49 protein-coding genes and 1 pseudogene (1 of these 50 running past the window's edge) are annotated in these 56,921 nt (G+C 72.2%); 32 read left to right on the forward strand and 18 right to left on the reverse strand.

Annotated elements, in window-relative coordinates; translation table 11 throughout:
• Positions 1-90 precede the first annotated feature (90 nt).
• Both ACFW9Z_RS27360 and ACFW9Z_RS27365 read right to left on the reverse strand, forming a co-directional pair.
• Complete coding sequence (locus tag ACFW9Z_RS27360; RefSeq protein WP_384645228.1) at positions 91-993, reverse strand: PucR family transcriptional regulator; 903 nt, start codon at positions 991-993, stop codon at positions 91-93.
• Between the two features lie 289 nt (positions 994-1,282).
• Positions 1,283-1,585: pseudogene (locus tag ACFW9Z_RS27365) on the reverse strand (PucR family transcriptional regulator ligand-binding domain-containing protein); the annotation flags it as partial.
• A gap of 211 nt (positions 1,586-1,796) precedes the next feature.
• On the opposite strand from ACFW9Z_RS27365, the gene ACFW9Z_RS27370 reads away from it, so the two are divergent.
• From ACFW9Z_RS27370 to ACFW9Z_RS27390, 5 genes are all read left to right on the forward strand, one after another.
• Positions 1,797-2,621 (forward strand): FAD binding domain-containing protein, encoded by an 825-nt coding sequence (locus ACFW9Z_RS27370; RefSeq protein WP_384645229.1) that lies wholly within the window; start codon positions 1,797-1,799, stop codon positions 2,619-2,621.
• Entirely contained in the window at positions 2,618-5,575 is a 2,958-nt protein-coding gene (locus tag ACFW9Z_RS27375; RefSeq protein ID WP_384645230.1) for a molybdopterin-dependent oxidoreductase, read from the forward strand. The genes ACFW9Z_RS27370 and ACFW9Z_RS27375 overlap by 4 nt, the downstream gene beginning before the upstream one ends.
• 230 nt (positions 5,576-5,805) lie before the next feature.
• Positions 5,806-6,855 (forward strand): iron-siderophore ABC transporter substrate-binding protein, encoded by a 1,050-nt coding sequence (locus tag ACFW9Z_RS27380; RefSeq protein ID WP_384645329.1) that lies wholly within the window; start codon positions 5,806-5,808, stop codon positions 6,853-6,855.
• 50 nt (positions 6,856-6,905) lie between these two features.
• A complete protein-coding gene (locus tag ACFW9Z_RS27385; RefSeq protein WP_384645231.1) occupies positions 6,906-7,952 on the forward strand; it encodes a FecCD family ABC transporter permease in 1,047 nt (348 codons plus the stop codon).
• Positions 7,949-9,028, forward strand: coding sequence for a FecCD family ABC transporter permease (locus ACFW9Z_RS27390; RefSeq protein WP_384645232.1), 1,080 nt, complete (start codon positions 7,949-7,951; stop codon positions 9,026-9,028). Before ACFW9Z_RS27385 ends, ACFW9Z_RS27390 begins: the two co-directional genes overlap by 4 nt.
• Here ACFW9Z_RS27390 and ACFW9Z_RS27395 read toward each other — a convergent pair.
• The 4 genes from ACFW9Z_RS27395 to ACFW9Z_RS27410 all read right to left on the reverse strand — a co-directional run bounded on the left by ACFW9Z_RS27395 (position 9,025) and on the right by ACFW9Z_RS27410 (position 14,199).
• Positions 9,025-9,828: an alpha/beta fold hydrolase gene (locus tag ACFW9Z_RS27395; protein ID WP_384645233.1), complete on the reverse strand. Its 804-nt coding sequence runs from the start codon at positions 9,826-9,828 to the stop codon at positions 9,025-9,027. The two genes, ACFW9Z_RS27390 and ACFW9Z_RS27395, sit on opposite strands and share 4 nt — an antisense overlap.
• Positions 9,825-10,508: a TetR/AcrR family transcriptional regulator gene (locus ACFW9Z_RS27400; protein ID WP_384645234.1), complete on the reverse strand. Its 684-nt coding sequence runs from the start codon at positions 10,506-10,508 to the stop codon at positions 9,825-9,827. Before ACFW9Z_RS27400 ends, ACFW9Z_RS27395 begins: the two co-directional genes overlap by 4 nt.
• 89 nt (positions 10,509-10,597) lie before the next feature.
• Entirely contained in the window at positions 10,598-12,376 is a 1,779-nt protein-coding gene (locus ACFW9Z_RS27405; RefSeq protein WP_384645235.1) for an ABC transporter ATP-binding protein, read from the reverse strand.
• Entirely contained in the window at positions 12,373-14,199 is a 1,827-nt protein-coding gene (locus tag ACFW9Z_RS27410; protein WP_384645236.1) for an ABC transporter ATP-binding protein, read from the reverse strand. Before ACFW9Z_RS27410 ends, ACFW9Z_RS27405 begins: the two co-directional genes overlap by 4 nt.
• 218 nt (positions 14,200-14,417) lie before the next feature.
• On the opposite strand from ACFW9Z_RS27410, the gene ACFW9Z_RS27415 reads away from it, so the two are divergent.
• A complete protein-coding gene (locus ACFW9Z_RS27415; RefSeq protein WP_384645237.1) occupies positions 14,418-14,969 on the forward strand; it encodes a hypothetical protein in 552 nt (183 codons plus the stop codon).
• 28 nt (positions 14,970-14,997) lie between these two features.
• Here ACFW9Z_RS27415 and ACFW9Z_RS27420 read toward each other — a convergent pair whose 3' ends face one another.
• Positions 14,998-15,654 carry a DedA family protein gene (locus tag ACFW9Z_RS27420; protein WP_384645238.1) on the reverse strand — a complete coding sequence of 219 codons (657 nt, stop codon included), beginning with the start codon at positions 15,652-15,654 and terminating at the stop codon, positions 14,998-15,000.
• Between the two features lie 189 nt (positions 15,655-15,843).
• On the opposite strand from ACFW9Z_RS27420, the gene ACFW9Z_RS27425 reads away from it, so the two are divergent.
• The 11 genes from ACFW9Z_RS27425 (at position 15,844) to ACFW9Z_RS27475 (ending at position 28,665) form a co-directional block, all read left to right on the forward strand.
• A complete protein-coding gene (locus ACFW9Z_RS27425) occupies positions 15,844-16,641 on the forward strand; it encodes a DeoR/GlpR family DNA-binding transcription regulator (protein WP_384645239.1) in 798 nt (265 codons plus the stop codon).
• Positions 16,642-16,783: 142 nt separating this feature from the next.
• A complete protein-coding gene (locus ACFW9Z_RS27430) occupies positions 16,784-17,188 on the forward strand; it encodes a cell division protein SepF (RefSeq protein ID WP_384645240.1) in 405 nt (134 codons plus the stop codon).
• Between the two features lie 153 nt (positions 17,189-17,341).
• The gene (locus ACFW9Z_RS27435; protein ID WP_384645241.1) at positions 17,342-17,701 is read left to right on the forward strand and encodes a nucleotide pyrophosphohydrolase; all 360 of its coding nucleotides are present in this window, start codon (positions 17,342-17,344) and stop codon (positions 17,699-17,701) included.
• 124 nt (positions 17,702-17,825) lie between these two features.
• The gene (locus ACFW9Z_RS27440; RefSeq protein WP_384645242.1) at positions 17,826-18,326 is read left to right on the forward strand and encodes a DUF6099 family protein; all 501 of its coding nucleotides are present in this window, start codon (positions 17,826-17,828) and stop codon (positions 18,324-18,326) included.
• Positions 18,327-18,381: 55 nt separating this feature from the next.
• Positions 18,382-19,305, forward strand: coding sequence for an LLM class F420-dependent oxidoreductase (locus tag ACFW9Z_RS27445; protein WP_384645243.1), 924 nt, complete (start codon positions 18,382-18,384; stop codon positions 19,303-19,305).
• 96 nt (positions 19,306-19,401) lie between these two features.
• Positions 19,402-20,319, forward strand: a complete 918-nt coding sequence (gene mmuM / locus ACFW9Z_RS27450; RefSeq protein WP_384645244.1) for a homocysteine S-methyltransferase — start codon at positions 19,402-19,404, stop codon at positions 20,317-20,319.
• A gap of 44 nt (positions 20,320-20,363) precedes the next feature.
• The gene (locus tag ACFW9Z_RS27455) at positions 20,364-21,887 is read left to right on the forward strand and encodes a 3' terminal RNA ribose 2'-O-methyltransferase Hen1 (protein WP_384645245.1); all 1,524 of its coding nucleotides are present in this window, start codon (positions 20,364-20,366) and stop codon (positions 21,885-21,887) included.
• The gene (locus ACFW9Z_RS27460; RefSeq protein ID WP_384645246.1) at positions 21,884-24,463 is read left to right on the forward strand and encodes a polynucleotide kinase-phosphatase; all 2,580 of its coding nucleotides are present in this window, start codon (positions 21,884-21,886) and stop codon (positions 24,461-24,463) included. Before ACFW9Z_RS27455 ends, ACFW9Z_RS27460 begins: the two co-directional genes overlap by 4 nt.
• Positions 24,464-24,538: 75 nt before the next feature.
• Entirely contained in the window at positions 24,539-25,771 is a 1,233-nt protein-coding gene (locus tag ACFW9Z_RS27465; RefSeq protein ID WP_384645247.1) for an arginine deiminase, read from the forward strand.
• 216 nt (positions 25,772-25,987) lie between these two features.
• A complete protein-coding gene (gene argF, locus ACFW9Z_RS27470; RefSeq protein ID WP_384645248.1) occupies positions 25,988-26,992 on the forward strand; it encodes an ornithine carbamoyltransferase in 1,005 nt (334 codons plus the stop codon).
• 185 nt (positions 26,993-27,177) lie between these two features.
• Positions 27,178-28,665, forward strand: a complete 1,488-nt coding sequence (locus tag ACFW9Z_RS27475) for an amino acid permease (protein ID WP_384645249.1) — start codon at positions 27,178-27,180, stop codon at positions 28,663-28,665.
• Here the strand turns inward: ACFW9Z_RS27475 and ACFW9Z_RS27480 are convergent.
• Complete coding sequence (locus tag ACFW9Z_RS27480; RefSeq protein ID WP_384645250.1) at positions 28,616-29,065, reverse strand: ATP-binding protein; 450 nt, start codon at positions 29,063-29,065, stop codon at positions 28,616-28,618. The two genes, ACFW9Z_RS27475 and ACFW9Z_RS27480, sit on opposite strands and share 50 nt — an antisense overlap.
• A 310-nt stretch (positions 29,066-29,375) precedes the next feature.
• Here ACFW9Z_RS27480 and ACFW9Z_RS27485 point away from each other — a divergent pair, with 310 nt between their 5' ends.
• Both ACFW9Z_RS27485 and ACFW9Z_RS27490 read left to right on the forward strand, forming a co-directional pair.
• Positions 29,376-30,203, forward strand: a complete 828-nt coding sequence (locus ACFW9Z_RS27485) for an enoyl-CoA hydratase family protein (protein ID WP_384645251.1) — start codon at positions 29,376-29,378, stop codon at positions 30,201-30,203.
• A gap of 5 nt (positions 30,204-30,208) precedes the next feature.
• Positions 30,209-32,509 (forward strand): bifunctional salicylyl-CoA 5-hydroxylase/oxidoreductase, encoded by a 2,301-nt coding sequence (locus tag ACFW9Z_RS27490; protein WP_384645252.1) that lies wholly within the window; start codon positions 30,209-30,211, stop codon positions 32,507-32,509.
• Here the strand turns inward: ACFW9Z_RS27490 and ACFW9Z_RS27495 are convergent.
• From ACFW9Z_RS27495 to ACFW9Z_RS27505, 3 genes are all read right to left on the reverse strand, one after another.
• The gene (locus ACFW9Z_RS27495; protein WP_384645253.1) at positions 32,496-32,969 is read right to left on the reverse strand and encodes a hypothetical protein; all 474 of its coding nucleotides are present in this window, start codon (positions 32,967-32,969) and stop codon (positions 32,496-32,498) included. The two genes, ACFW9Z_RS27490 and ACFW9Z_RS27495, sit on opposite strands and share 14 nt — an antisense overlap.
• A 62-nt stretch (positions 32,970-33,031) precedes the next feature.
• A complete protein-coding gene (locus ACFW9Z_RS27500) occupies positions 33,032-33,853 on the reverse strand; it encodes a PaaX family transcriptional regulator C-terminal domain-containing protein (protein ID WP_384645254.1) in 822 nt (273 codons plus the stop codon).
• 9 nt (positions 33,854-33,862) lie between these two features.
• A complete protein-coding gene (locus tag ACFW9Z_RS27505) occupies positions 33,863-35,557 on the reverse strand; it encodes an AMP-binding protein (RefSeq protein ID WP_384645255.1) in 1,695 nt (564 codons plus the stop codon).
• Between the two features lie 146 nt (positions 35,558-35,703).
• Between ACFW9Z_RS27505 and ACFW9Z_RS27510 the strand changes: the two genes are divergently transcribed.
• From ACFW9Z_RS27510 to mnhG, 8 genes are all read left to right on the forward strand, one after another.
• The gene (locus ACFW9Z_RS27510; RefSeq protein ID WP_384645256.1) at positions 35,704-36,942 is read left to right on the forward strand and encodes an acyl-CoA dehydrogenase family protein; all 1,239 of its coding nucleotides are present in this window, start codon (positions 35,704-35,706) and stop codon (positions 36,940-36,942) included.
• On the forward strand, positions 36,939-37,340 hold the full coding sequence (locus tag ACFW9Z_RS27515; protein WP_384645257.1) for a RidA family protein: 402 nt from the start codon (positions 36,939-36,941) through the stop codon (positions 37,338-37,340). Before ACFW9Z_RS27510 ends, ACFW9Z_RS27515 begins: the two co-directional genes overlap by 4 nt.
• Positions 37,341-37,556: 216 nt before the next feature.
• A complete protein-coding gene (locus tag ACFW9Z_RS27520) occupies positions 37,557-40,460 on the forward strand; it encodes a Na+/H+ antiporter subunit A (protein ID WP_384645258.1) in 2,904 nt (967 codons plus the stop codon).
• On the forward strand, positions 40,457-41,077 hold the full coding sequence (locus tag ACFW9Z_RS27525; protein WP_384645259.1) for a Na(+)/H(+) antiporter subunit C: 621 nt from the start codon (positions 40,457-40,459) through the stop codon (positions 41,075-41,077). Before ACFW9Z_RS27520 ends, ACFW9Z_RS27525 begins: the two co-directional genes overlap by 4 nt.
• A complete protein-coding gene (locus ACFW9Z_RS27530) occupies positions 41,074-42,720 on the forward strand; it encodes a Na+/H+ antiporter subunit D (protein ID WP_384645260.1) in 1,647 nt (548 codons plus the stop codon). Before ACFW9Z_RS27525 ends, ACFW9Z_RS27530 begins: the two co-directional genes overlap by 4 nt.
• Entirely contained in the window at positions 42,717-43,343 is a 627-nt protein-coding gene (locus tag ACFW9Z_RS27535; RefSeq protein ID WP_384645261.1) for a Na+/H+ antiporter subunit E, read from the forward strand. Before ACFW9Z_RS27530 ends, ACFW9Z_RS27535 begins: the two co-directional genes overlap by 4 nt.
• Complete coding sequence (locus tag ACFW9Z_RS27540; RefSeq protein WP_384645262.1) at positions 43,340-43,696, forward strand: monovalent cation/H+ antiporter complex subunit F; 357 nt, start codon at positions 43,340-43,342, stop codon at positions 43,694-43,696. Before ACFW9Z_RS27535 ends, ACFW9Z_RS27540 begins: the two co-directional genes overlap by 4 nt.
• A complete protein-coding gene (gene mnhG, locus ACFW9Z_RS27545; RefSeq protein WP_384645263.1) occupies positions 43,693-44,076 on the forward strand; it encodes a monovalent cation/H(+) antiporter subunit G in 384 nt (127 codons plus the stop codon). Before ACFW9Z_RS27540 ends, mnhG begins: the two co-directional genes overlap by 4 nt.
• Positions 44,077-44,101: 25 nt before the next feature.
• On the opposite strand, the gene ACFW9Z_RS27550 is transcribed toward mnhG, so the two are convergent.
• Genes ACFW9Z_RS27550 through ACFW9Z_RS27570 form a run of 5 tightly spaced genes read right to left on the reverse strand, consistent with a single transcriptional unit; the run spans position 44,102 to position 49,294 of the window.
• Positions 44,102-44,881, reverse strand: a complete 780-nt coding sequence (locus tag ACFW9Z_RS27550; protein WP_384645264.1) for a YitT family protein — start codon at positions 44,879-44,881, stop codon at positions 44,102-44,104.
• On the reverse strand, positions 44,865-46,070 hold the full coding sequence (locus tag ACFW9Z_RS27555) for a homoserine O-acetyltransferase (RefSeq protein WP_384645265.1): 1,206 nt from the start codon (positions 46,068-46,070) through the stop codon (positions 44,865-44,867). The genes ACFW9Z_RS27550 and ACFW9Z_RS27555 overlap by 17 nt, the downstream gene beginning before the upstream one ends.
• Complete coding sequence (locus tag ACFW9Z_RS27560) at positions 46,067-46,819, reverse strand: gamma-glutamyl-gamma-aminobutyrate hydrolase family protein (protein ID WP_384645266.1); 753 nt, start codon at positions 46,817-46,819, stop codon at positions 46,067-46,069. Before ACFW9Z_RS27560 ends, ACFW9Z_RS27555 begins: the two co-directional genes overlap by 4 nt.
• Positions 46,816-48,150 (reverse strand): O-acetylhomoserine aminocarboxypropyltransferase/cysteine synthase family protein, encoded by a 1,335-nt coding sequence (locus tag ACFW9Z_RS27565; RefSeq protein WP_384645267.1) that lies wholly within the window; start codon positions 48,148-48,150, stop codon positions 46,816-46,818. Before ACFW9Z_RS27565 ends, ACFW9Z_RS27560 begins: the two co-directional genes overlap by 4 nt.
• On the reverse strand, positions 48,137-49,294 hold the full coding sequence (locus tag ACFW9Z_RS27570; RefSeq protein ID WP_384645268.1) for a fatty acid desaturase: 1,158 nt from the start codon (positions 49,292-49,294) through the stop codon (positions 48,137-48,139). The genes ACFW9Z_RS27565 and ACFW9Z_RS27570 overlap by 14 nt, the downstream gene beginning before the upstream one ends.
• A 296-nt stretch (positions 49,295-49,590) precedes the next feature.
• On the opposite strand from ACFW9Z_RS27570, the gene ACFW9Z_RS27575 reads away from it, so the two are divergent.
• Positions 49,591-50,316 carry a CDP-alcohol phosphatidyltransferase family protein gene (locus ACFW9Z_RS27575; RefSeq protein ID WP_384645269.1) on the forward strand — a complete coding sequence of 242 codons (726 nt, stop codon included), beginning with the start codon at positions 49,591-49,593 and terminating at the stop codon, positions 50,314-50,316.
• Here ACFW9Z_RS27575 and ACFW9Z_RS27580 read toward each other — a convergent pair.
• Positions 50,285-50,734, reverse strand: coding sequence for an adenylyltransferase/cytidyltransferase family protein (locus ACFW9Z_RS27580; protein ID WP_084750881.1), 450 nt, complete (start codon positions 50,732-50,734; stop codon positions 50,285-50,287). The two genes, ACFW9Z_RS27575 and ACFW9Z_RS27580, sit on opposite strands and share 32 nt — an antisense overlap.
• Positions 50,735-50,885: 151 nt before the next feature.
• Between ACFW9Z_RS27580 and ACFW9Z_RS27585 the strand changes: the two genes are divergently transcribed.
• The 3 genes from ACFW9Z_RS27585 to ACFW9Z_RS27595 are packed head-to-tail and all read left to right on the forward strand — an operon-like array spanning position 50,886 to position 55,077.
• Positions 50,886-52,148: a glycosyltransferase gene (locus ACFW9Z_RS27585; RefSeq protein ID WP_384645270.1), complete on the forward strand. Its 1,263-nt coding sequence runs from the start codon at positions 50,886-50,888 to the stop codon at positions 52,146-52,148.
• The gene (locus ACFW9Z_RS27590) at positions 52,145-53,836 is read left to right on the forward strand and encodes a lipopolysaccharide biosynthesis protein (protein WP_384645271.1); all 1,692 of its coding nucleotides are present in this window, start codon (positions 52,145-52,147) and stop codon (positions 53,834-53,836) included. Before ACFW9Z_RS27585 ends, ACFW9Z_RS27590 begins: the two co-directional genes overlap by 4 nt.
• Positions 53,833-55,077: a hypothetical protein gene (locus ACFW9Z_RS27595; RefSeq protein ID WP_384645272.1), complete on the forward strand. Its 1,245-nt coding sequence runs from the start codon at positions 53,833-53,835 to the stop codon at positions 55,075-55,077. Before ACFW9Z_RS27590 ends, ACFW9Z_RS27595 begins: the two co-directional genes overlap by 4 nt.
• Here the strand turns inward: ACFW9Z_RS27595 and ACFW9Z_RS27600 are convergent.
• Positions 55,046-56,596, reverse strand: a complete 1,551-nt coding sequence (locus ACFW9Z_RS27600) for a hypothetical protein (protein ID WP_384645273.1) — start codon at positions 56,594-56,596, stop codon at positions 55,046-55,048. The genes ACFW9Z_RS27595 and ACFW9Z_RS27600 overlap by 32 nt on opposite strands.
• Positions 56,597-56,701: 105 nt before the next feature.
• Between ACFW9Z_RS27600 and ACFW9Z_RS27605 the strand changes: the two genes are divergently transcribed.
• A protein-coding gene (locus ACFW9Z_RS27605; protein ID WP_384645274.1) for a glycosyltransferase crosses the window boundary here: on the forward strand, positions 56,702-56,921 show its start. The gene runs 944 nt beyond the window's last position; 220 of the gene's 1,164 nt are visible here — the first part of the coding sequence; its start codon is at positions 56,702-56,704; the stop codon falls past the right edge of the window.

The following is a 56,921-nucleotide window of genomic DNA, read 5'->3' on the forward strand; positions in this document are numbered from 1 at the left end:
GCTACGAGACCATTCCGGCGCCTTGCGATCGCACGCACCATGCGCCGCGCGGCCGCCCTTCGGGCGACGACGGCAGTTTGACGACAGGCCCTAGCGGCAGAGCAGCGCCGCCTTCAGGTCCAGCTTGTGGTCGAGGCGGGCCAGGTCGCGGCCGGTGGGCATCTCGACGCGCTGGATGCGGTAGTGCACGGTGTTGACGTGCAGATGCAGGGCCTCGGCCGTCCGCGCCCAGGAGCCGTTGTGCCTGAGGAAGGTGTCGAGGGTCTCCAGAAGCATGCGGTGGGAGGGGTTCGTGGTGTCGGCGAGCGGGCCGAGCGCGTGGATGCCGAAGGCCGTCCGTACGTCGTCGGGGATGCCCGCGAGCAGGGCGTCCAGGGTGGTGAGCTCCTCGATCGCGGTGAGGTTCGCACGCCCTGACCTTCCGGCGGCCGTCCGTGCGTAACGGGCCTGCACCAGCGCGCCGTTGAGCCCGTCCGGGGTGGTGGCCGGAGCGCTGATGCCGCCGTACGGGAGGGCGGCTTCGTCGCAGGCGTGCAGCGTGGGCCAGAGGTCCTTGAGGGCGGCGGCCACGCTGTCCGGGGAGCCGGGATCCGTGGCGATCACCGCCGCCGCCCCGCCCTCCACCAGGCGGGCCGTCGCGAACCGGTGGCCCGGCAGGTGCCGCAGCACCTCCTCCAGAGCCTCGGAATGCGCCTCGGGACCCGCCGCCTCGCCCTCCTCCCCCACCCGGACCGCGACCACCGTGTACGGGCCCCGGTCCGGGAGCCCGCAGGCGCGCAGGGCCGCCGGGAGCGGGGCGGGGCCGGAGCCCGGGGTGTCGACGAGGGCCAGGAGTGCGGCGGCCGGACCGCGTGCGGCGGCCTCGCGGCGCCGCACCCCCTGCCGGTACTGCGCGAACACCTCGGCTATCTCGTGCAGCATGCGCGGCGGGACGTCCACCGCCCCGGGCAGATGCAGAAACCACTGGCTGTACGGGGACGCGTCCGGCTCCACGCGCAGTGCGGCCTTCAGCCGGCCGGGCGGCCGGAGTGCGGGCGACGGTCCGGCCGGTGGCACTGAGCACGTAACAGGGCGGGGTCCCCAGATGACCGGTCGCACGGGTGAGCAGCGTGTCCGGGTCCGCGCCGTCCGCGAGGAGCCGGCTGAGCTCGTCCCGGACGTTCTCCGGCAGCGCGTAGGAGGCGGCGGGCCGCCTGCTGAGGTCCCCCCACTGCCGCAGGTACACGGTGTCGGTGATGGCCCGGAACGAGGTGTGCACCGGCACCGAGAGCAGCGCGATGCCATGGCGGCGGCACGCGTCCACCAGCACCTCCGGCACCGTCCCGTGCGTCTCCTCGCCCGCCAGCAGCGCCGCCGCCCCGGCCTCGCGCAGGGCCGCGACGAACCGGTCCGCCGTCGCCTCCTCGTCCGCCGCGCTCCACCACACCAGCCCGCTGAGCGCGATCTCGCCGCGCTGGAGGAACCGCCCCGGGTCCTCCAGATCGGTCGCGGTGACCCCGCTGATCTCCCGGGCCAGGAGCGGCGGGCCGCCCCAGAGCAGGGTCAGGTCCAGGGACTCCAGCCGGAGGAGGTCTTCGACGTGCATGGGCGGTCTCCTAGGCCCTTCAGGGGCTGCCGGGCACCATGCCCGTCATCTCGCATTCACCAGGCCAATGCGAGTTACTGCATCGTAAATGCCAGGCCAGAGGGAGAAAACACCTCTTGGTTGATCCTCCAGTGTTACGGCTTGGGCCTGGTGTATTTCCGTACGGTGAACCAGTCGTGCGGGCCCCCTCCCGGGCGCTTCACTGTGCGCCATGGACCTCAACACGGTGCTCGAAGTGCGGGACGCCCGCGCCCGCGCTCCCTGGCAGCCGGGCGATGCCTGGCTCGGCGGGGGCACCTACCTCTTCTCCGAACCACAGCCGCACCTGCGTCGGCTGGTGGACCTGAGCCGGATGGGCTGGGAGCCGGTGCGGAAGCTGCCGGACGGATCGGTGGAGACCGCGGCCACCTGCACGATCGCGCAGCTCTCCCGGTTCGGGAAAGCCTGCGATGTGCGGGCGGCCCCGCTCGTCGAGCAGTGCTGCCGGGCCTTCCTCGCCTCGTTCAAGATCTGGAACATGGCGACCGTCGGCGGCAACCTCTGCAACGCCCTGCCCGCCGGGCCGATGATCTCGCTCACCGCCGCGCTGGACGGCACCTGTCTGCTCCGCGCCCAGGACGGCTCGCTGCGCCGGGTGAAGGTGGCGGACTTCGTCCTCGGCGCGGGCCGAAAAGACCTGGGCGAGGGGGAGTTGCTGCGCTCGGTCACCCTGCCCGCCCGCGCCCTCGCCTCCCGTACGGCGTTCCGGCAGGCGTCCCTGTACGGGCTCGGGCGCTCGGGGGTCCTGGTCATCGGGGCCCTGGATCCGGTGGACGGTTCGCTGGCCGTGACGGTGAGCGCGGCGACGGTCCGGCCCTTCCGCTTCTGGTTCCCGCTGCCGCCGGACCGGGACGCGCTGCACGCCGCCATCGACTCCGCGGTCGGCGCCGACGACTGGTTCGACGACATCCACGGACTGCCCGTGTGGCGGCGGCACATGGCCCTCCGCCTCGCGGAGGAGATCCGCCGTGAACTGACCTCGGGGGAGACGGTATGAGCTACGGGATCCACATCAACGGCCGGCCCTTCGAGGACGAGCCGCGCGCCGGTCAGTGCCTGCGCACCTACCTCCGCGAGCGCGGCTGGTTCGGCGTCAAGAAGGGCTGTGACGCGGGGGATTGCGGAGCGTGCACCGTGCACGTCGACGGGGAGCCGGTGCACAGCTGCCTCTACCCCGCCGTACGGGCCGAGGGGCGCCGCGTCACCACGGTGGAGGGCTTGGCCGGCGAGGACGGTGAACTCCACCCCGTACAGCGGCAGTTCCTCGAAGCGCAGGGATTCCAGTGCGGCTTCTGCACCGCCGGATACCTGATGACGACGGCCACCCTGGACGAGGAGCAACTGGCCGACCTGCCCAGGGCGTTCAAGGGCAACATCTGCCGCTGCACCGGCTACCGGGCCATCGAGGACGCGGTGCGCGGCGTACGGCACACCGAGGAGCCGGACGCCGGGCGGGCCGTCGGCCGGAACCTGGGCGCCCCGGCCGGGCCGCAGGTGGTGACCGGCACCGCGCGCTACACCTTCGACATCGACGTCCCCGGCCTCCTCCATATGAAGCTCCTGCGCTCCCCGCACCCGCACGCCCGCATCCTCGCCATCGACACGGCCGCCGCCCTGCGCGTCCCCGGCGTCCACCTGGTCCTCACCCACCGCGACGCCCCGGAACGGCTCTACTCCACCGCCCGCCACGAGCACCCGACCGAGGACCCCGATGACACCCGGCTGCTCGACGACACCGTCCGCTACATCGGCCAGCGCGTCGCCGCCGTGGTCGCGGAGAGCGAGGCGGCGGCCGAGGAGGGGTGCCGCCGCATCGAGGTGACGTACGAGCAACTCCCGTACGTCACCGACCCGGAGGAGGCGATGGCCCCCGGCGCTCCGGTCATCCACGACAAGGGTCCCGAGTCGCGCATCGCCCGCCCCGAGAACAACGTGGTCGGTGAAGTCCACGGCGAGATCGGCTCGGTGGAGGAGGGGTTCGCGGAGGCCGACGTCGTGTACGAGGAGACCTTCCGCACCCAACGGGTCCAGCACGCAAGCCTGGAGACGCACGGCGCGGTCGCCTGGTACGAGAGCGGGGAGGACGGCGGGGAACGGCTCACCGTGCGCTCCAGCACCCAGACCCCCTTTCTCACCCGGCGGGCCCTGTGCGCCCTGTTCGGGCTGGAGTTGAAGCAGGTACGGGTGTTGGCGGGCCGGGTCGGCGGCGGCTTCGGCGGAAAGCAGGAGATGATCGTCGAGGACATCGTGGCGCTCGCCGTGATGCGGCTGCGGCGCCCGGTGAAGCTGGAGTACACCCGCGCCGAGCAGTTCTACGGGGCGACCACCCGCCACCCCTTCACCATCGGGGTCCGGGCGGGCGCCCGGTCGGACGGCACGCTGACCGCGCTCCAGGTGCGGGTGGTGGCGAACACCGGGGCGTACGGCAACCACGGCCCGGCCGTCATGTTCCACAGCGTCGGCGAGTCCATGGCCGTCTACCGCGCCCCGCACAAGAAGGTGAACGCCTTCTCCGTCTACACCAACTCCGTCCCGGCGGGCGCCTTCCGGGGCTACGGCCTGGGCCAGGTCGTCTTCGCGGTCGAATCGGTGATGGACGAACTGGCCCGGCGCACGGGCGTCGACCCTTTGGTCTTCCGGGAGTTGAACATCATCGGCCCCGGCGAGCACATGATCAGCCCCGGCGGCGAGGAGGAGGACCTGGAGATCGCCAGTTACGGTCTCGACCAGTGCCTCCAGGTCGTACGGGAGGCGATCGAGGAGTACGGGGACGCAGGCGGCGACGACGTGCCGGAGGGGTGGCTCGTCGGCCAGGGCACCGGTATGTCGATGATCGCCACCGGCCCGCCCGGCGGCCATTTCGCCGACGCCACGGTGAAGTTGCTCCAGGACGGCACGTACGACATCGCCGTCGGCACCGCCGAGTTCGGCAACGGCACCACGACCGTCCACAAGCAGATCACCGCCGGAGCTCTCTCCACCACCGTCGACCGGATCGCGATCCGGCAGTCGGACACCGATGTGGTCCGGCACGACACGGGCGCCTTCGCCTCGGCCGGGACGGTGGTGGCGGGCAAGGCGGTGATGCGGGCCGCCGACGAACTCGCCGTACAGATACTGGACTTCGCGGCACAGCACCTGGGGTCGGCACCGGGGGAGTGCCGACTGACGGCGGACGCGGTGGAGTGCGCCGGGCGCGAAGGGGCTGTGCGTGAAGGGGCTGTGCGTGAAGGGGCTGTGCGTGAAGGGGCTGTGCGTGAAGGGGCCGTGCGTGAAGGTGCCGGACGCGAGGGAGCCGTACGCGTGGTCAGTCTCAAGGAGCTGTACCAGGCGGCCCGTTCGGCCGGGCGGGAGCTGTCGGCGGACGGGCACTGGGGCGGTTCGCCGCGTTCGGTGGCGTTCAACGCCCAGTGGTTCCGGCTCGCGGTGGACCCGGGCACGGGCGAGATCCGCATCCTGCGCAGCGTGCACGCCGCCGACGCGGGCAAGGTGATGAACCCGATGCAGTGCCGGGGCCAGGTCGAGGGCGGGGTGGCGCAGGCGCTCGGGGCCACGCTCTTCGAGAACGTACGGCTGGACGAGCGCGGCGAGGTGACCACGGCCGCGTTCCGCCGCTACCGGCTGCCGCAGTACGCCGATGTGCCGCGCACCGAGGTGCACTTCATGGAGACCTCGGACGCGATCGGCCCGCTGGGCGCCAAGTCGATGAGCGAGAGCCCGTTCAACCCGGTCGCCCCGGCCTTCGCCAACGCGCTGCGCGATGCCACGGGGATCAGGTTCACCGAACTGCCGCTCACCCGCGACCGGGTGTGGCTGGCGCTGCACGAGGCGGGCGGGGACCGGCCGCTTCCGGCGCCGCACCGGAGGGAGGGCGGGGCGGCGGCGGTCCGGCCGGGGGCCACGCCCCCGGGAGGTCCGGCGTCGCGAAGCGCGGCGGAAGATCGGGGGTGAGCAGTGTTCGCGCCTGGGTCATGGGTCCCACCTGCTGTGCGACGAGAGTCCGGACGGGCTCTCACCAGTGATTCGGAGCCGCACGGCGGGAGGATTGGCCGGACAGGGCGCTGAGAGGGCCCGGCGGGCGGGGCTCCGAGGGGGCCCGCCCCACCCCTGTTGCAGGCATCCCTGTGCGTTAGCTTAGGCTTGCCTAACTCTCACTCGCTCGTCCAACCATGAGGAACACCATGCTCGGCTTCACCCGCGTGCGTCGTCACACCCTTGCCGCTTCGGCCACCGCCGTCGCCCTCGCCGTCGTCCTGACCGGCTGCTCCTCGGACGGCGACAGCGGCAAAGACTCGGCGAAGGACGCGGGCAAGAGCGACGGCGCCTTCCCCGTCTCGATCAAGAGCTCGCTCGGCACCGCCAAGATCGAGGAGAAGCCGAAGCGCATCGTCACCCTCGGCCAGGGTTCCGCCGAGACCGCGATAGCCCTCGGCCAGACCCCGGTCGGCATCGAGAGCTACCCGTGGGGCAGCGACAAGTCCGGCTACCTCCCGTGGATCAACGAAGCCGTGAAGAAGTCCGGCGACAAGCTGCCCAAGCAGTTCACGGGCGGCGAGGAGATCGACTTCGAGGCCATCACCGAGCTGGAGCCGGATGTCATCCTGGCCCCCTGGTCGGGCATCACGCAGAAGCAGTACGACGTCCTCAAGGACATCGCCCCCACGGTCGCCTACCCGGACCAGGCATGGAGCACCGACTGGGACCAGCAGATCGACATCATCGGCAAGGCGCTGGGCCGGACCAAGGACACCGACGCCCTCAAGACGGACATCGAGAAGCAGCTCGGTGACGCCGCGGCCACCCGGCCGAACTACAAGGACGTCACCTTCTCCTACGTCTACAACACCGGCCCCGGCAGCCTCGGCGTCTTCAAGCCCGAGGAGCAGCGCGTCAAGATGGTCTCCTCGCTCGGCCTGACGGTCGACCCGGTCGTCAACACCTTCAAGGAGACCCCCGGCACCGACTCCGCGCTCATCGGCCTGGAGAACGCCGAGAAGCTCAAGGACAGCGACCTGATCTTCACGTTCTACACGGACGCGAAGAACCGCAAGGAGATCGAGGGCCAGAAGCTGTACGGCGCGATCCCCGCGATCAAGAAGGGCGCCGTCGTCGCGAGCAACGACAACTCCTTCGTCACCGCCTCCTCGATCATCAACCCGCTGACCGTGCCGTGGACGATCGAGCGCTACCTGCCGATCATCGACGAGGCCGTCGAGAAGGCCGGCAAGTAACCCCAGCCGGGTATCCGAACCGCCGAGGTCATCAGACACACTTCACTCCCATGGCAACCACCACGGTCGCACCGCCGAGCGGCGCCGGTACCTCCCGTACCGGCGCCGCTCGGACGGCGTTCCTCCTGCTCGCAGCGGTCGCCGCGCTGGCGGTCGCGCTCTGCGCGAGCGTCATGTTCGGCAGCCGCCCCACCTCGTTCGGCGATGTTCTCGGTGTACTCGGCCTCTTCGGCGGAACCGCCGACGAGAACGTCACCACCATCATCGAGAGCCGCTACCCCCGCACCGTCCTCGGTGTCCTCGCCGGACTCTGCCTCGCCGTCGCGGGCACCCTCATGCAGGGCGTCTCCCGCAACCCGCTGGCCGAACCCGGCCTCCTCGGCATCAACGCGGGCGCCTCCGCGAGCATCGTCGCCGCGACCGCCTGGCTCGGCGCCTCCGGGGCCACCGACACCATGTGGTGGGCGCTGCCCGGAGCGCTGATCGCCGGAGTGCTCGTCCATGTCATCGGCTCCGCCGGTACGGGGACGAGCGTGGTGCGCCTGGTGCTCGCCGGGGCCGTGCTCACCGCCGTACTGATGGCGTTCATCCAGGCGGTGACGCTCAGCAAGCCGCAGGTCTTCGACAGCTACCGCTACTGGGTCGTGGGGGCGCTCGGCGGCCGGGACTTCGACGTGTTCTGGTCCGTGCTGCCCTTCGCCGCCGTGGGCTTCCTCCTCGCTCTGGCCCTCGGCCCCGGCCTCAACGCCCTGGCCCTCGGCGACGCGACCGCCGTCGCCCTCGGCTCCAACCCGGCCCGCACCCGGGGCGGCGGGCTGCTCGCCGCCACCCTGCTCAGCGCCGCCGCGACCGCCGCCGTCGGCCCGATCGCCTTCGTCGGCCTCGCCGTGCCCCATGTCGTACGGGCCCTGGTCGGCGTCGACTTCCGGGTCCAGATCCTCTTCTCGGCGCTGCTGGGCCCCACCCTGCTGCTCCTCGCGGACGTGGTGGGCCGGACCGTCATGCGCCCCACCGAACTCATGGTCGGCGTCGTCACCGCCTTCATCGGCGCACCCGCGCTGCTCATCGCCGTACGCAGGATGCGGGGCACCACATGACCGTCACCACCGAACCCACCGCCCCCGTCCGCAAGCCGGTCAAGGCCCCCCGGGGCTACCTGGTCGTCGGCCGCACCGTGGCGGTACCGATGCGCCGCGCCTCCGTCCTCGCGGGCGCCGGGCTCTTCGTCCTCCTCCTGGCCGCCGCCGTGGCCACCCTCACCTGGGGGCGCCTCGGCCTCGACCTCGCCGACCTGCCCGCAGCCCTCCTCGGGGACGCCCAGGGCAAGGACCGCTTCGTCTTCAACCGGCTGCGGGGCCCCCGCCTCACCGTCGCCATCGGGGTCGGCGCCGCGCTCGGCCTCTCCGGCGCGCTGTTCCAGTCCGTCACCCGCAACCCGCTCGGCAGCCCCGACGTCATCGGCCTCTCCGCCGGGGCCGGTGCGGGCGCCGCGATCTGCGCGCTGATGTTCCCCGACACCATCCCCGTCGCCCTCGGCGCGCTCATCGGCGCGGTCGCCGCGATGGCCCTCGTCCACGTCTCCACCGGCACCGGCTTCCGCAACCCCGCCCGGCTCGTCATCGCCGGTATCGGGGTCGCCGCGATGGGCGCCGCCGTCACCCAGTACGTCGTCTACGCCCTGGAACGCGACAAGGCCTCCGTCCTCACCGCCTACGTCAACGGCAGCCTCACCGCCCGCTCCTGGACCGACGCCACCACCATCTGGCTGGTCCTGCTCGCCGCCGCCCCGCTGACGGCGCTGATCTCCCGGCGCCTCGGCATCGGCGAGATGGGCGACGACATCTCCGAAGGGCTCGGCGCCGAACCGAGGAAGGCCAAGACCCTCGCCGTCATCCTCGCCGTCGCCCTCTCGGCCGCCGCCGTCAGCGTCTCCGGACCCATCGCCTTCATCGCCCTGACGGCCCCGCAGATCGCCAAGCGCCTCACCCGTGGATCGGGGCCCCAGCTGCTGCTCTCCGGCCTCACGGGCGGGTTGCTGCTGGTCGCCGCCGACCTCTGCGCCCAGCAGCTGCCGCTCTTCGAGGACCTTCCGGTGGGGATCTACACCATGGCGATCGGCGGCGCGTACCTCGGCTATCTGCTGATACGGGAGTGGCGCCGGGGCGTGCTCTAAAGGCCCGCTTCCCTCAGCTCCGCGAACAGCTGACGCAAGGTCTCCTCGCTCGGGAGGTGGTCCGGCGCGGCCTGCTCCGTCAGCCGGGCCGCCGGGAGGAGCGCGGCGGTCGCCTCCGCCGCCGGGAACGGGACCTCCTCGTCCCCCGGTGCGTGCCACAGCCGTACGGGCTGCGCCACCTCGCCCGGCACGAACCCCCACGGGCGGGTCTGGAGCCGCACCTCCCGGGCCGGACCCCGCCAGCCGTGGGCGGCCAGTCCCGGCAGCGAGGCGAGGACCCAGGGCGAGTCGGCGAACACCTCCGCCATCCGCTGTGCCGCCCCCGCGAACCGCGCGACCACCTCGTCCTCGGGGGCCTCGCGGTAGAACGTCCAGACGGGCTCGGCCTCCTCGGGGTAGCGGTGGCGGACCGCGTCGTCGGGGACGTACGGCAGCCCGCTGAGGACCCACACCCGCCGCACCCGCTCCGGCAGGGCGGCCGCGAGGGCGTACGCGTACGGCGCCCCCGCCGAGAGGCCCAGCACGTCGAACGCGTCCACCCCGCACGCCTCCAGCACCGGCAGCAGGTGCGCGGTCCAGTCGCCCACGGCGGTCATCGGGGCCGGGTCGGAGGCGCCGTACCCGGGGCGCTCCACCGCGATCAGCCGGACGCCCGCGTCCCGGGCCAGGGTGTCCCAGACGGCGGGCAGCCCGGCGTCCCCGAGCAACCCGTGGTGCATCACCACCGGATGGCCGTGCGGATCGCCGTACTCCGCGAGGCCGCGGGCTATGGAGTCGAAGGTCAGGACCGTACGGTTCACGCGTTCTCCTCAGGTGGTTGCGCGGGGTCTACAGGGGGTCGCGCGGCAACTACAGGCGGTTGCGCGGTAACTACAGGGGTGATCCGGGTGGCCAGGCCGTCCAGGAAGATCGCGAGCTTGTCGTCGAACCAGCCGCGCCCGTGCCAGGTCTCCTCGGCGGCGAACTCGGCCTCGAACGGATGGGCCCCGGCCGGGGCGTCCGCCCAGGCGTCCCGGTACTGCTCCCGGGCCGTGCGCGGGGTGCCCGCCGCGTCCGGCACCGTACGGTCCAGGCCCCGCATCGCCACTGCCGAGGACAGCACCAGGTCCCCGACGAAGTCCACGGCGACCGCCGCGTCCCGGGTGGAGAGCCCCGCCTCGACCAGCGCCACGCCGTACCCGCCCAGCCGGTCGACCATCACGGGCGGCGCGGCCGGGGTGGTGAGCAGCACCTCAGCCAGCCCCGGGAACGCGTCGCAGGCCGCCCACACCGCGTCGGCGAACGCGGTCAGCAGCTCGCGCCAGGGCAGGTCCGCCGGGGGCCAGCCGGTGCGCACCGCGGCCCGTTCGACCGCGGCGCGCACCAGATCGTCCCGACTGTCGACATAGCGATAGAGCGTCGAGTGGCTGACCCCCAGCCGGGCCGCGACCCCCGGCATGCTGAACACCGCCACGCCCTCGGCGAGCGCCGCTTCGGCCACCGCTTCCCGGGTCAGCGAAGGGGCCCGCCCAGGACGCCTGCCGGGCCTGCCGCCCGTACGGTCTCCGGGCCCTGGGCCGGGGGTCTGTTTCATGAGGTGCCGCTGCCGGTGGTGTCAGCAGTGGTCGCCGTCGCGATCCGCCAGCCCAGCGCGCGGTGGCGCTCGTTCCAGAAGCGGGCATAGTGCCCGTCGAGGGCCATCAGCTCCTGATGGGTCCCCCGCTCCGCCACACGCCCTTCGTCCAGGACGACGATCTGATCGGCACCGGTCACGGTGGACAGCCTATGGGCGACGACCAGCAGGGTGCTCGTCGCCCTCAGCGCGTCCATCGACCGCTGGACGTACGCCTCGTTCTCCGGGTCCAGCGCGGCGGTCGCCTCGTCGAGCAGCACGATCGGCGCGCCCTTCAGCAGCGCCCGCGCGATGGAGACACGCTGCCGCTCCCCGCCCGAGAGCGAGGCCCCCGCCTCCCCGACCCGGGTCTCCCAGCCGTCGGGCAGCCGTTCCACGATCTCGTCGACCCCGGCGAGCCGGGCGGCCTCCAGCACCTCCTGCTCGTCCGCGTCCGGCCTGCCGACGCGGATGTTGCCGATCAGGGTGTCGTCGAAGAGGTAGACGTCCTGGAAGACCAGGGAGAGCTGCTCCATCAGCGCGGCCGTGGACTGGTCGCGTACATCGACGCCACCGACCCGTACCGTCCCCGCGTCCACGTCGAAGAACCGGGCGATGAGCCGGGTCAGCGTGGTCTTGCCCGAACCGGACGCCCCCACCAGGGCCGTCACCGTACGCGGGGCGACCGTGAACGAGACACCGTCCAGGACCACGCCGCCGGACCCTCCACGGCCCGGGTAGCCGAACCGCACCCCGTCCACCTCCACCGCGCCCGGGACCGCGACCGGCGCCGACCGCTCCGGCTCCGGCAGCGGCGGCTCCTCCAGCACCGCCCGCACCCGGCCCATGTCGTTGCGGGTCGTCCGCACCACCGCCGCGAGCTCCCCGACCTCCGCCAGCGGTCCGGCGAACCGGGCCACCAGTGCCAGCAGCGCCACCAGTTCGACCGGGTCCACCGCACCGCGCAGCGCCAGCGACGCCCCGACACCGATCAGCGCCGAGAAGCACAGCTGCACCGCGAACCCGCCGAGCAGCATTCCCGGCACCGACATCCACACCTGCTTCCGGGAAGCCGCCCGCTGTCTCTCCAGCGCGGCCTCCAGCGGCGCGTAGCCGTCCGTGGTCCGGCCGAAGGCGCGCAGCACCGGCTGGTTGCGGGCGAACTCCAGCACCCGGCCGGAGGCCTCCACACCGGCCGCGTCGTCGATCTCGTCCATCCGGTTCAGCAGCCGTACGGAGACCCGGGCGGCGAACACGATCAGCGGCGAGCACACCAGGGCCGCGAGCCCCAGACGCCAGTCCAGGAAGAGCATCACGACGACCACCGTGGCCGGGGTCACCACCCCGGTGACCAGCGGTTGCAGCAGATGGGCGCAGCTCCCGGCGATCGACATCACCGACTTGGTGCCCATCCGGGTCAGCCGCCCCACCGTCGTCCCGTCGAACCATCCCAGCGGCAGGGCCGCCACACGGTCGCCCAGCCGGTGGTGGAGCGTGGTGAGGATGACGAGCGCCACCCCGAAGCCCAGCATCGCCTGCACGTAGTGCAGGCCCAGCGTGACGAGGACCGCCCCCGCCAGCCACCCGGTCCAGCGGGCCGCGCCCCCGGTGTCGCCGGTCAGGAGGTCGCCGAGGATCGGCACCAGGAAGGCGACGGAGAGCCCCTGGGCCACCGCGTAGGCGAAGAGGGCGGCGAGATAGCGGAAGAGGACAGCGCGGTGGGCGCCCCCCAGGATTGCGGTGAGGTCGCGGATCATACGACTGCCCTTTCGTGCGTGGCCCACATCCGGGCGTAGAGGCCGTCCTCGGCGAGGAGTTCGGGGTGGCGGCCGCGCTCGACGATCCGGCCGTCGCGCAGTACGGCGATCTGGTCGGCCTCGACGATGGTCGGGAGCCGGTGCGCGATCACCAGAACGGTCCGGTCCCGGACCAGCCGGGCGATGGCGTCCTGGATGGCCGCCTCCGACTCGGGGTCCGCGAAGGCCGTCGCCTCGTCCAGGACGAGGACCGGGGCGTCGGCGAGCAGGGCGCGCGCGATGGAGATCCGCTGCGCCTCACCGCCGGACAGGACGGCGTCCTCGCCCACGACGGAGTCGTAACCGCGCGGCAGCGCCTCGATCCGCCGGTCGATCTGCGCGGCGCGGGCGGCCTCGCGGACCTCCTCCTCGCTCGCGTCGGGCCGGGCGAGACGGATGTTGTCGCGGACGCTGGTGCGCAGCAGCTGGACGTCCTGGAGGACGAAGCCGATGTGCCGGTAGAGCCGTTCGGACGCGATCTCGCGCACATCGGCGCCGCCGATCGTGATACGCCCGCCGGTCACGTCGTGGAACCGGGTCACCAGCGAGGCCAGCGTCGACTTCCCGGAGCCGGAGGGCCCGACCAGCGCGGTGACGGTCCCGGGGGTGAGACGGAGGCCGACCCCCTTGAGGACGTCGGTACTCCCGTCGTAACTGAATGACACGTCCTCCAGCACCACTTCGTGCCCTTCGGGGACACGCGGATGGACCGCCTCGGGCAGCACGGGCGTCTCCAGGACGGCGGCGATCCGCTGCGCCGCCGCCGTGGCCTCGCGCCGGGCCTGGGCCCCGAAGCCGAGCGTGGCGAGCACGCTGGGGATGACGAGCGCGACCATGGAGGCGGTGAGCACGTCGACGGGGGAGACCCAGCCCGCGTGCACGAACCACACCCCGCCCGCGAGGTTCACCAGCAGCACCACCGGCGGCGAGACCGCCATCGAGGAGTACGCCTCCAGCTTCAGCATCGGCCGCACCCACCCGCTGTAGTGCTCGCCGAACCGCGTCGCCGCCTCCCGGTAGCCCGCGTGCGCCTCGCCCGCCCGGCCGAAGGTCTTCACCACCCCGATGCCCGCGACGAACTCCACGATGGCCTTGTTGATCGCGGCGATCCCCGCGTTGAGCCGGCTCATCTGCGGACCGAAGTCCTTCATCATGTACGCGTACGCCCCCGCGTAGACCGGCAGCGTGGCCAGGGCCAGCAGGGCGAGCCGCCAGTCCAGCCAGAAGAGATAGCCGAGCCCCACGACGGGCACGGTGAGCGCCGCCGTGGTCTCCACCGCGCTGTGGGCGACCAGATAGTGCAGGTCGTGGACGTCGTTCTGGGCCGCCTTGCGGACGGTGGCCGAGGAGTTGGCGGTGAACCAGCCGAGCGGCGCGCGCCCCAGCCGCTCCACGATGCGGCGGCGCAGGGACGCCTGGAGCGCCACGTCCGCGAAGTGGGTCACCGCGAGGGCGACCCCGCCGAACAGCGCCCGTACGGAGAGCCCGAACACCGCGATCAGCACGGCCGCACGCACCGCGTCCGGGTCGGTGGGGCCGGGAGCGAGCAGCGCCTTGGCCAGCTCCGCGATGGCGATGTACGGGACGACGGTGGCCGCCGCGCCGACGATCTGGAGCCCCATGGCGAGACGGGTGCGGGCCCGGACCGGCGCGAGCATCGCGGCGAGCGCGGCCCGCCCCCGCGCCTGTTCCTGCTTCTCCTTCTTCCTGTCCGGTTCCGGCTGTTCCTCTTCGCTGTCCGGCTCCGGTCCCGGCTCCCGCTGCGGACCGTCATCGTGTTCCATGCGCACGCGCCTCCTCCAGGCATGCCGCTGCACAGCCCCATCGCAGACAGGCTGTCTTGATTAGGTGAGCCTAGCCTTACTTTGCTGTGTGTGGGCAGAGCTTTTTCCCGTTCAAAAGAAGGGAGTTCGGTCGCGGGGCGCGAAGGGGAGGCCCGGAACGCGGTGCCGGAGACGGTGACGACTGGTCACGTACAGGTTCGTCGACCATACTGCCCGCCGTGGAGCAGAGCATAGATTCGAACAAGAAGCCCGAGTTCGCCGCAGGCATCGACCCGGCGTTCATCCCCCTTCCCGGCCTGACGGCAGCCGCCGGGCCCCGGAAGACCGAACCGGAATCGGAGGCAGGCCCGGAGACGGACCCGGAGACGGATCCGGAGCTCGACGCGGCGCCCGAAGCGGCGGGTGCGGAGGCTGCCGATGCCGACGCCCCGGCCGACGCGGAAGCCGACGAAGACGCCGAAGCGGAAGCGGAAGCGAAGGAAGCCGGGGAGGGGCCGGTCTTCGAGGTCAGCGACCGTCGCGGCTCGATCCGGGTGGCCGGGGAAGGCGTCACGTTCCGGCTGGACGACCAGGAGGCCGAGTTCGGCTGGGACGAGATCGGGGCGGTGGAGATGACCCCGGCCCGCTTCGGCCGCCGGTTCACCGTGACCGTGCACCTGCCGGGCCCGCGCTGGTTCAACGCCGAGGTCGAGGCGGAGAGCCGGGCACAGCTCAAGGAGTGGCCGGCCGAGCTGGACGCCGTCCTGGACGCCTACTTCGAGGAGTCCTGAGCGCCCGCCCCCGGCTCCCGGCGTCGCCTCACTCGCGGCGCCGGGAGCCGTCGCGGCCCCGGACGCGCATCACCACGTAACAGGTCAGTGCCAGCACGGCCAGCCCGAGCACGACCTTGGACATGATGCCGATGTACGTCCCCACGACGTCCCAGCGGTCGCCGAGCCAGTAACCGGCCAGCACCAGCACCGTGTTCCACACCAGGCTGCCCGCCGCCGTCAGCCCGACGAACAGCGGCAGCGGCATGCGCTCCACACCCGCGGGTACGGAGATCAGGCTCCGGAAGACCGGCACCATACGGCCCAGCAGGACCGCCTTGGTGCCGTGCCGGAGGAACCACTCCTCCGTACGCACCAGGTCCGAGGGCTTGACCAGCGGAATCCTGGCCCACAGGGCGTGCATCCGCTCCCGGCCGAACACGGCCCCGAGCCCGTACAGCGCCACCGCTCCGACGACCGAGCCCAGCGTCGTCCAGAACAGGGCGGAGGCCAGGCTGAGCACGCCCTGCGACGCGGCGAACCCGGTCAGCGGGAGGATGATCTCGCTGGGCAGCGGCGGGAACAGGTTCTCCAGAGCGATGGCCAGGCCCGCGCCGGGACCCCCGAACGCCTCGACCAGGTCGGTGGCCCAGCCCGCGATGCCGCCCTGCGGTTCCCCGGCGGCGGCTGACGGTGCGAGGTGCATGGGGGGTCTCCGGCGGTGAGGTTCGGGTGCGCGGAGGGAGGGCAGGCCGCGTCCTGCCTGTCCATGATCCCTCAGCCCCGCCGGGCACCACCGGCCGGGCTCCTGTGCGAGGCTTGCCGCGGTCCGGCCACCGGCGACCGCGTTCCCGGGAAGCGTGGCGTCCGGCACCGGAGGGCTGAGGAGACGCACGTGGCCAGGGACGCCCGGTGGGACGCGCTGCTGGAGCTGGTCGGCAAGCACGGCCGGGTGGAGGTCGAGGAGGCGGCGGCGGCGCTCGCCGTGTCGTCCGCGACCATCCGCCGCGACCTCGACCAGCTCGCCGAACAGCACCTGCTCACCCGCACCAGGGGCGGGGCCGTCGCGCACGGGGTCTCCTACGAGCTGGCGCTGCGCTACAAGACCGGCCGCCACGCCCCCCAGAAGCAGGCGATCGGCCGCGCGGTCTCCGGACTCGTGGCCGTCGGCGAGGTCGTCGGTCTGACCGGCGGTACGACGGTGACGGAGGTGGCCCGTGCCCTGGCGGTACGTCCCGACATCGTCGGCGAGACGGCGGTGGCGGGCGGGGCTCCGACGCTCACCGTGGTGACCAACGCGCTCAACATCGCGAGCGAGCTGGCGATCCGGCCGCAGATCAAGATGGTCGTCACGGGCGGGGTGGCCAGGCCCCAGTCGTACGAGCTGACGGGTCCGCTGGCCGTCGGCGTGATGAACGAGATCACGCTCGACGTGGCCGTCCTCGGGGTGAACGCCATCGACATCGAACGCGGCGCCCACGTCCACCACGAGGGCGAGGCCAGCGTCAACCGGCTGCTCGCGGAGCGGGCGCAGCGGGTGGTGGTCGCGGCCGACTCCTCGAAGATCGGCAGGCGGGCCTTCGCCCGGGTCTGCGACCTCGGAATGGTCGACGTGCTGGTCACCGACGCACAGATCACGTCCGAGGCGAGGGACCGGTTCGGTGAGGCGGGGGTGCAGGTCATCACGGTGTGAGGGTCCGTCACGGTGTGAGCGACCCGATCCGGCCCTTCGCCGTGTCGTTGGTACGCCGAACGGGTGAGGGACGAGAGGATTGCCCGATGAACAGTGAGCGCAGCCGGCGCGAATTCGACCGGCTTGACGACGGGGTGGCCCTGTGAGCAGGTACGACAGGTACGACAGATATGACGCCACCGACGAACAGTGGGAGGGGCTCGCCCAGGTCGTACCCCTGCGCGGGCGCGACGAGTGGCCGTCCCGGATCGACCACCGCACGGTCCCGGACGAGCGGGTGGCCGAACAGCGGCGCCTGGTCGTGCTGCGGGTGCAGGTCTTCGCGGACGCCCGCGAGGTCGCGGAGTACCTGGTCGCCCAGGTGCCGGTGCTGCTCGACCTGACGGCGGCGGAGACCGATGTGGCCAAGCGGATCCTGGACTTCAGCAGCGGTGTGGTGTTCGGGCTCGGCAGCGGCATGCACCGCGTCGACCGGAACGTCTTCCTGCTGGCGCCGGAGGGCATGGAGGTCGAGGGGGTCACCCCTGCGGGCCTCACCCAGGCGTAGGAACCCGGTGCCACCTCGCCTTTCCGGACGCCCTTCGGGGCGTCCGGGGCGGCGGTGTCCGGGGGCGGTCCGGGGGCTGTCCAGGGCGGTCTGCGGGCGGTCTGCGGGCGGTGTCCGAGGGCGATGTCCGAGGGCGGTGGTAGACCTGGGGCCGTGACAGAACTCGATGTGGCAGAACTCCAGCGGCGGCTGGCCGCGTTCGCGGCGGCGCGGGACTGGGGGCAGTACCACACCCCGAAGAACCTGGCGGCAGCCCTCAGCGTCGAAGCCTCCGAACTGGTGGAGATCTTCCAGTGGCTGACGCCCGAGCAGTCCGCGCGGATCATGGACGAACCCGAAGCGGCCCACCGCGTCGCCGACGAGGTCGCCGACGTCCTCGCCTATCTCCTCCAGTTCTGCGAGGTGCTGGGCATCGACCCGCTGCAGGCGCTGGCGGCCAAGATGGACCGGAATGAACGGCGCTTCCCCGCGCCGAACCCCCCGGAACCCCAGGATCGTCACTCTTCGGAGTGATCGAGTTATCCACAATCGACTTGGTGTCCACAGATTTCCGATTTCCTCTGGCCTGGCGGTGCCATTTACCTCACTGTGGGTAATGAATGAGGTGACCGGGTTTTCGTACGGACGGGGGAACGGCATGGAAGCGGAGCGACTCATCGAGACGGGGCGGCGGGCCCTGGCGGAGAGCCGGGGTGCGCTGGACGTGATGGCGGAGGCCTGGCAGGCGCAGGCCCTCGCGCGGACGGTCGGCAGCCGGCTGGCGCTGTACGGCCCGATGGAGTTACGGGGTGAGGCGCGGGCCCTGGGGGAGATCGGCGGCGGCTGCTCGGCCCCGGACCACCCGGCGGTCCTCTCCCGGGGCACGCGGGCGGCCCAGCTCTCCGGGATCACCGATGTGCGGGCGGCCCTGACGGGGCTCGCGCTGCTGCTCGGCGAGGCCGGGATCGCGCTCGTCTCGGTGGCCTGCGACACGGGGGAGGACGGTCTCTACTGGCAGTGCATCGAGGCGATGGACGCCGCCGACGAGTCGCTGGACCGGGTCCACGGGCTGCTGAGACGGCTGGCCGAGCGGGAGAGGGAGCGGGACGGCCCCTACGGCGGGATACGCGGCCCCGCCGCGTCGGCGACGGGGCTCTGAGGGAAGGACCCGCTGCTGAGGGAAGACCCGCCGGTGAAGGGGCAGGATGGGGGGCATGGATCTTCGCATCTTCACCGAGCCCCAGCAAGGGGCCGACTACGACACCCTGCTCACCGTCGCCAAGGCCACCGAGGACCTCGGCTTCGACGCCTTCTACCGCTCGGACCACTACCTCCGCATGGGCTCAGGCGACGGTCTGCCCGGACCGACCGACGCCTGGATCACGCTGGCCGGCCTCGCCCGCGAGACCAAGCGGATCCGGCTCGGCACGCTGATGACGGCAGGCACGTTCCGGCTGCCGGGTGTGCTCGCCATTCAGGTCGCCCAGGTCGACCGGATGTCCGGTGGCCGGGTCGAACTGGGGCTGGGCGCGGGCTGGTTCGAGGAGGAGCACAAGGCCTACGGCATCCCGTTCCCGAAGGAGAAGTTCGGCCGGCTGGAGGAGCAGCTGGCCATCGTCACCGGCCTGTGGGCGACCGAGGTCGGCAAGACCTTCAGCTACGACGGCACGTACTACCAGCTCACCGACTCACCCGCGCTGCCGAAGCCCGCCCAGGCCAAGGTGCCCGTCCTGATCGGCGGTCACGGCGCGACCCGTACCCCGCGCCTGGCCGCTCAGTACGCGGACGAGTTCAACATCCCCTTCGCCTCGCTGGAGGACAGCGAGAAGCAGTTCGGCCGGGTCCGGGCGGCGGCCAAGGCGTTCGGCCGGGATCCGGACGAGCTGGTGTACTCCAACGCCCTGGTCGTCTGCACGGGCAAGGACGACGCGGAGGTGGCCCGGCGGGCGGCGGCCATCGGCCGGGACGTGGAGGAGCTGAAGGCCAACGGGCTGGCCGGCTCGCCCGCCGAGGTCGTCGACAAGATCGGCCGGTACGCGGCGATCGGCTCGTCCCGGATCTACCTCCAGGTCCTGGACCTGGGGGACCTGGACCACCTGGAGCTGATCTCCTCGCAGATCCAGTCCCAGCTGACCTGAGCTGAGCTGAGCCGACCTGCCCTGCCCTGTTCTGATCCGACCTGCCAGGTTTCCCGCTGAGTTCTTCATCGGGAGACGGACGAGAAGGAGGTGGCCGTGAGCTCCGGCCGTACGCTCGCCGACGCGTTGGCGGAAGGGCCCGTTCTGCTGGACGGCGGTCTCTCCAACCAGTTGGAGGCCCAGGGGTGCGATCTCTCCGACGAGCTCTGGTCGGCCCGGCTGCTGGCCGACGCCCCGGAACAGATCGAGGCCGCCCACCTGGCGTATCTGAGGGCCGGAGCGCAGGTCCTCATCACGGCCAGCTATCAGGCCACCTTCGAGGGGTTCGCCCGCCACGGGATCGGCCCCGACCGGACCGGGGCGCTGCTCGCCCGCAGCGTGGAGCTGGCCCGGCGGGCCTCCGACGCGGCCCGCCGGGCCGGTCCCGGGCGGGAGGTCTGGGTCGCCGCGTCGGTCGGCCCGTACGGGGCGATGCTCGCGGACGGCAGCGAGTACCGGGGGCGGTACGGGCTCACCGTCCGGGAGCTGGAGCGCTTCCACCGCCCCCGGGTGGCCGCGCTCGCCGGGGCGGGGCCCGATGTGCTGGCGCTGGAGACGGTGCCGGACATCGACGAGGCCGAGGCGATGGTGCGGGTGGCCGAGGGGACCGGGCTCCCGTTCTGGCTCTCGTACAGCGTGGCGGGCGGGCAGACCCGGGCCGGGCAGCCGTTGGAGGAGGCGTTCGCGGTGGCGGCCGGGCGGGAGCGGGTGGTGGCCGTCGGGGTCAACTGCTGCGACCCGGCCGAGGCGGAGGAGGCGGTGCGGGTGGCGGTGGCGGTCACCGGCAAGCCTGCGGTGGTCTACCCGAACAGCGGGGAGGGCTGGGACGCCGGAGGCAGGGGGTGGACCGGGCGGAGCACCTTCGACCCGGGAAGGGTGCGGGGGTGGACGGGGGCCGGGGCGCGGCTCGTCGGCGGCTGCTGCCGGGTGGGACCGGACCGGATCGAGGAGCTGGCAGCGCTGCTGGAGCGCTGAAATTGCCTGGTGGGAGGCGCGGGGTGAGGACCATACTCGGACAGGTGTTCCTGACAATCAGTACGACCGGCACCCCTGAACGTCCCGCCACGGACCTCGGCTTCCTGCTGCACAAGCACCCCGGCCGTGCCCAGGCGTTCTCCACCTCGCACGGCACCGCGCACGTCTTCTACCCCGAGGCGTCCGCCGAGCGCTGCACGGCCGCACTCCTGCTGGAGGTGGATCCGGTGGCGCTGGTGCGGCGCGGCAAGGGCAAGGGCCGGGGCGGTGCGCCCGACGCGGCGCTCGCGCAGTACGTCAACGACCGCCCCTACGCGGCCTCCTCGCTGCTCTCGGTCGCCCTCGCCGCCGTGTTCAAGTCCGCGCTGGGCGGGGTCTGCCGGGCCCTGCCCGAGCGGGCCGGGGCTCCGCTGCCGCTGCGGATCGAGGTGCCCGCCCTGCCCGCCCGGGGCGGTGCGGAGCTGGTGCGCAAGCTGTTCGCGCCGCTCGGCTGGGAGCGCGTCGAGGTGGCGGCGGTGGCGCTGGACGAGCGGTTCCCCGAGTGGGGCGACTCGCGCTACGTACGCCTGGTGCTGGAGGGGGAGCTGCGGCTCGCCGACGCCCTGCGCCAGCTCTACGTCCTGCTGCCGGTGCTCGACGACGCCAAGCACTACTGGGTCGCGCCCGACGAGGTGGACAAGCTGCTGCGGGCCGGTGAGGGCTGGCTGGCCGACCACCCCGAGCGCTCCCTCATCACCCGGCGCTACCTCTCCCACCGCTGGGGGCTGACCCGCCAGGCCGACCAGGCCCTGGAGCTGGTCCGGCTCGCCGAGTCGGACGACCTCGACGTGGACAGCGTCGACAACGCGGTGGACGAGAGAACCGACACCGAGGAGAAGCCGGTCCCGCTCGCCGAGCACCGGCGCACCGCGATCCTCGAAGCGCTGCGTACGGCCGGAGCGCACCGGGTGCTCGACCTGGGCTGCGGCCAGGGCCAGTTGGTGCAGGCGCTCCTCAAGGACGTGCGGTTCACCGAGATCGTCGGCGTCGACGTGTCGATGCGCGCCCTCACCATCGCCTCGCGCCGGCTGAAGCTGGACCGGATGGGGGAGCGGCAGTCGGACCGGGTCACCCTCCGGCAGGGCTCCCTCACCTATACGGACAAGCGGCTCAAGGGGTACGACGCCGCCGTGCTCAGTGAGGTGATCGAGCACGTGGACCTGGACCGGCTGCCCGCGCTGGAGTACGCGGTCTTCGGCTCGGCCCGCCCGCACACCGTGCTCGTGACCACGCCGAACGTGGAGTACAACGTCCGCTGGGAGACGCTCCCGGCCGGGCACGCGCGCCACGGGGACCACCGCTTCGAGTGGACCAGGGCCGAGTTCCGCCAGTGGGCGGGGAAGGTCGCCGACCGCCACAGGTACACCGTCGCGCACCTGCCCGTAGGCCCGGACGACCCCGAGGTCGGCCCGCCCACGCAACTGGCCGTCTTCACCCTGACCGAGACGGAAACCGACAAGAAGGCCGACAAGAAGGCCGACAAGAAGACCGACGAAAAGACCGAGAAGAAGGAGGCGGAAGCCGCATGACGAACAACGACCGTACGACCACCGACAGTGCCACCCTCACCGCCTCCCGCACCCTGCCCGTGACCGACCTCTCCCTCGTCGTTCTCATCGGCGCCAGCGGATCGGGCAAGTCCACCTTCGCCCGCAAGCACTTCAAGCCCACCGAGATCGTCTCCTCGGACTTCTGCCGGGGCCTCGTCGCCGACGACGAGAACGACCAGAGCGCCAGCGGCGACGCCTTCGACGTGCTCCACTACATCGCGGGCAAGCGTCTGGCCGCCGGACGGCTCACCGTCGTCGACGCCACCAGCGTCCAGCCCGAGAGCCGCAAGCAGCTCGTCCGGCTGGCCCGGGAACACGACGTGCTGCCCATCGCCATCGTGCTGGACCTCCCCGAGGAGGTCTGCGCCAAGCGCAACGCGGCCCGCCCCGACCGCGCGTCCATGCCCCGCCACGTCATCCAGCGCCACCGCCGCGAGCTCCGCCGTTCCCTGCGCGGCCTGGAGCGCGAGGGCTTCCGCAAGGTGCACATCCTGCGCACCGAGGAGGAGGCCGAGAGCGCACGTGTCGTCCTGGAGCGCCGCTACAACGACCTGCGCCACCTCACCGGCCCGTTCGACATCATCGGCGACATCCACGGCTGCCGCTCCGAGCTGGACACCCTCCTCGGCAAGCTGGGTTACGTGGACGGCGCCCACCCCGAAGGGCGTACGGCCGTCTTCGTCGGTGACCTCGTCGACCGGGGCCCCGACAGCCCCGGTGTGCTGCGCCGCGTCATGTCCATGGTCGCGTCGGGCCACGCCCTGTGCGTCCCCGGCAACCACGAGAACAAGCTCGGCCGTTATCTCGCGGGCCGCAAGGTCCAGCAGACCCACGGCCTCGCCGAGACCATCGAGCAGCTGGAGCGCGAGGACGCCGAGCACCCCGAGTTCCGGCAGCAGGTGCGGGAGTTCATCGACTCACTGGTCAGCCACTACGTGCTGGACGGCGGCGATCTGGTGGTCTGTCACGCCGGACTGCCCGAGAAGTACCACGGCCGCAACTCCGGCCGGGTCCGCTCGCACGCGCTGTACGGGGAGACCACCGGCGAGACCGACGAGTTCGGCCTGCCCGTGCGCTACCCGTGGGCCGAGGAGTACCGGGGCCGCGCCGCCGTGGTCTACGGCCACACCCCCGTGCCCACCACCTCCTGGATCAACAACACCATCTGCCTGGACACGGGCGTCGTCTTCGGCGGGAGGATGACCGCGCTGCGCTGGCCGGAGCGCGAACTCGTCGACGTACCGGCCGAGAAGGCCTGGTACGAGCCCGTCAGACCGCTGACCACCGAGGCGCCCGGGGGCCGGGAGGGCAGGCCGCTGGACCTCGCCGACGTCCAGGGCCGCCGGGCCGTGGAGACCCGGCACATGGGCCGTGTCGCCGTGCGCGAGGAGAACGCGGCGGCGGCGCTCGAAGTGATGAGCCGGTTCGCCGTCGACCCCCAGCTCCTCGCCTACCTCCCGCCCACCATGGCCCCCACCGCCACCTCCCGCGAGGAGGGCTTCCTGGAGCACCCGGCCGAGGCGTTCGCGCAGTACCGGGCGGACGGCGTCGAGCGGGTCGTGTGCGAGGAGAAGCACATGGGCTCCCGGGCCGTCGCCCTGGTCTGCAAGGATGCCGGGGCAGCCACCGCCCGCTTCGGCACGGACGGCCCGACCGGCGCCCTCTACACCCGTACGGGCCGCCCCTTCCTCGACGACCGGGCGATGACCGAAGGGGTCCTGGACCGGCTCCGCTCGGCCGTCACCGCCGCCGGGCTCTGGGAGGAGTGGGACACCGACTGGGTGCTGCTCGACGCCGAGCTGATGCCCTGGTCGCTCAAGGCCGGCGGACTGCTGCGCTCGCAGTACGCCGCCGTCGGCGCGGCCTCCGGTGCGGTCTTCCCGTCCGCGATCGCCGCCCTGGAGACGGCCGCCGCCCGGGGCGTCGAGGTCGGAGAGATCGCCGGACGGCAGCGCGGCCGGGCCGAGGACGCGGCGGCGTTCACCGAGGCCTACCGGCGCTACTGCTGGACCACCGAAGGGCTGGACGGGGTGCGGCTCGCCCCGTTCCAGATCCTCGCCGTCCAGGGCCGCTCGCTGGCCGCCGTCCCCCACGATGAGCAGCTGGCCTGGCTGGACCGGCTCGTCGAGCACGACCCGACCGGGCTGCTCCAGGTCACCCGCAGGCTCGTCGTGGACCCGGCCGACGAGGCGTCCGTCCGCGCGGGCACCGACTGGTGGCTGGAGATGACCGGGCGCGGCGGCGAGGGCATGGTGGTCAAGCCGCTCGGCGCCCTGGTCCGGGACGCCAAGGGCCGACTGGTGCAGCCCGGGATCAAGGTGCGCGGCCGGGAGTATCTGCGCATCATCTACGGCCCCGAGTACACCCGCCCGGAGAATCTGGAGCGGCTGCGCTCCCGCTCCCTCGGCCACAAGCGCTCGCTCGCGCTGCGGGAGTACGCGCTCGGTCTGGAGGCGCTGGACCGGCTGGCGGCGGGCGAGCCGCTGTGGCGGGTCCACGAGGCGGTCTTCGCCGTCCTGGCCCTGGAGTCGGAGCCGGTGGACCCCCGGCTCTGAACCCCGGGGCGACGCCCGGGGAACCCATGGGCGATTCGCGGGGTGAACGGTGCTCCGCCCGGTGAGGATGAAGACATGGGATTCCACGTCGACTCCGAAGCCGGGCGGCTGCGCCGCGTGATACTGCACCGCCCCGATCTGGAACTGAAGCGGCTCACCCCCCGCAACAAGGACGCGCTCCTCTTCGACGACGTGCTCTGGGTGCGCCGGGCCCGGCAGGAGCACGACGGGTTCGCCGACGTCCTGCGCGACCGGGGCGTGGAGGTGCACCTCTTCGGCGACCTCCTCCAGGAGTCCCTGGACATCCCCGTCGCGCGGCGGCTCGTGCTCGACCGGGTCTTCGACGAGAAGGAGTACGGGCCGCTCGCCACCGAGCATCTGCGCGCCGCCTTCGAGGAGCTGCCCTCGGCCGAGCTCGCGGAGGCGCTGGTCGGCGGGATGACCAAGCGGGAGTTCCTGGAGCGGCACAGCGAGCCCACCTCGGTCCGCTTCCATGTGATGGACCTGGACGACTTCCTGCTCGGCCCGCTGCCCAACCACCTCTTCACCCGGGACACCTCCGCCTGGATCTACGACGGGGTCTCCATCAACGCGATGCGCTGGCCCGCCCGGCAGCGCGAGACCGTCCACTTCGAGGCGATCTACCGTCACCACCCGCTCTTCACCGGCCCGGAGGCGGGCGTCTTCCACCACTGGTCGGAGGGGCAGGACGACTACCCGTCCACCATCGAGGGCGGGGACGTCCTGGTCATCGGGCAGGGGGCGGTCCTGATCGGGATGAGTGAGCGCACCACCCCGCAGGCGGTGGAGATGCTGGCCCGGGGGCTCTTCGACGCCGGTTCGGCGCGCACGATCGTGGCGCTCGACATGCCCAAGACCCGTGCGTTCATGCACCTGGACACGGTGATGACGATGATCGACGGCGATACGTTCACCCAGTACGCCGGGCTCGGCATGCTCCGCTCGTACACGATCGAGCCGGGCAGCGGCCCCCGTGAGCTGAAGGTCACCGACCACCCGCCCGAGCACATGCACCGGGCCATCGCCGCCGCCCTCGGCCTGGACGCGATCCGGGTGCTCACCGCCACCCAGGACGTGCACGCGGCCGAGCGCGAGCAGTGGGACGACGGCTGCAACGTGCTGGCGGTGGAGCCGGGCGTCGTCGTCGCGTACGAGCGGAACGCGACCACCAACACCTATCTGCGCAAGCAGGGCATCGAGGTCATCGAGATCCGGGGCAGCGAGCTGGGCCGGGGCCGGGGCGGACCGCGCTGCATGAGCTGTCCGGTGGTGCGGGACCCGGTGTAGGGTCGGCGGTTTCGCACGAAGGGACCGGTGCTTCCGCGTGCCGGGACCAGCGGTTTCGCATGAAGGGACCGGCGGTTTCGCGCGAAGGTACCGGCGGTTTCCGGACCGGCGGTTTCTGGACCAGGGGGCTGTATAGGAATGCAGATACTCGTATAGACTTCCAGGGCTGCCTGCCGGCCCCGGCAAGATCACCCGTCCCACCCTGGAGCAGTCACCATGGCCATCGACCTCACCGGCCGCCCCTTCCTCAAGGAGCTGGACTTCACCGCCGAGGAGTTCCTCGGCCTGGTCGCGCTGGCCGGTGAGCTGAAGGCGGCCAAGAAGGCCGGGGCCGAGGTCCGGCGGCTGCGCGGCAAGAACATCGCGCTGATCTTCGAGAAGACCTCGACCCGGACGCGCTGCGCGTTCGAGGTCGCCGCCGCCGACCAGGGCGCCTCCACCACCTATCTGGACCCCTCGGGCTCCCAGATGGGCCACAAGGAGTCGGTGAAGGACACCGCCCGGGTGCTCGGCCGGATGTTCGACGGGATCGAGTACCGGGGCGACAGCCAGCAGGTGGTCGAGGAGCTGGCCACGTACGGCGGTGTCCCCGTCTTCAACGGGCTCACCGACGACTGGCACCCCACGCAGATGCTCGCCGACGTGCTGACCATGACCGAGCACAGCGACCGGCCCGTCACGGAGCTGGCCTTCGCCTACCTCGGCGACGCCCGCTTCAACATGGGCAACTCCTACCTGATCACCGGCGCCCTGCTCGGCCTGGACATCCGGATCGTCGCCCCCGAGATGTACTGGCCCGCCCCCTCCGTCGTGGCGCAGGCGGAGAAGCTCGCCGCGGTCAGCGGGGCGAAGGTGACGCTCACCGCGGACATCACCGAGGGCGTCCGGGGCGCCGACTTCGTCGCCACGGACGTGTGGGTCTCGATGGGGGAGCCCAAGGAGGTCTGGGACGAGCGGATCGCCGCGCTCGCCCCGTACGCCGTGACGATGGACGTCCTGCGGGCCACCGGCACCCCGGACGTGAAGTTCCTGCACTGCCTGCCCGCCTTCCACGACCTCGGCACCCAGGTCGGCCGGGACGTCCACGCCGCCCACGGCCTCACCGAGCTGGAGGTCACCGACGAGGTCTTCGAGTCGGCGCACTCGGTGGTCTTCGACCAGGCCGAGAACCGGATGCACACCATCAAGGCCGTGCTGGTGGCGACGCTGGCGGACGCGTAGCCGCCCCCGTGGGGGCAGGGATTCGCATGCTCATACACCCGATTGGGTGAACATGCGCGGTGGTGGCTACCATGTCGCCTCTTGGTGGGGTTCGGGCCCATGGCCCGGACCCCTTGCCTGTGCCGCCGCCCACGCGCGCACGGGACCGTCCCCCCACTGCACCACCAGAGAAGAGAACGTCCCGCATGAGCACCGGTCTGCCGTCCCCCGGCACCCCGAAGCGCCCCGGCCTCGCCCGGCCCGGTCTGCGCCGCAAGAGCCCCGCACAGCTCATCGCCGAGTCCGGCGGCGACCTGGAGGGCCACGGCCTCAAGCGGACGATGGGCCTCTTCCAGCTCGTCTGCTTCGGCGTCGGCGCCATCGTCGGGACGGGCATCTTCGTCGGCCTCTCCGACACCGTCGCCGAGGCCGGACCCGCCGTCGTCATCTCCTTCGTCCTGGCCGCGATCACCTGCATCTTCACCGCCCTCTCCTTCGCGGAGCTGGGCAGCGCGATCCCGGTCTCCGGCAGCTCGTACTCCTTCGCGTACGCGGCCCTCGGCGAGCGCACGGCGTTCCTCGTCGGCTGGTGCCTGATGCTGGAGTACGGCGTCTCGGTCTCCGCCGTCGCGGTGGGGTGGAGCCAGTACGTCAACGAGCTGCTGAACAGCCTGATCGGCTGGGAGCTGCCCGCCGCCGTCTCCGCCGGGCCCGGCGACGGGGGAGTGATCAACCTCCCGGCGATCGTCGTGATCGCGATGGCCGCCACCCTGCTGGTGCGCGGCGTCCGGGAGAGCGCCGGAGCGACGGCCACCATGGCGGTCCTGAAGATCGGCATCCTGGTGGCGTTCTGTGTGATCGCGTTCACCGCGTTCCAGGACGACAACCTCGTGCCCTTCGCGGGCCACGGGCTCGGCGGGATCACGGCGGGTGCCTCGCTGGCGTTCTTCTCGTACATCGGCTTCGACGCCATCACCACGGCGGGCGAAGAGGTCAAGAACCCCCGCCGGAACATCCCGATCGCCATCCTGATCTGCATCGGCGTCGTCACGCTGCTCTACTGCGCGGTGGCGCTCTCGGCCATCGGCGCGCTCGGCGCGGACGCCGTCTCCGACAAGCCCGCCGCCCTCTCGCTGGTGGTCAACCAGGTCACCGAGTCCTCGGTGGGCGGGGGCATCATCGCCTTCGGCGCGGTCGTCGCCATCGCTTCCGTGGTGCTCGCCGTGATGTACGGGCAGACCCGCATCCTGATGTCGATGTCCCGCGACGGGCTGATCCCGCGCGTCTTCGAGCGCGTCTCGCCCAGGACCCACACCCCGGTCGCCAACACCTGGATCGTGGCCTGCGTCTTCGCCGTACCGGCCGCCTTCGCCTCGCTGGACGTCGTCGTCAACCTGACGACCATCGGCACGCTCGCCACCATGGTCGCGGTCAACGCGGCCGTCGTGGTGCTCCGCCGCCGCAACCCCGAGCTGGAGCGCACCTTCCGGGTGCCGCTCTACCCGGTGAGCCCGCTGCTCGGCATCGTGTTCTGTCTGTATCTGATGTACGGGACCGGCTGGACGACCTGGGTCCAGTTCGCGGTCTTCCTCGCCGCCGGTTCACTGCTCTACGCCTGCTACGGGCGGAAGCGCTCCCGGCTGGTCAGCTCTCCGGCGACGGACCCGGCTGGGAAGGTATCGCCGGAAGCGTGAACCAGACGGCCTTGCCGTGCTCCGTCGTGCGGTGACCGCAGGCGGAGCTGAGGGTCCGGATCAGCAGCAGGCCGCGGCCGTGCTCCTGCCACGGGTCGACCTCGAAACCGGGCTGCGGCCGGGACAGGTCACCGGGCGGAGCGGGGTCGTGGTCGTGCACCTCGACCTGGCACCCGGTGGGCAGCAGCTCCACGACCAGCTCGATCGGCTCGCTGCTCACCGTGTGCTCGACCGCGTTGGCCACCAGCTCGGCGGTGAGCAGCTCGGCGGTGTCGCTGTCCGCCGGGGCGTCGATGTCCGACAGGGCCGTACGGACGAGAGCGCGGGCGATCGGCACGGCTGCCGTGGAGTGCGGCAGGGCGATCCGCCAGGAGGCGGGAACAGGGGCGTCGGGCGGCACGGCGGGGTTCCGTTCGGGAGCGGGTCTTCCTTGTAGCGGGATGTCCCGGCGTGCTGGGACATCCCGACTGATCGGGGTTTCTCGACTCATCGGCATCGCGTATCGAGACTTCCTGGGGTCAACCTTACGAACCGCACGGTCCTCGCCATAGAGGCGGTCGACCGGTGCAAACAGGACTTTCGCCACAACAGTCTCACGGTTGACGTATCGCGACCTCGTGACGACAGTCACGCACGAGTGATAACTTCGGTGGTGGAACGCGACCCGCGCACGGTCGGCAACCCGCCCGAATGCTGAGGGGAACCCCTTCATGAGCTCGTTTCCCAGCTCCGCCCAGCGCGTGGAGGAGTGGCGCCATCTCCGGGTCACCCGGGACGACGGTGTGGTGACCGTCACACTGGACCGCCCCGAGAAACTCAACGCCCTCACCTTCGGCGCCTACGCCGATCTGCGCGACCTGCTCGCCGAGCTGACCCGGGAGCGCTCCGCGCGCGCCCTCGTCCTCGCAGGTGAGGGGCGTGGCTTCTGCTCCGGCGGTGACGTCGACGAGATCATCGGCGCCACCCTCGCCATGGACACCGCCACGATCCTGGAGTTCAACCGGATGACCGGCCAGGTCGTACGGGCCCTGCGCGAGTGCCCCTTCCCGGTCGTCGCGGCGATTCACGGGGTGGCCGCCGGTGCCGGTGCCGTGCTGGCCCTCGCCGCCGACTTCCGGGTCGCCGACCCCTCCGCCCGCTTCGCCTTCCTCTTCACCCGGGTCGGCCTCTCCGGTGGCGACATGGGCGCCGCCTACCTCCTGCCCCGGGTCGTCGGCCTCGGCCACGCCACCCGGCTGCTGATGCTGGGCGACGCCGTCCGGGCCCCCGAGGCCGAGCGGATCGGGCTGATCAGCGAGCTGGCCGAGGAGGGGCAGGCCGACGCCCGCGCCGCCGAGCTGGCCCGCCGCCTCGCCGACGGCCCCGCGCTCGCCCTCGCCCAGACCAAGGCGCTGCTCACCGCCGAGCTGGACATGCCGCTCGCCGCCTCCGTCGAGCTGGACGCCAACACCCAGGCGCTGCTGATGCACGGCGAGGACTACGCGGAGTTCCACGCCGCCTTCACCGAGAAGCGGCCGCCGAAGTGGCGGGGGAGGTAGCCGCCATGCCACCCTCGGACGGGACACCTGCCCCCGTACGACGGATCGCGGTCATCGGCGGAGGCCCCGGCGGCCTCTACGCCGCCGCCCTCCTCAAGCGGCTCGGCCCGGACCGCGCGATCACCGTGTACGAGCGCAACGCCCCCGACGACACCTTCGGCTTCGGCGTCGTCCTCTCCGACGAGACCCTGGGCGGCATCGAGCACGCCGACCCCGAGGTCTACCGGGCGCTGAGAGCCGAGTTCGTCCGCTGGGACACCATCGACATCGTCCACCGGGGCCGCACCCACACCTCCGGCGGCCACGGCTTCGCCGCCCTCGGGCGCCGCCGCCTGCTGGAGATCCTGCACGAGCGCTGCACCGCCCTCGGCATCGACCTCCGCTTCCGTACCGAGGCCCCGCCCGCCGCCGAGCTGGCCGCCCACCACGACCTGGTCATCGCCGCCGACGGTGTGCACAGCGCCACCCGCCAGGCGCACGCGGACGTCTTCGGCCCCTCCCTCACCGAGCACCGCAACCGCTACATCTGGCTCGCCGCCGACTTCGCGCTCGACGCCTTCCGCTTCGAGATCGCCGAAACCCCGTACGGCGTCATGCAGTTGCACGGCTACCCATACGCACCCGACGCCTCCACCGTCATCGTCGAGATGCGCGAGGAGGTGTGGCGCGCCGCCGGGCTGGACACCTGCACCCCCGCCGAATCCACCGCCCGCTGCGCCAAGTTCTTCACCGAGGCCCTGGACGGCCGCCCCCTGCGCTCCAACAACTCCAGCTGGATCGCCTTCCGTACGGTCACCAACTCCCGCTGGTCGCACGGGAACACGGTCCTCATCGGGGACGCCGCCCACACCGCGCACTTCTCCATCGGCTCCGGCACCAAGCTCGCCGTCGAGGACGCCCTCGCGCTGGCCGCCACCATCGAGGAACAGCCGGACCTGGCTTCCGCGTTGACGGCGTACGAGGCCGAGCGCCGCCCGGTCGTCGCCTCCACCCAGCGGGCGGCGGCGGCCAGTCTGCGCTGGTTCGAGGAGCTGGCCGCCTATGTCGACCAGCCGCCCCGCCGCTTCGCCTTCAACCTGCTCACCCGCAGCCGCCGCGTCACCCACGACAACCTGCGGCTGCGCGACTCCACCTTCACCGCCGCCGTGGAGGAGGAGTTCGGCTGCCCGCCCGGCACCCCGCCGATGTTCACCCCGCTGCGGCTGCGCGGCCTCGAACTGCGCAACCGTGTCGTCGTCTCGCCCATGGACATGTACTCCGCCACCGACGGGCTCCCCGGCGACTTCCACCTCGTCCACCTGGGCGCCCGCGCCCTCGGCGGCGCCGGGCTCACCATGACCGAGATGGTCTGCGTCAGCCCCGAGGGCCGGATCACCCCCGGCTGTACGGGGCTGTGGACCGGCGAACAGGCCACAGCCTGGCGGCGGATCACCGACTTCGTCCACACCTCCGCCCCCGGCGCGGCCATCGGCGTCCAGCTCGGCCACTCCGGCCGCAAGGGCTCCACCAGGCTGATGTGGGAGGGCATCGACCAGCCCCTGGAGACCGGCAACTGGCCGGTGTCGGCCGCCTCCCCGCTCCCGTACCGGCCGGGCGTCAGCCAGATCCCGCAGGAGCTGGACCTCGATCAACTGGCCGTCATCCGGGATCAGTTCGTCCAGGCCGCCCGCCGCGCCGCCGACTCCGGCTTCGACCTCCTCGAACTCCACTGCGCCCACGGCTACTTGCTCTCCGGCTTCCTCTCCCCGCTCACCAACCACCGCACCGACGCCTACGGCGGCACCCTGGACGACCGGCTCCGCTTCCCCCTCGAAGTCTTCGACGCCGTCCGCGAAGTCTGGCCCGCCGAGCGCCCGATGACCGTCCGGATCTCCGCCACCGACTGGGCCGAGGGCGGCACCGAGGCCGAGGACGCCGTGGAGATCGCCCGCGCCTTCGCCGCCCACGGGGCCGACGCCATCGACGTCTCCACCGGCCAGGTGGTGCCCGACGAGCGCCCCGAGTTCGGCCGCTCCTACCAGACCCCGTACGCGGACCGGATCCGCAACACCGTGGACGTCCCGGTCATCGCGGTCGGCGCCATCTCCTCCTGGGACGACGTCAACTCCCTGCTCCTCGCGGGCCGCGCCGACCTCTGCGCCCTGGCCCGCCCCCATCTGTACGACCCGCACTGGACCCTCCACGCGGCGGCCGAACAGGGCTACACCGGCCCCGGCGCGCCCTGGCCCCTCCCGTACGGCGCGGGCAGCCGCCCCCCGCCCACCGGCCGCACGGACGCCCCGAAACCCCGGCTCAGGCTGGGGTGATGCGCACGGCCCCGGCGGTCAGGCAGGGGTGGCAGAGGCAGGGCACGGGGTGGGCGACGCCCTCCCAGCGTGCGGCGCGGTACGCGGCCGCGAGCCCTTCGAGCCGGGCGGCGTTCTCCACCGCCTTGTCCCGGCCGTCCCAGACCCGGCCCGCGTCGTTCTCCGCCTCACGCCGCAGCACTGCCGGGCTGCGCACCAGCGTGGCCCGGAAAGTGTGCAGATGGCGCGTGGCCATGTCGAGGGTGATGTAGGCGCCCATGTGCCGCCCCGGCCCCACGGTCGTCACCTGCTCGTGGCCGCCGGGCCGGGCGCCGATGATGTACACCTTCGCCCCGCCCCGGTACGCCTTGGTCCCCGGCCGCAACTCCTGTCCGCCGTCCCCGTACCGCCGCCACCGCACCACGTTGGCGGCGATCAGCCAGAGCGGCTCGGGGGGTGGGGGTGCGAGGGGCGAGGTCATGCCTCATCCTCCCCTCCGGAGCTTCTTCGGGGCACCCGGATTTCACCGCACGGACGACGCGCTCACGGCCGTACGAACCGTTCCCCCGCGTCCCGCAACCGGTCGTGCAGCTTGCCGAAGACCTCCGCCGAGCGCCCGCCCGGCCAGCCCTTCGGCAGCAGCTCCTCCGGCAGCCCCGGGTCCGCGTAGGGGAGTTGGCGCCAGGAGTCCAGGGCCAGCAGATAGTCCCGGTAGGCGTCCTGCGGGCGCGGGCCCTCCGCCGTCTCCGGGGACGCCTCCCACTCCCGCAGCACCGGGGCGTGCAGCTCCAGGAAGTCGTGGTGGAGCCGGGCCACCGCGTCCAGGTCCCACCAGCGGGCCACCGAATCGCGGGTCGCCGCGAAGCCCAGGTGCTCGCCCCGGAACAGGTCGACGTACGGGGCCAGCCCCAGGCGCTCCAGGGTGTGGCGGGTCTCCTCGTAGAGCCCGGCCGGGGCGATCCACACCCCGGGGGCCGCCGTGCCGAAGCCGAGGCGGGCCAGCCGGGAGCGGAGCAGATGGCGCTTGTTGCGCTCGGCCTCGGGGACCGAGAAGACCGCGAGGACCCAGCCGTCGGCGAGCCGGTGCGCCGGACGGCCGTAGATGCGCCCGTCGCCGTCGTCGAGCAGCTGACGGGCGTCCGGCGACAGCGCGTACCCCGCCGAGCCGTCCGCCGCCCGCGCGGCGACCAGCAGCCCGCGCCGCTTCAGCCGGGAGACACAGGAGCGTACGGAGGGGGCGTCGACACCCACGGCGTGCAGCAGCCGGATCAGCTCCGCCACCGCGAACGGGGTGCCGTCCGGCGGACGGCCGTAGGCGCCGTAGAGCGTGATGATCAGGGAACGGGGGGTGCGCAGCTCGGCCACGTGATCACTCTAGGCCGAGTCCTCGCGGAGCAGGAACCGCTGGAGTTTGCCGGTCGCGGTGCGTGGCAGGGACTGCTCGAAGACGAAGACGCGCGGGCATTTGTGCGGGGCCAGAGCGGCTTTCATATGGGCGCGCAGCGAGTCCGCCGTCTGCTCCGAGCCCTCCGTCAGCACCACGTGCGCCACCACGATCTCGCCGCGCAGTTCGTCCGACCGGCCCACCACCGCCGCCTCCGCGACCTCCGGATGGCGCAGCAGGGCCTCCTCCACCTCGGGGCCCGCGATGTTGTAGCCGGAGGAGATGATCATGTCGTCGGCGCGGGCCACGTAACGGAAGTAGCCGTCCGGCTCGCGGACGAACGTGTCGCCGGTCATGTTCCAGCCGTGGCGGACGTACTCCGTCTGGCGGGGGTCGGCGAGATAGCGGCAGCCGACCGGTCCGCGTACGGCCAGCAGCCCCGGTTCGCCGTCGGGCAGCTCCTCGCCGTGCTCGTCGACCACCCGGGCCTGCCAGCCCGGCACGGGGACGCCGATGGTGCCGGGGCGGATGTCGTCGTCGGCGGCGGAGATGAAGATGTGCAGCAGCTCGGTGGCCCCGATGCCGTTGATGATGCGCAGCCCGGTCGCCTCGAACCAGGCCTGCCAGGTCGCCGCGGGCAGGTTCTCCCCGGCCGACACACAGCGGCGCAGCGCCGAGAGGTCGTGGCCGTCCAGCTGGCCGAGCATCGTGCGGTAGGCGGTCGGCGCGGTGAACAGCACCGAGACCCGGTGGCGGGCCAGCGCGGGCAGCAGGTGCTGGGGTCCGGCCTGCTCCAGCAGCAGCGCCGAGGCCCCGGCCCGCAGCGGGAAGACCAGCAGTCCGCCGAGGCCGAAGGTGAAGCCGAGCGGCGGGCTGCCCGCGAAGACGTCGTCGGCGGTGGGCCGCAGCACCTGGGCGGAGAAGGTGTCGGCGATGGCCAGCAGGTCCCGGTGGAGGTGCATACAGCCCTTGGGCTGCCCGGTGGTCCCCGAGGTGAAGGCGATCAGCGCGACCTCGTCGGCGGCCGTGTCGACCGCCCGGTACGGGCCGGAGCCGGAGTGGGCGGCCGCGAGCCGGGTCAGGTCGTAGGGGCTCCCGCTGCCGATCAGCGTGATCCGCAGGTCCTCGTCGGCCGCCCGGGCCAGGTCGCCGACCGAGCGCTCGTCGCAGAGCGCGAGGCGCACCTGGGCGAGCGAGCAGATGGTGGCCAGTTCATGCGGGCGGGCCTGGGCCAGTACGGTGACGGCGACCGCGCCCGCCTTCATGACGGCGAGCCAGCACGCGGCCAGCCAGGGCGTGGTGGGCCCGCGCAGCAGCACCCGGTTCCCGGGCACCACGCCCAGGTCCTCGGTGAGCACATGGGCGATGCGGTCCACCGTCTCCAGCAGCTCGCCGTAGCTCCAGACGCTCCCGTCACCGGAGCGCAGGGCGGGGCGGTCCCGCCCGCGCTCCGCCACCGTCCGGTCCAGCAGCTCGTACCCGCAGTTCAGCCGGTCGGGGTACTGGAGCCCCGGCTGGTCCAGCAGCAGCTTCGGCCACTGGTCCGGCGGGGGGAGATGGTCGCGCGTGAAGGTGTCGGTGTGCGCGCCGGGAACGCGTACGGACGGCTCGGGATGCGCGCCGGGGACGCGTACGGACGCGTCGGCGGCGGCTGCGGGCGTGTTCGGCGAGGAATTCGGCTCCATGAAGGATCGCCCCCTTGTCGCTTCTGGAGCGTATCGTTTGGGTGACGGGAGTCAACGGTCCGCGATAAGACGGTGCCGCGACAAGGCCGGGACGCGACAAGAGTCAGACGCGAGAAGACCAGAGAAGCGACAAGAGAGGCGCCGCCATGACGGCATTCTCCCTCGAACCGGAACAGACCGCCTGGTGTGAGGAGCTGCGCACCCTCGCCGAGCGGCGGCTGCGTCCGCTGGCGGAGAAAGGGGAGGACGGGCGCGTCAACCGCCCGCTGCTGGCCGCCCTCGGCGAGCTGGGCCTGCTGGAGCGGATGTTCTCCTCCGGGGCGCTGGACCTGTGCCTGCTGCGGGAGTCGCTGGCCCGGGGCTGCACCGAGGCGGAGACCGCGCTCGCCCTCCAGGGCCTCGGCACCACCCCCGTCCTCCGCTCCGGCACCCCCGCCCACCGGGAACGCTGGCTCCCCGAGGTCCGGGCGGGCCGGGCCGTCGCGGCCTTCGCGCTGAGCGAGCCGGGCGCCGGGTCCGACGCGGCGGCCCTGAGCCTGGCCGCCGAACCCGTCCCGGGCGGCTGGCGGCTCACCGGCGAGAAGTGCTGGATCTCCAACGCCCCCGAGGCCGACTTCGCCACCGTCTTCGCCCGCACCACCCCCGGCGCGGGCTCGCGCGGGGTCACCGCGTTCCTGGTCCCCGCCGACCGGCCCGGACTCACCGGCTCCGCCCTCGACATGCTCTCCCCGCACCCCATCGGCACCCTGGAGTTCGACGGCGTACCGGTCACCGCCGACGATGTCCTCGGCGAGCCCGACCGGGGCTTCCGGGTCGCGATGGAGACCCTCAACCTCTTCCGCCCCAGCGTCGGCGCCTTCGCCGTCGGGATGGCCCGCGCCGCGCTCGACGCCACCGTGGCCCACACCGCCCGCCGCACCGCGTTCGGCGGCCCGCTGAGCGACCTCCAGGCCGTCTCCCACCAGGTCGCCGAGATGGCCACCCGCACCGAGGCCGCCCGCCTCCTGGTGTACGCGGCGGCAGCGGCGTACGACGCGGGGGAGAGCGGCGTGCCGCGCCGCGCCGCCATGGCCAAGCTGTACGCCACCGAGACCGCGCAGTACGTCGTCGACACCGCCGTCCAGCTGCACGGCGCCCGGGCCCTGCGCCGCGGCCATCTGCTCGAACACCTCTACCGGGAGGTCCGCGCGCCCCGGATCTACGAGGGTGCCAGCGAGGTGCAGCGCGCCATCATCGCCAAGGAGCTGTACGCGACCGCCGCCGCCCAGGAGCCTGCCGCCACCGCCCAGGAGCCCGCCGCCACACCCCGTACCCAGGAGCCCGCCGCCACACCCCGTACCCAGGAGGCCCCAGAGCCCCGGGAGTCCCAGGAGCCGCCCGTATGAGCCCGTCCCACCGGATCAATCCGGCCGAACTCTCCCCGCCCACCGGCTTCTCGCACGCCGTCGTCGCCACCGGCGGCCACCTGGTCTTCCTGGCCGGGCAGACCGCCCTCGACCCGGAGGGCAAGGTGGTCGGCGCCACCCTGCCCGAACAGTTCGCCACCGCCCTCAGCAATCTGCTCACCGCCCTGCACGCGGCGGGCGGCGCCCCCGCCGATCTGACCCGCGTCACCGTGTACGCCACCGATGTGGCTGACTACCGGTCCCACGCCGCCGAACTGGGCCGGATCTGGCGTCGGCTGGCGGGGCGCGACTACCCGGCGATGGCGGTCATCGGGGTGGCCAGGCTCTGGGACGAACAGGCGATGGTCGAGATCGACGGGATCGCCGTTCTGCCCTGATTCGCCCGTGTCCGGGGGGCGGGGTCCGGGCGGCGGAACCAGCGTACCCAAAAAGGATGAAAAGCCTCGAACAGCAAAAACTGCTGAAAGGGCCTCATATACCAACAGGTCAGACTAGAGGGCGGCGCGCCGGACGGGTGAACGATCGCGAAAGATATATTTGTATCCAGTGCTCGTCATTCCGGTTGCCCCGCTACCTGACCCGGACTCTCCCCTGTGATCACGCTCATCATCTGCCACTTCGTGCTGGCGGCCTGTGCAGGCCCGCTGGTGCACCGGCTCGGCCGGCGTGCCTTCATCGTGCTCGCGCTGCCCCCGGCCGCCGCCGCCGTCTGGGCGTTCACCCAGTGGGACACCGTCGCCTCGGGTGGCGAGGTCACCTGGGCCTGGCAGTGGATCCCGACCTACGACGTCTCCGTCGACCTGCGCATGGACGCGCTGGCCGCCCTGATGGTCCTGCTGGCCACCGGCGTCGGCGCGCTCGTCCTGCTCTACTGCGCCTCCTACTTCCGGGACGACACCCCGCAACTGGGCCGGTTCGCCGGTAACCTGCTCGCCTTCGCGGGCGCGATGCTCGCCCTGGTCCTCGCGGACGACCTGATCACGCTCTATGTGTTCTGGGAGCTGACCACGGTCTTCTCCTACCTGCTGATCGGCCACGGCAGCGAACACCGGCACAGCCGCCGCTCCGCGCTCCAGGCCCTCACGGTCACCACGCTCGGCGGCCTCGCGATGCTGGTCGGCTTCCTGATCATCGGTCAGGCCGCCGGTACCTATCAGATCTCCGCGATCGTCGCCGACCCGCCCGAGACGACCCTCGCGATCTCCGTCGCCCTCGTCCTGATCCTGTGCGGGGCGCTGTCGAAGTCCGCGATCTGGCCGTTCTCCATGTGGCTGCCGAACGCGATGGCCGCGCCCACCCCGGTCAGCGCCTATCTGCACGCCGCCGCGATGGTCAAGGCCGGGGTCTACCTGGTCGCCCGGCTCGCCCCCGCCTTCGCCGACGTACCCGTGTGGAAGCCGGTCATCTTCGTGCTCGGCGGCGCGACCATGCTGCTCGGCGGCTGGCGGGCGCTGCGCCTGAACGACCTCAAGCTCGTCCTCGCCTACGGGACCGTCAGCCAGCTCGGCTTCCTCGTCCTGCTCGCCGGCACCGGCAACCGGAACGCGGCCCTCGCCGCCGCCGTGATGATCCTCGGGCACGCCCTGTTCAAGGCGCCGCTCTTCCTCGTCACCGGCATCGTCGACCACGCCACCGGCACCCGTGACCTGCGCAAGCTCTCCGGGGTCAGCCGCTCCCTGCCGTACGTAGCCGGGGTCGCCGTCCTCGCCGCCGCCTCCATGGCCGCCCTGCCGCCCCTCCTCGGCTTCGCCGCCAAGGAGGCCGCCTTCGAGGCGCTGCTGCACGGCTCCGCCGCCGACCGGTGGGCGCTGGGCGTCGTCGTCGCGGGCTCGGCGCTGACCACCGCGTACACCCTGCGCTTCGTCTGGGGCGCCTTCGCCCGCAAGCCGGGCGTCGAGGACACCCCCGTACACCGCGTGAGCTGGGCCTTCCTCGCTCCGCCCGCGCTGCTCGCCGTCCTCGGCCTGGTGCTCGGTCCCGGCGTCGGGCTGACCGACCGGCTGCTGAGCGCGTACGCCGACACCTACCCCGCCTCCGGAGAGCCCTACCACCTCTCCCTCTGGCACGGGTTCGGCCTCGCCCTGCTCCTGTCGGCGCTCGCCTGGGCGGCCGGTACCGTCCTCTTCCTCGGGCGGGACACCGTCACCAGGATCTCCCGCCGCGTCGCCTGGCCCACCGCCGACAGCGTCTTCGGCCATCTGCTGCTCGGTCAGGAACGGCTCGCCCTCCAGGTCACCGGCTTCATCCAGCGCGGTTCCCTCTCGGTGTACCTGGCCACCACGCTGCTGGTGATGCTCGGCGGACAGCTCGCCGTGCTCTTCACCGACCAGCCGTGGGAGGGCGCCGTCGCCCCCCGGGTCTGGGACACCCCGCTCCAGGGCGGAGTGGCCGCGCTCACCTGCATCGCCGCACTGCTCTGCCTGACCGTGCGACGCCGGATGAAGGCCGTCGTCCTGAGCGGCCTGATCGGTTACGGGACGGCCCTGCTCTTCGTCGTCCAGGGGGCGCCCGACCTGGCCCTCACCCAGTTCTGCGTCGAGACCGTGGCGATGATCGTCTTCGTCCTGGTGCTGCGCCGGATGCCGGTCCACTTCGAGGAGACCGTCTCCCCGTGGCGGCGCGCGATCCGTATCCCGGTCGCCCTCGTCGCCGCCGCCACCGTCGGCGTCGCCGTCTGGGTGGCCGCCGCCGCGCGCACCGCGGAACCCGCGGGCGCCGCCATGGTCAGGGAGGTCGAGGAGCACGGGTACAAGGACGTGGTCGCCACGATCCTCGTCGACCTGCGCGCCTGGGACACCCTGGGCGAGTCCGCCGTACTGGCCGCCGCGGCCATCGGCGTGACCAGCCTCATCTATCTGCACCGCCGCAGCGACGGCCCGATGCCGCAGGACGAGCTGAAGGGCCGAACCGCCTGGTCGCTCGCCGCCCAGCACACGGTCCGCCTGCCGCAGGGCGACGAGGTCGCCCCCGAGCGCAGCTGGCTCGCCGCCGGTTCGACCCTCGCGCCCGAGCACCGCTCGATCGTCTTCGAAGTGGTCGCCCGGCTGCTCTTCCACCCGATCCTGATCCTCTCGGTCTATCTGCTCTTCTGCGCCGAGAACATGCCCGGCGGCGGCTTCGTCGCCGGACTCGTCGCCGGAGTCGCGCTCATCACCCGCTACCTGGCGGGCGGCCGCTTCGAACTGGCCCAGGCCGCGCCCCTGCAACCCGGTCTCTTCACCGGACTCGGCCTCTTCATCTCCTCCGGGGTGGGGCTCCTCGGCCTGATCGACGGAACTGTGCTGCACGCCTTCACTTACCACGGACACCTGCCGGTCTTCGGCGAGTTCCACATGAGTACGCCCGTCCTCTTCGACTTCGGCGTGTACCTGCTGGTCCTCGGCGTCGTCCTGGACATCGTCCGGGCCCTCGGCGCCAAGATCGACCGGCAGATCGAACGGGCCGCGGGCGCCCTCACCCCATCGGGCGGCCCCGCGGCGGGAGGGGACCTCCGATGACCGTCAGCGCCTCACTCCTCGCCACCGCCGTGGTGCTCTGCGCCGTGGGCGGCATCCTGATGCTCACCCGGCCGCTGACCCGCATCCTGCTGGGCGCCGTCATCCTGAGCAACGGGGTCAACCTGCTGATCCTCGCCTCGACCGGCGCGGCCGGTGCCGCCCCCCTCCTCTACGGGGTCGACCTGGACCGGGTCACCGACCCGCTGCCGCAGGCCATCGCGCTGACCGCCATCGTGATCACCCTCGGCACCACCGCGTTCCTGCTCTCCATGGCCTACCGCAGCCACCAGATCACCGGCACCGACGAGGTGCACGACGACCTGGAGGACCGGCGCATCGTGCTCCGCGCCGAAGTGCTGGGCGAGCGCGCCCAGTTGCGCGAGGCGTTCCGCTCGGGCGCCGAACCCACCGCGGGCGAGCGCGAACGCTACCGGGAGGAGCGCCGCAGGCTCCGCGACCGGCTGCGCGCCGACCGCGCCCGCCAGGCCCGCGGCCGCGACGCCTCGGGCGACCTCTGGAACGACGTCATCGGCGCCGACCCCGAGGACTACGAACGAGACGGCGACGCCAAGGCCGACGACCGCTATCCCCGCGACGAACGAGGAGCCACCGGATGAACGCGCTCGTCCCGCTTCCGGTGCTGCTGCCGCTCTGCGCCACGGGCATCAGCCTCACCTTCGGCACCCGGATGCAACGGTTCCAGCGCTTCATCAGCGTCGCCGTGCTCACCGCCGTACTGGGCCTGTCCATCACCCTGATGATCGCCGCCGACCGGCAGGGCCCGCTCTCCGTCCACCTCGGCGACTTCGCCCCGCCGCTCGGCATCACCCTGGTCGCCGACCGGCTCTCCGGGCTGATGCTCACGGTCTCCTCGGCGGTCACGCTCTGCGTGCTGATCTACTCCCTCGGCCAGGGCATGACCGACCGGGACCGGGAGACCCCGCTCGCCGTCTTCCACCCGGCCTATCTGATCCTGGTCGCCGGGGTCTCCTGCACCTTCCTCGCGGGCGACCTCGTCAACCTCTTCGTCAGCTTCGAGATCATGCTCGTGGCCAGCTTCGTCCTGCTCACCCTCGGCGGCACCGGACCCCGTATGCGGGCCGGTTCCACGTACGTGATCATCTCGCTGGTCTCCTCGATGCTCTTCCTCATCGCCATCGCGATGACGTACGCGGCCCTCGGCACCGTCAACTTCGCCCAGCTCGCCGAGGGGCTGCCCAAACTGTCCATCGGTGTGCAGACCCTGATCCAGGCGATGCTGATCACCGTCTTCGCCATCAAGGCGGCGGTCTTCCCGCTCGCCGCCTGGCTCCCCGACTCCTACCCGACGGCGCCCGCGCCCGTGACCGCGGTCTTCGCCGGACTGCTCACCAAGGTCGGCGTCTACTGCATGATGCGGACCGAGACGCTGCTCTTCCCGGGCAACCGGATCGGCGACCTCCTGATGGCCGTCGCGCTGGCCTCGATGGTCATCGGCATCCTCGGCGCGGTCGCCCAGACCGACCTGAAACGGCTGCTCTCCTTCACCCTGATCAGCCACATCGGCTTCATGGTCTTCGGGATCGGCCTCGCCACCCGGGACGCGTACGGCGGCGCCATCGTCTACGTCGTCCACCACATCACCGTCCAGACCACGCTGTTCCTCGTCGCTGGACTCATCGAGCGCCGGGGCGGCACCACGGAGCTCACCCGGCTCGGCGGGCTGGCCAAGGCCGCGCCGGTGCTCGCGCTCCTCTTCTTCGTCCCCGCCATGAACCTCGCGGGCATCCCACCGCTCTCCGGGTTCATCGGCAAGCTGGGGCTGATGCGCGCGGGTGTCGCCGACGGCAGTACCTGGGCCTGGATCCTGGTCGCCGGATCGGTGGTCACCAGCCTGCTGACGCTGTACGTCACCGCCAAGGTGTGGAACCTCGCGTTCTGGCGGGCGGCCCCGCCCGGACAGGCCGAGGCGGGCACGGTCCTGGAGTCCGGGGACGACAGCGACGACGACATCGACGAGGGCCCCGACGGCCTCCCCGGCACCGGTGACGAGCGCGTCGTCCCGGCCGCGGCCGGCAGCCCGGTCGCCGCGAAGCTGCGGGAGAAGGCCGTCACCACCACCAGCCGGCTGCCCTGGCCGATGACGGCGGCCACCGCGGCGACCGTCGTGCTCGCCCTGGCCTTCACCGTCTTCGCCGGACCGCTCGCCGCCTTCACCGACCGCTCGGCCGTCGAACTGCTGGAGCGCACGCCCTACATCGAGGAGGTGCTGGGCCGGTGAGCCGTTTCCTGCGGTTCTCGTACCGCAACGCCGACCTGCCGCCGTTCAGCTGCAAGATCGGCCGCCGCGGACGCGTACTGGACCTGCCGCTGATCGCCTGGCTCACCCTCATCTGGGTGCTGCTCTGGTCCACCTTCAACCTGGCCAACATCATCACGGGCGTGATCGTCGCGTCGGCCGTCTGCCTGGCCTTCCCGCTGCCCCCGGTCGACCTCGGACTCCGGCTCCACCCCTGGGGCATCATCCGGCTGGCCGGATACCTGCTCTACGACATGTACACCTCGGGCGTGAAAGTCACCCGGCAGATCTTCACCGGGCTGCCGCATCAGGCCGCCGTCATGGGCGTACCGCTGCGCTGCCGCAGCGACCTGATGCTCGCCGCCGTCGCCGTGGCCGTCTCCAACCTGCCGGGCGGCTCCGTCATCGAGGTGCGCCGGGCCACCGCCACCGTCTTCGTGCACGTCCTGGACGCGGACCGGCCCGAGGAGCTCGACGCCGCCCGGCAGCAGGTCTGGCGGCTGGAGGAACTGACCGTACGCGCCTTCGGCACCCCTGACGAGATCGCCCGCGTCGCCGAACCGCCCCCACCGCCGCAGCTCGCCGCCGGGAGGCCCGCACCGTGAGCGTCTTCGAACAGATCGACCGTGTTCTGCTGACCGCCGCCGTCGTGCTGGTCCTGGTCGCGGGACTGCTGCTGCTGGGCCGGATCTGGCGCGGCCCCTCCATGCTGGACCGGGCCATCTCGCTGGACGTGATCGCCGCACTGATCATCGCCGGTCTCGGCGCCAAGTCCGCCATCGCGCGGGACTCGTTCTACTTCCCGATCATGCTGGTGCTCGCCTTCCTCGGCTTCACCGGCTCGGTGGGCATCGCCCGCTTCATCGCCGTACGCGACCGGCCCACCGCCGTCACGGCCCCGACCCCGCCCCCGGCTCCGGCCGCCGGTTCCGGTGAGACCAAGGAGGGCCCGCGGTGAACACCTGGCTCCAGATCCTCGACACGGCCGGAGCCGTGCTCGTCCTCCTCGGCGCGGCGATCTGCCTGCTCGGGGTGATCGGCATGCTGCGGCTGCCCGATGTGCTCTCCCGCAGCCACGCGGCGACCAAGCCGCAGACCCTCGGCATGATCCTGGTGCTGGCCGGGGTGGCCCTGCGGCTGCGTACCGGCATGGACCTCGCCACCCTCGTGCTCATCGGCTTCTTCCAGATGCTCACCGGCCCCGTCGCCTCGCACCTGGTCGCGCGCTCCGCGTACCGCACCGGGCAGGTCGACCACGACGGGCTGCTCTTCGACGAGCTGGACGAGCAGCTTACGGACGAGAGCCCGACCACCCGCTCCGCACGCGAGAAGTCCTGAGGGGCGCTCCCGTACGCGACAAGTCCTAAGGGGCGTCCCCGTCCGGTGTCCGGCTCTTCACGTCGGGCACCGGCTCGTCGTCCGGCGCCCCGCTCCTCCCGGCGCCGGGCTCCGGCTCCTTCGGCGTCCGGCCCTTCAAGTCGAACATCGGGATGAAGATCTGCGAGAGCGGCCCGATGGCGACTGCGTAGATGAGCGTGCCGATGCCGAGCGTCGCGCCGAGCAGGAACCCGATGACCAGCACGGTCAGTTCGATGACCCAGCGGACGGCCCGGATGGAGTGGCCGCGCGCCGCCCATCCGGTCATCAGCCCGTCGCGGGGCCCCGGCCCGAGGCCCGCGCCGATGTACATGCCGGTGGCCACGCCGTTGAGGACGACGCCGGAGATCAGCACGGTCCAGCGCAGCCACATCGCCTCGGGCACGGGCGTCCAGGCCATGAAGAGGTCCATCACCGTGCCGATCATCAGCACGTTGAGCACGGTGCCCAGACCGGGTTTGTTGCGCAGCGGAATCCACAGCAGCAGCACCAGCGCGCCGATGATGTTGGTCCACACGCCGACGCCCAGGCCGAAGGTCCGGGACAGGCCCTGGCTCAGCGCGTCCCACGGCTCGACGCCCAACCCGGACTGGATCACCATCGCGGAGCTGATGCCGTAGAGAGTCAGTCCGACGACCAGCTGCGACAGTCGGCGAGCGGGCCGGTCGGGGACCAGTGGCCGCTGGATGATCGCGCCGATCCCGCGTGATGTCCGGTCCGGCGTGGAGCCTGCCGGGGCGCCGGGGGTGTCACGCATCGACGTCATGGGAACTTCTCCTGGGCTGCTGGGTACGGGTGGTGGGGAGGGAGACGACGCCGGGTGCGCCGGGTTCGGGGGCTCTGCGGCGCGAAGGTGCGGCGAGCCAGCGGCCCACCGCGTCCAGATAGCCGGGCACGTCCATCAGGAAGGCGTCGTGGCCTCCCCGCGAGGTCTCCTCGTGGAAGTGCGCACAGCCGACGCCCGCCTTGTCCAGCCGCTCCCTGATGTGGCGGCTGTGCTCGACCCCGTACAGCCGGTCCGAGGCGAAGCTGAAGAGGTGCACGTCCGGTCCCGCCTCGGCGACGTCCTCGTACGGTGTCGCGAAGGGGTCGAACAGGTCCATGGCGTTGGTGAGACAGAGGTAGCTGTTCGCGTCGAAGCGCGCGACGAGCTTGTCCGCCTGGTGCTCCAGATAGCGTTCCACGGAGAACGGCCCCCATGAGGCGTCCCCCTCGGGGGAGACTCCGTGCGGCGGCGGAGCGAGGCCGCGGTCGAACTTCGTCTGCAAGGAGGCCCCGGACATATAGGTGAGGTGGCCGATCATGCGGGCGATGCCCAGCCCCGCGTCCGGCCCCTCCCCGGCCCGGTAGCCACCGCCCAGGAACCGCGGGTCGCTGCGGATCGCGGCGCGGGCGATGGCGTTGAACGCGAGGTTGTCGGTGGACAGTTGGGCGGAGGTGGCGATCAGCCCGTACCGCTCGGCGTCCCCCGGATGGCGCAGCAGCCACTCCAGCGCCTGCATACCGCCCAGGGAGCCGCCGACGACCGCGTGCAGCCGCCCCACACCGAGCCGGCGCAGCAGCTCCCGGTGGACGGCGACCATGTCGGCCACGGTGACCTGCGGGAACGGCTCCCAGGTGGTGCGACCGGCGAACGGCGCCGGGCCCAGGGTGCCCGCGCAGCCGCCGAGCACATTGGCGCAGATCACCTGGTAGCGGCCGGTGTCGATCGGGCGGCCCGGCCCCACCATCGACTCCCACCAGCCCGGGGCGTCGTCCGGCCGGTGCCGGGCCACATGGGCGTCGCCGGTCAGGGCATGGCAGACGAAGATCGTGTCCGCGCCCGTGGCGTCGGGCGGGCCGTACCGTTCGAAGGCCACGGGCACATCGGTGAGGGTCCGGCCGGACTCCAGGCGCAGCGGCCGGTCCGCACCGAAGAGCACCAGGCTCTCCGGGCGGCGGGAAGCCTTCGTCACCCGCGCCTCCGGGCGTGCCGGGCGGCGGCCGCCCCGAACGCGGTGAACAGCGCCTTGGAGACCGCGTCGGACGAGGCGTACCACTCGGGGTGCCACTGCACGGCGAGGGCGAAGGCGGGGGCGTCCGCCACCGAGACCGCCTCGACGACACCGTCGGCCGTCGCCGCCTCCAGCCTGAGCCCCGGCGCGAGCGAGCCGACCGCCTGCTGGTGCAGGGAGTTGACCCGTACGGTGTCCTGCCCGACGATCTCGTGCAGCAGCCCGCCGGGGGTCACCGCGATGTCGTGCGCGGGGAGGTACTGCTCGTCCCGGGGCAGGCTCAGATCCTCCCGGTGCGCCGCGCCGACGGGCAGCGCGCCGATGTCCCGCAGCGTCCCGCCGTACGCCACGTTCAGCTCCTGGAGCCCCCGGCAGATGCCGAGGACGGGCAGACCGGCGCCGACCGCGAGGGGAAGCAGCGACAGGGCCAGCTCGTCCCGCTCCGGTGCGCGCTGGCCCGGGCCGGGCGGGCTGCCGTACCGCTCCGGCGCCACGTTGGACTCATGGCCGCCCAGGACGACCCCGTCGAAGCGGTCGAGCACCGACGGCAGCCGGGCGGCGGGCCCCTGCACCAGGACGACCGCGCAGCCGGAGACGGACTCCAGCGCCGACACGTAGACCTGACGGACCGCCGCGTGCGGGACGCCGCCGACGTCCTCGGTGACACAGGCGAGCGCGACCAGGGGCGGGCCCGTACCGGTCGCGCTCATATCGCCTTCAGCGCCTGGTCGAGGTCGGCGAGCAGGTCGTCGATGTGCTCGACGCCGACCGCGAGCCGGATCGACCCCTGGGTGACACCGGCCGCGATCTGCTCCGCCTCGGGGAGCTGGGCGTGGGTGGTGGAGGCGGGGTGGGTGGCCATGGACCGTACGTCCCCGATGTTGGTGACGTGCGAGATCAGCCGGAGCGCCTCGATGAACCGGCTGCCCGCCTCCCGGCCGCCCTTGACCTCGAACTGCACCAGCGGGCCCGTGTTCCCGCGCAGGAGACGGCGCACCCGCTCGCCCTCCTCGCCCTCGGCGAGGGCGGGGTGGATGACCTGGTCGACGAGGGGGTGGCCGTGCAGGAAGGCCGCCACCTTGGCGGCGTTCTCGCCGTGCACCCGCATCCGCAGCGGAAGCGTCTCCAGCCCCTGGAGCAGCAGGAAGGCGTTGAACGGGCTCAGACAGGGCCCGAGGTCGCGCAACAGGGTCTCGCGGGCCTTCAGCAGATAGCTGCTGCGGCCGAGCGGACCGCTGAGCTCCTTGCCGGTGCGGGTCCACACCACGCCGCCGTGCGCCGGGTCGGGCGTGGTCAGCAGCGGATGGCGCTCCGCGTGCCGCTCCCAGTCGAAGGTCCCGCCGTCGACGATCAGCCCGCCGAGGGTGGAGCCGTGTCCGCCGATGTACTTGGTGGCGGAGTACACCAGGATGTGCGCGCCCAGCTCGATGGGGCGCAGCACGTACGGCAGCATCGTGTTGTCGAGGACCAGCGGCAGACCGTGGTCCTCGGCGATCCGGGCGACCTCCTCGACGGGGAAGAGCCGCAGCCGGGGGTTGGGCAGGGTCTCGCCGAAGTAGCAGCGGGTGCGCTCGTCGGTCGCGGCGGCGAAGTTCGCGGGGTCCCCGGGGCTGACGAACCGGGTCTCGATGCCGAAGCGGGCGAAGGTGTTCGCGAGCAGGTTCCAGGTGCCGCCGTAGAGCTCGTTGGAGCTGACGATGTTGTCACCGGCCTGGCAGATGTTGAGCAGGGCGAGGCTGACGGCGGCCTGACCGGAGGCGACGGCGAGCGCGGCGGCCGCGCCGTCGACCGCCGCCATCCGCTCTTCGAGCACGTCACAGGTCGGGTTGTTGAGCCGGGTGTAGGCCTGCCCGTCCTGGATCAGGTCGAAGATGCCCGCCGCGGCGGCCGTGCTGGGCAGCTCGTACGCGGCGGTCTGGAAGATCGGGGTCACCATGGGCGGGGTGATGCCCAGCCGCGACTGCGAACCGCCGTGCACGGCGGCCGACTCGGGCCTGGTGAACTCCTTGGCTGCGAGAGCCCTGTGGTCAGGCTGCGACATCGCGTCCTTCTTGGTTCCGGTTCTCGGGCGTGGCTGCCGGGGCGGGCGTCTTCTCGGGTACGGCGTCCGCGCCGGGCGCCTTCTCCGGCGTGGCGTCCCGGCCGGGGTCGGGCGTCATGGAGCGGACGATCGCCGACATGGTGCTGGGCTGCCCCTCGGGCCCGCGGTGGAACAGCCCGCCGAGCGCCCGGTCGACGGCGGCGTAGTTCGGGTCCCGGAGCCGGATCTTGCGCGTCTTGTGCAGGTTCCAGAACGGGGTGCGGGGGTCGAGGTGGTGCTCCAGGTGGTAGTTGTCGTTGTGAATGCCCGTCAGGAACTTCTCCCAGCTGCGGCTCTTGCGGTTGCGCGTCATGTACAGATCGGTGTTCGAGTCGCGCACCAGCGGTGTGTGCTCGGAGAGTTCGATGTACCAGCCGAGGATCTGGAAGCTCGTGAGGTACGGAACCACCCAGAACAGCGCGAGCTCCGGCAGCCACCCGCCGTACCAGGCGAACCCGACGACGAGCCCCCAGAACAGCCAGAAACCGGCCCGGTCCAGCGCCTGCTTGCGCCGCTGCACGGGCGAGGAGGCCTCGGGCCGCTTCTCCACGCCCGCGATGACGCGGTACCGGTTGCGTACGAGATAGCGCAGATAGGCCCAGGTCTGGGTGCCCAGCAGGGGGAAGACGACGACCCGCCGCACGTAGTTCGCCGTGGCCGACTTCCGGTAGGCGCCCTGCTCGATGAAGAACCGCAGATCGGGGTCGCCGTCCGGGCTGCCGAGCTTGGGGTGGTGGGTGAAGACGTGGGAGACCTTGTAGGCGTAGTGCTGCTGGAAGATCGGGTACGCGGTCAGCAGCGTCCCGGCGAACATCTGGAGCCGCTTGTCGGCGACGCCCACCCCGTGCGCGCAGTCGTGCAGCAAGGTGGAGAGCCCACGCTGCCGGGCCCCGATGACGAGGACGGCGAGCGGATAGAACCAGTAGGAGCCGTAGACACAGAGGAGGACGCAGAGCGCCATCCAGAACACGTCCTCGGCCCAGGCGAGGAAGACATGCCAGTTGTCGGCCCGGTTGAGTGCGTTGACCTCCTGCTGGACATCGGCAGGGAACCGGTACATGCGGTAGCGCCGGCCGTCATAGGCCCAGGTATCGCCAGTGCTCAACGCCTACTCCTCGTGCCCCGGTCCGGCAGGAACTGTGGTGCTGAAGTGCGGTGCTGTGGTGCGGCAGTGCGAGTCTGGTGACCGCGATCGGAGCAGGGCAAGAGATTTTCCAGACAGTTCATAAGATTGACCAACACCGTTTCTGCCGACTGCCGACTGCCGACTGCCGACTGCCGACTGCCGACTGCCGACTGCCGACTGCCGGTCGTCGGCCGTGAGGGTGCGTCCGGTCGATCACGCCACGGCTCCGGTCTCCGCATGCCATGATGCGGGCAATGCCGGACGCTGGGGGGCGTATGGGAAGCACGGGCACGGTGCTGCGCGAACTGCGCGGCGCACAGAAGAGCGCCAAGGGCGTCTCACTCTACTCGCGGTACGTGAACCGCCCGGCCGGGCGGCTGCTCGCCGCGGGCGCGTACCGGATCGGGCTGACACCCAATCAAGTCACGCTTATCAGTGCGCTGTTCACCTACGGTGCGCTCGCGGCGGTCGCGCTCGTCGAACCGTCCTGGGCGCTGGGCCTCGCGGTCTACGCCGCCCTCGCCGTGGGCTTCGCCTTCGATTCCGCCGACGGCCAGCTCGCCCGGCTCACCGGCCGGGGCGGACCCGACGGGGAGTGGCTGGACCATGTGGTGGACTGCGGCAAGCTGCTGCTCGTGCACGCCGCCGTGCTGGTCTCCTTCTACCGCTTCGGTGAACTGCCCTCGGACGGCTGGCTGTTGCTGCCGCTGGGCTTCCAGCTCGCCGCCGTGACCACCTTCTGCGCGGGGCTGCTGCGCGAACAGCTCGGCAAGGCGGCGGCCGCCCGGCAGAGCGCGGCTCCTGCGGCTCCGGTCTCCCGGGTGCGGGCCCTCGCCCTGCTCCCCGCCGACTACGGGGTCTTCTGCCTGGTGTTCCTGCTGCTCGGCGCACCCGGGGCCTTCCGGGCCGGGTACGCCGTGCTCGCGGTGGTCCACACGCTCTTCCTGGCGGCATTCCTCGCCAAGTGGTTCAGGGAGCTGAGAGCGCTCCGTCCCGGCTGACGAGCACGTCCAGTGCCCGGCGCAGCTGGGTGCTGGACGTGTGCACGGTGTACGGGAAGTAGACGACCTCCACGCCGACCTCGGCGAAGTCGCGCTCCAGCTTCTTCCCCTTGTCCGTGCCCCGCCAGTCGTCGCCCTTGAAGATGACGTCGAACCGGACCTGCTGCCAGGTCTCGACCTTGTCCGGCACGGTCTCCACGAAAGCGGCGTCGACGAACCGCACGCTGCGGACGATCTCCAGCCGTTCGCGCAACGGGATGACGGGCGTGTGGCCCTTGGCGAGGGCGGCCATCTCGTCCGAGACGACCCCCGCGACCAGGTAGTCGCACTGACTGCGGGCATGCCGCAGGATATTGAGGTGGCCCACGTGGAACAGGTCGTACACCCCGGGTGCGTACCCCACCCTGTGCTGCACCATCCGTATCTCTCCCCCCACGGTCGACATGATCCGGTGATGTTCCAACGACCTTACTGTGAAGAACACTTGAGCAAGCCGTGAACGGATAAGCTCGACAAGGGCTGTTCCCTGCCGGGAACAGCGGCTGTTGTGGGGGGAAGGCGATCGTCCGATGTCCGATGTCGAACGGCACAGGCCGTTGCAGAACCGCCGCCTTCTGGTGGTGTCGACGAACTACGCACCAGAGGTCACGGGCATCGGCCCGTACGCCACTCAACTCGCCGAGCACTGGGCCGCGTCGGGCGCCCGGGTGCGGGCGCTCACCGGGATGCCGCACTACCCGTCCTGGCGGCTGGACGAGGCGTACCGGAACGTGTGGCGGACGGTGGAGATACGCGGCGGCGTCGGCGTGCACCGGCGCCGGCACTATGTGCCACCCCGTCAGACGGCCCTGAAACGCGCCGCGTTCGAGGCGAGCGTCCTCGCCACCGGGCTGATCGCGCCACCGCCGGGCAGACCGGACGCCGTGATCTCCCAGATGCCGAGCCTCGCCGGGGGAGTCATCGCGGCCCGCCTGGCCCGCCGCCACCGCGTCCCCCACATACCCGTCGTCCAGGACCTGATGGGCGCCGCCGCCGCGCAGAGCGGCATCCGGGGCGGCGGCCGGGCGGCGGCCGTGGCGGCGGCGGCCGAGCGGTACGCGCTGAGCGGCGCGGCCCTCGTCGGCGTCATCCACGAGACCTTCGTCCCCGGCGTCACCGCCCTCGGGGTCGACCCCGGCCGCATCCGCCTCGTCCCCAACTGGACCCATGTGCAGGGCCCCACCGCCGACCGCGCGGCCACCCGGGCCCGGCTCGGCTGGGACCCCGGCACCCCCGTCCTGCTGCACTCCGGCAACATGGGCCTCAAGCAGGGCCTCGAAGTCCTCGTGGACACCGCCCGCCTCGCCCCGGACGTCCGCGTCGTCCTCATGGGCGACGGCAATCAGCGCGACGCCCTGCGCGCCCGCGCCGAGGGACTGCCCAACGTGGACTTCCTGGAGCCCGCCGGAGCAGGGGAGTTCACCGACATCCTCGCCGCCGCCGACGTCCTCGCGGTCACCCAGCGGGCCTCCGTCCTCGATATGAGCGTCCCCTCCAAGCTCACCTCCTACTTCGTCTCCGGCCGCCCGGTCATCGCCTCCGTCGCCGACGACGGCGGCACCGCCGACGAGGTGCGCCGCTCCGGGGCCGGGGTGCTCGTCGCCCCCGAGGACCCGGCCGCCCTGCTGGAGACCGTACGGAAGCTGGCCGCCGACCCGGCGGCGGCCGACGCCCTCGGGGCCGAGGGCCCGCGGTACGTGGCGCGCCACCTGAGCCGGGAGGCGGGGCTCGCCCGCTTCGACGCCCTGCTCGCCGAGGTCCTGGTGGACGGACGAGGGAGTTCCCGCCGATGACCCCCGTGAACCGGGTCCTGGACGACCACGACGAACCGGCGCTCCTGCGCGACCAGTTCCGCCAACTCCTGCGCTACCGGGCGCTGCTGGCCGTCGGCGTCGTCATCGGCCTGCTCGGCGGCGGCTTTCTCGCGCTCAGCGGCGAGGACACCTACACCGCCACCGGCGAGGTCCTCGTCCGCTCGGCCATCTCCGACCCCTTCGCCGCCGGAGCCAGCGCCGACAAGGGAATCAACATCGGCTCCGAGCGGCAGACCGCAGTCAGCGACACCGTCGGCACCCTGGCCGCCGCCACGCTCCTCAAGAAGGGCGACGACGTCACCGCCCGCGAGCTGCTCGCCGGGCTCCAGGTCACCAACCCGCCCAACACCCTCACCCTCCGCTTCGCCTACACCGGCGCCGCCCCCGAGCAGTCCCGGGTCCGCGCCGAAGCCCTCGCCCATGCCTATCTGACCCACCGCAAGGCGCGCACCGAGGACAGCATCAGGAACATGTCCGAGGGCTACCGGGCCCAGCTCGGCCCGCTGGAGGAGAAGCGCGACCTGCTGGAGAAGCAGGTCGGGGTGGGCGCGAACAACGACGTCACCAGCGCCCGCGCCAACATCATCGTCGCCATCTCCGAGCTGAGCCGGAAGATCTCCGAGCTCAAGGCCCTGGACACCACCCCCGGCTACCTCAACAAGAAGCCCGTCGCCCCCACCTCGCCCACCGGCCCCGGCCTGCCCATGCTGCTCGGTCTCGGCGGGGTCGTCGGCCTCGCGCTGGGGTTGCTGCTCTCCTGGGTGCGGCTCGTCTTCGACCCCACCGTACGATCCACCCGCGAGCTGGTCCGCTCCCTCGGCGCCCCGCTGCTCGGCACCCTGCCCCGCGAACGCCAGGCCGCCGGAACGGTGCTCGCCATCGGGTGCGGCGGCTCCCGGCTCGCCGAGGAGTACCGGGCGGTCGCCTTCCGGCTCGCCTACGACCCGTCGTTCGCCGAGAGCCGCCGTCTGCTGGTCACCGCCCCGCGCGGCGACAACGCCGAAGCGGCGGCGGCCGCCGCCAACCTGGCCGCCGCCTTCGCCGAGATGGGCCGGGACGTCCTCCTCGTCGAGGCCGACCTGCGCACCCCGTCCCTGGCCCGCGCGCTCGGCCCCGCCGCCCACGAGGTCCGCCCGCCGCGCTGGGCCGCCGAGGAGGGCGACGGAAGCTGGCCCACCGGCGGCCGCTCCAACGTGGACGTCCCCGGCTCCGGCGCCTTCGCCCTGATCCCCGGCACCACCGTCGACAACGTCCCGCGCGCCCTGACCTCCACCCCGGTCGGCCGGATCGTCGCGGAGGCCGACCGGCCCGGCAGCGTCGTCATCGTCCTCGCCCCGCCCGTCCTCTCCTACGCGGACGCGGTCGCCCTGGTCGACAGGGTGGAGGGCGTCATGGTCGTCTGCGACCCGCGCGAGGTGCACCGCGGCGACCTGGAGCGCATCCGCGAGATCATCGGCGCCTCCGGCGGCTCCGTCCTCGGCGCCCTGCTCCACCCGGGCCGACGGCGGCTGCTCCGGCCGGAGCGCCGGACGAAGTCCACCCGGCGCCGTCCCGGTGGCGGCTCAGGCCCCACCCCGGCTGCCGAGCCGGACGCGCCCGAGGTCAAGGGCGACCCCACCGAGACCCTCGGCCTGCGCTCCTTAACCCTTCCGGCGGCGCGGCGGTGAGAGCCCGTACGGCCGTCCTCTGCTCGGTCGCCGACCAGGGCGTGGCGGCGCTCACCAACATCCTGGTGCTGGTGGCCGCCGCCCGGCTCTCCACCCTCGCCGACTTCGCCCGCTTCTCCGCGGTCTACCTGGTCTTCACGGTGCTGCTCGGCGTCTCGGGCGCGTACACCGGGCAGCCGCTCGTCCTCAAGCGGGGCGGCGGCGCGGAGACCCGCGGCGCCTGCCGCTCCGCCGTCGCGTTCACCCTGCTCGCCGCCGCCGCGCTCGGCGCGCTCCTGGCCGCCGTCTGCTTCCTCGTCCCCGGGGACACCGCACGCGCGCTGATGATGCTCGGCCTCGTCCTGCCGGTCGTGCTCGGCCAGGACGCCGTACGGTATGCCTTCTCCACCCTCCAGCAGCCCCATCTCGCCCTGTTTTCCGACCTGTTGCGGCTGGCCTGCGTCCTCGGCGCGCTCGGCACCCAGGTGTACGGGGCCTCTCCTGCCCGCCTGATCGCGCTCTGGGGCCTCTCCGCCCTGCCCGCGCTCCTGCTCTCCGCCGCCCTGCTCCACCGCTCCACCGCCGGGACCCCGTTCCTGCTCCGGCCGATGCTGCGGCGCGGCCACCTCGGGCAGCGGTTCACCGTGGAGTTCGGCGTGGGCAACGCGACGGGCCAGCTCTCCGTCCTGGGCCTCGGCGCCGTCGGCAACCCGCTGCTGGTCGGCGCGTTGCGCGGGGCGACCACCCTGTTCGGGCCGCTGAACGTGCTGTTCACCTCCGCCACCTCCTTCGGCCCGCCGCTGCTCGGCCGCATCGCCGACGAGCGCAGCCGGGTGCGGGCCACCGCCGCCCTCGCCGCCGTCCTCGCCACCACCGCCGCCCTCTGGGCCACCGTCCTCGCCCTGCTCCCCGACCGCGCGGGCCGCCAACTCCTGGGCGACACCTGGTCGGTGGCCGCCGCCCTGCTGCCCGCGACCGGCAGCCAGTACGCGGCGATGGCCGTCGGCACCTGCGGGCTGCTCGCCCTGCGGATGCTCGACCCGCGCACCACGCTCTCCATCCAGGTGGTCTTCTCGCTCACCTCCGTGGCGTTCCTCGCGGGCGGTTACGTCGTCGGGGGCGTCCTGGGCGCCGCCTGGGGGCTCTTCCTGGGCTCGCTCTGCAAGGCCGCCGCCACCTGGATCAGAGTGGCCCGGCTGCGCCGCCGCAAACCCGCGCCGGAGGAAGGCGTCAGCGCCGGCGCGCGGCCCTCTGCTCCCTGAACGTGCTGATCAGCAGCAGACACAGCGCGGCGATGGCCAGCTTCCCCGCCGCCTGGAGCAGCGGGCCGCGCAGCAGGATGAAGGTGTACCCGGCGATCAGCGGCGCGGCGATGGCCAGCACGCTCCCGGGGCCGGGCCCCGCCCGGGTGACGGCCAGCGCGTACCGGCGGTCGGTGCGCGCCACCGCGTAGCCGATCAGGGCGAGCCCGCCGATCATCCCCGTCGCGCCGAAGTCGACCCAGAACTCCGTCCACAGCGGGGCCGAGAGATTGGTCATCCGCAGCCCCATCCACTGCCCGACCCGTACCCCGGTGTCCTCCGGCTTCCCGCTCCACAGCGCGCGGGGCACGAAGAACAGGGCCGAGCCGGTCAGTTGGCGGCCGTAGGTGTGGCCCCGGGTGTCGACCCAGGAGATGGTGTTGGCGAACATCACCATCTGGTCGTAGTCCTTGGTCACCAGCGGCTCGAAGACCGAGGCCGACTGCGCGGGCTTCTGGCCCTCCTCGTCGTACCGGAACTTGTCCGCGTACGGGAACACCACCAGCGCCCCCGCCACCCCCGTCGCCAGCACCGTGCGGTAGACCGCCGCACTGCTCGGGAACGCGGTGAACACGAACGCCAGCAGCACCGTCAGGAACCAGTAACGGGCGTTGGATATCGGGTTGTTCACCAGCAGGTTCAGCGCCGCCAGCGCCACCCACACCAGCACCGTCGACGGGGTGCGCCGGGCCCGGTAGGAGGTGGCCAGGCGGCGGGTGTAGAAGAGCAGGGCCAGCAGCGCCGGGACCTGGCCGAAGCCCTTGACGAACGCAGAGCCCACATTGGAGCCCTCCGAGGCGACCCCGCTCGCCGCCACGGTCTCGTTGATCTCCTGCCGGCTGGAGAAGAAGACCGCGGGCCCGCCCAGCTTCATCACGTAGAACGCGCTCGCCGCGAACGCCAGCACCACCAGCAGCCGCAGCCGCAGCGGATGCGCCACGGCCGGTCCTCCCCCTCCGCCGCCCGAGCTCCGCGCGGAGGGCGTACGGCGCCGCAGCGGGCGCCGCGAGGCCAGCAGCGCCCCCAGGTCGAAGGCGGCACACCCCACCAGGATCATCGCGATGGCCGTGACCAGGTCCTGCCGCGGCCCCACCATCGGCGTCGGCGTCTGCCCGATCACCACCTGGGCGAACGGGGCCACGCCCATCGCGATGTACACGAACATCCAGAAGACGCCCTGGAGCAGCCGCCGCCGGGTGGAGAGGATCATCGTCGCGAGCCGGGCCCCCGCGTAGCAGGTCAGCACCAGCTGGAGCCAGTACGCGGTGTCCCGGACCCCGCTGCCGGGCTGCGCGGCGATCACCGCGGGCAGGAAGCAGACCAGGCCCAGGATCAGCGGCACGGACAGGGCCCGCGACAGCATCGACCAGGCGATCGGCCGCTCGGGCGGCTCCGGAGGCCCGCCCAGGGCCCTGGACCGCTCGGGGCGCGCGGAGGCGTCGGCCACCGGTCCGTGCGCCGACGTGTGCACCGACGTCATGCGCCCCCCGTTCAGTGAACCGCTGAACACTCTAACGAATCAGCCCACTTGAGGGGGGCCGATGACTACCCTGTGAACAAGTGGCCGCAGTCGAGGGGAACTCTGGTGAAAATCCTGCACGTTGTGACGCTGCACACCCCGGACCACGCCTTCGGCGGGCCGACCCGGGTGGCGCTCAACCTGTCCAAGGTCCAGCGGGCCGCCGGGGACGACGCCCGCATCATGGCCCTCGGCGACGGCTTCTCGAACGGTGAACTGCCCAGCCACGTCGAGGGAGTTCCGGTCCATCTCTTCCAGGCCCGGCACCTCCTCCCGATGTTCGAGG

This window comes from Streptomyces sp. NPDC059452, from assembly GCF_042750035.1.
Lineage (GTDB): Bacteria > Actinomycetota > Actinomycetes > Streptomycetales > Streptomycetaceae > Streptomyces.

Bases quoted from the DNA above. Each gene is read 5' to 3' on its own strand.
- ACFW9Z_RS27370 (WP_384645229.1), top strand. From the start codon at position 1,797: ATGGACCTCAACACGGTGCTCGAAGTGCGGGACGCCCGCGCCCGCGCT.
- ACFW9Z_RS27375 (WP_384645230.1), top strand. From the start codon at position 2,618: ATGAGCTACGGGATCCACATCAACGGCCGGCCCTTCGAGGACGAGCCG.
- ACFW9Z_RS27380 (WP_384645329.1), top strand. From the start codon at position 5,806: ATGCTCGGCTTCACCCGCGTGCGTCGTCACACCCTTGCCGCTTCGGCC.
- ACFW9Z_RS27385 (WP_384645231.1), top strand. From the start codon at position 6,906: ATGGCAACCACCACGGTCGCACCGCCGAGCGGCGCCGGTACCTCCCGT.
- ACFW9Z_RS27390 (WP_384645232.1), top strand. From the start codon at position 7,949: ATGACCGTCACCACCGAACCCACCGCCCCCGTCCGCAAGCCGGTCAAG.
- ACFW9Z_RS27405 (WP_384645235.1), bottom strand. From the start codon at position 12,376: ATGATCCGCGACCTCACCGCAATCCTGGGGGGCGCCCACCGCGCTGTC.
- ACFW9Z_RS27410 (WP_384645236.1), bottom strand. From the start codon at position 14,199: ATGGAACACGATGACGGTCCGCAGCGGGAGCCGGGACCGGAGCCGGAC.
- ACFW9Z_RS27420 (WP_384645238.1), bottom strand. From the start codon at position 15,654: ATGCACCTCGCACCGTCAGCCGCCGCCGGGGAACCGCAGGGCGGCATC.
- ACFW9Z_RS27440 (WP_384645242.1), top strand. From the start codon at position 17,826: ATGGAAGCGGAGCGACTCATCGAGACGGGGCGGCGGGCCCTGGCGGAG.
- ACFW9Z_RS27445 (WP_384645243.1), top strand. From the start codon at position 18,382: ATGGATCTTCGCATCTTCACCGAGCCCCAGCAAGGGGCCGACTACGAC.
- ACFW9Z_RS27460 (WP_384645246.1), top strand. From the start codon at position 21,884: ATGACGAACAACGACCGTACGACCACCGACAGTGCCACCCTCACCGCC.
- ACFW9Z_RS27465 (WP_384645247.1), top strand. From the start codon at position 24,539: ATGGGATTCCACGTCGACTCCGAAGCCGGGCGGCTGCGCCGCGTGATA.
- argF (WP_384645248.1), top strand. From the start codon at position 25,988: ATGGCCATCGACCTCACCGGCCGCCCCTTCCTCAAGGAGCTGGACTTC.
- ACFW9Z_RS27475 (WP_384645249.1), top strand. From the start codon at position 27,178: ATGAGCACCGGTCTGCCGTCCCCCGGCACCCCGAAGCGCCCCGGCCTC.
- ACFW9Z_RS27485 (WP_384645251.1), top strand. From the start codon at position 29,376: ATGAGCTCGTTTCCCAGCTCCGCCCAGCGCGTGGAGGAGTGGCGCCAT.
- ACFW9Z_RS27490 (WP_384645252.1), top strand. From the start codon at position 30,209: ATGCCACCCTCGGACGGGACACCTGCCCCCGTACGACGGATCGCGGTC.
- ACFW9Z_RS27495 (WP_384645253.1), bottom strand. From the start codon at position 32,969: ATGACCTCGCCCCTCGCACCCCCACCCCCCGAGCCGCTCTGGCTGATC.
- ACFW9Z_RS27505 (WP_384645255.1), bottom strand. From the start codon at position 35,557: ATGGAGCCGAATTCCTCGCCGAACACGCCCGCAGCCGCCGCCGACGCG.
- ACFW9Z_RS27510 (WP_384645256.1), top strand. From the start codon at position 35,704: ATGACGGCATTCTCCCTCGAACCGGAACAGACCGCCTGGTGTGAGGAG.
- ACFW9Z_RS27515 (WP_384645257.1), top strand. From the start codon at position 36,939: ATGAGCCCGTCCCACCGGATCAATCCGGCCGAACTCTCCCCGCCCACC.
- ACFW9Z_RS27525 (WP_384645259.1), top strand. From the start codon at position 40,457: ATGACCGTCAGCGCCTCACTCCTCGCCACCGCCGTGGTGCTCTGCGCC.
- ACFW9Z_RS27530 (WP_384645260.1), top strand. From the start codon at position 41,074: ATGAACGCGCTCGTCCCGCTTCCGGTGCTGCTGCCGCTCTGCGCCACG.
- ACFW9Z_RS27550 (WP_384645264.1), bottom strand. From the start codon at position 44,881: ATGACGTCGATGCGTGACACCCCCGGCGCCCCGGCAGGCTCCACGCCG.
- ACFW9Z_RS27560 (WP_384645266.1), bottom strand. From the start codon at position 46,819: ATGAGCGCGACCGGTACGGGCCCGCCCCTGGTCGCGCTCGCCTGTGTC.
- ACFW9Z_RS27565 (WP_384645267.1), bottom strand. From the start codon at position 48,150: ATGTCGCAGCCTGACCACAGGGCTCTCGCAGCCAAGGAGTTCACCAGG.
- ACFW9Z_RS27575 (WP_384645269.1), top strand. From the start codon at position 49,591: ATGGGAAGCACGGGCACGGTGCTGCGCGAACTGCGCGGCGCACAGAAG.
- ACFW9Z_RS27580 (WP_084750881.1), bottom strand. From the start codon at position 50,734: ATGGTGCAGCACAGGGTGGGGTACGCACCCGGGGTGTACGACCTGTTC.
- ACFW9Z_RS27585 (WP_384645270.1), top strand. From the start codon at position 50,886: ATGTCCGATGTCGAACGGCACAGGCCGTTGCAGAACCGCCGCCTTCTG.
- ACFW9Z_RS27590 (WP_384645271.1), top strand. From the start codon at position 52,145: ATGACCCCCGTGAACCGGGTCCTGGACGACCACGACGAACCGGCGCTC.
- ACFW9Z_RS27600 (WP_384645273.1), bottom strand. From the start codon at position 56,596: ATGACGTCGGTGCACACGTCGGCGCACGGACCGGTGGCCGACGCCTCC.